This window comes from Leifsonia sp. Leaf264, assembly GCF_001422325.1.
GTDB lineage: Bacteria > Actinomycetota > Actinomycetes > Actinomycetales > Microbacteriaceae > Orlajensenia.
In genome coordinates this window covers 57672-112707 of record NZ_LMMR01000010.1, presented here as the reverse complement: position 1 = coordinate 112707, position 55036 = coordinate 57672, and the positions used below count along the sequence as shown (strand labels likewise).

56 protein-coding genes, 1 tRNA gene and 1 riboswitch (2 of these 58 only partly in view) are annotated in these 55036 nt (G+C 69.1%); of the genes, 26 read left to right on the top strand and 31 right to left on the bottom strand.

Annotated features, from left to right (window positions below; translation table 11 throughout):
• Positions 1-1031: the 5' portion of a 2-C-methyl-D-erythritol 4-phosphate cytidylyltransferase gene (gene ispD, locus ASF30_RS21595; protein WP_055911573.1), read on the bottom strand. Its footprint begins 166 nt before the window's first position; only the first 1031 of its 1197 coding nucleotides appear in the window; its start codon is at positions 1029-1031; its stop codon lies off the left edge, out of view.
• Between the two features lie 102 nt (positions 1032-1133).
• Positions 1134-1616: a CarD family transcriptional regulator gene (locus tag ASF30_RS21590; RefSeq protein ID WP_055820959.1), complete on the bottom strand. Its 483-nt coding sequence runs from the start codon at positions 1614-1616 to the stop codon at positions 1134-1136.
• Positions 1617-1789: 173 nt separating this feature from the next.
• Between ASF30_RS21590 and ASF30_RS21585 the strand changes: the two genes are divergently transcribed.
• Positions 1790-2299, top strand: coding sequence for a hypothetical protein (locus ASF30_RS21585; protein ID WP_055911570.1), 510 nt, complete (start codon positions 1790-1792; stop codon positions 2297-2299).
• A gap of 87 nt (positions 2300-2386) precedes the next feature.
• Here the strand turns inward: ASF30_RS21585 and ASF30_RS21580 are convergent, their stop codons facing one another.
• Together ASF30_RS21580 and ASF30_RS21575 are read right to left on the bottom strand one after the other, a co-directional pair.
• Positions 2387-3067: a response regulator transcription factor gene (locus ASF30_RS21580; RefSeq protein ID WP_055911567.1), complete on the bottom strand. Its 681-nt coding sequence runs from the start codon at positions 3065-3067 to the stop codon at positions 2387-2389.
• Positions 3064-4218 (bottom strand): sensor histidine kinase, encoded by a 1155-nt coding sequence (locus ASF30_RS21575; RefSeq protein WP_055911564.1) that lies wholly within the window; start codon positions 4216-4218, stop codon positions 3064-3066. The genes ASF30_RS21580 and ASF30_RS21575 overlap by 4 nt, the downstream gene beginning before the upstream one ends.
• 190 nt (positions 4219-4408) lie before the next feature.
• Here ASF30_RS21575 and phoU point away from each other — a divergent pair, with 190 nt between their 5' ends.
• Entirely contained in the window at positions 4409-5062 is a 654-nt protein-coding gene (gene phoU / locus ASF30_RS21570) for a phosphate signaling complex protein PhoU (protein ID WP_055911561.1), read from the top strand.
• A 108-nt stretch (positions 5063-5170) separates the two neighbouring features.
• Here the strand turns inward: phoU and ASF30_RS21565 are convergent, their stop codons facing one another.
• Positions 5171-5923 (bottom strand): phosphoglyceromutase, encoded by a 753-nt coding sequence (locus tag ASF30_RS21565; RefSeq protein WP_055911559.1) that lies wholly within the window; start codon positions 5921-5923, stop codon positions 5171-5173.
• Between the two features lie 32 nt (positions 5924-5955).
• Between ASF30_RS21565 and ASF30_RS21560 the strand changes: the two genes are divergently transcribed.
• The gene (locus ASF30_RS21560; RefSeq protein ID WP_055911556.1) at positions 5956-6771 is read left to right on the top strand and encodes a hypothetical protein; all 816 of its coding nucleotides are present in this window, start codon (positions 5956-5958) and stop codon (positions 6769-6771) included.
• Between the two features lie 61 nt (positions 6772-6832).
• On the opposite strand, the gene ASF30_RS21555 is transcribed toward ASF30_RS21560, so the two are convergent.
• The 5 genes from ASF30_RS21555 to ASF30_RS21540 are packed head-to-tail and all read right to left on the bottom strand — an operon-like array spanning position 6833 to position 10115.
• Positions 6833-7900 (bottom strand): FUSC family protein, encoded by a 1068-nt coding sequence (locus ASF30_RS21555; protein WP_055911553.1) that lies wholly within the window; start codon positions 7898-7900, stop codon positions 6833-6835.
• Positions 7900-9057 (bottom strand): CAF17-like 4Fe-4S cluster assembly/insertion protein YgfZ, encoded by a 1158-nt coding sequence (ygfZ, locus tag ASF30_RS21550; protein WP_055911550.1) that lies wholly within the window; start codon positions 9055-9057, stop codon positions 7900-7902. Before ygfZ ends, ASF30_RS21555 begins: the two co-directional genes overlap by 1 nt.
• Positions 9058-9062: 5 nt before the next feature.
• Positions 9063-9671, bottom strand: a complete 609-nt coding sequence (locus ASF30_RS21545; protein WP_055911547.1) for an FABP family protein — start codon at positions 9669-9671, stop codon at positions 9063-9065.
• 6 nt (positions 9672-9677) lie between these two features.
• Positions 9678-9800 carry a hypothetical protein gene (locus ASF30_RS23495; RefSeq protein ID WP_268765571.1) on the bottom strand — a complete coding sequence of 41 codons (123 nt, stop codon included), beginning with the start codon at positions 9798-9800 and terminating at the stop codon, positions 9678-9680.
• Between the two features lie 30 nt (positions 9801-9830).
• Complete coding sequence (locus tag ASF30_RS21540) at positions 9831-10115, bottom strand: hypothetical protein (RefSeq protein WP_055911620.1); 285 nt, start codon at positions 10113-10115, stop codon at positions 9831-9833.
• A gap of 76 nt (positions 10116-10191) precedes the next feature.
• Between ASF30_RS21540 and ASF30_RS21535 the strand changes: the two genes are divergently transcribed.
• The 7 genes from ASF30_RS21535 to pstB all read left to right on the top strand — a co-directional run bounded on the left by ASF30_RS21535 (position 10192) and on the right by pstB (position 18369).
• Positions 10192-10872, top strand: coding sequence for a winged helix-turn-helix transcriptional regulator (locus tag ASF30_RS21535; RefSeq protein WP_055823076.1), 681 nt, complete (start codon positions 10192-10194; stop codon positions 10870-10872).
• A 78-nt stretch (positions 10873-10950) separates the two neighbouring features.
• Positions 10951-13119, top strand: coding sequence for an RNA degradosome polyphosphate kinase (locus ASF30_RS21530; protein WP_055911545.1), 2169 nt, complete (start codon positions 10951-10953; stop codon positions 13117-13119).
• Positions 13116-14054: an NUDIX hydrolase gene (locus ASF30_RS21525; RefSeq protein ID WP_055911542.1), complete on the top strand. Its 939-nt coding sequence runs from the start codon at positions 13116-13118 to the stop codon at positions 14052-14054. Before ASF30_RS21530 ends, ASF30_RS21525 begins: the two co-directional genes overlap by 4 nt.
• A gap of 231 nt (positions 14055-14285) precedes the next feature.
• Entirely contained in the window at positions 14286-15377 is a 1092-nt protein-coding gene (gene pstS / locus ASF30_RS21520; protein WP_055911539.1) for a phosphate ABC transporter substrate-binding protein PstS, read from the top strand.
• Positions 15378-15509: 132 nt separating this feature from the next.
• A complete protein-coding gene (pstC, locus tag ASF30_RS21515) occupies positions 15510-16454 on the top strand; it encodes a phosphate ABC transporter permease subunit PstC (RefSeq protein WP_055911536.1) in 945 nt (314 codons plus the stop codon).
• Positions 16454-17545, top strand: a complete 1092-nt coding sequence (pstA, locus tag ASF30_RS21510; RefSeq protein ID WP_055911533.1) for a phosphate ABC transporter permease PstA — start codon at positions 16454-16456, stop codon at positions 17543-17545. The genes pstC and pstA overlap by 1 nt, the downstream gene beginning before the upstream one ends.
• Positions 17546-17589: 44 nt before the next feature.
• Positions 17590-18369, top strand: a complete 780-nt coding sequence (gene pstB, locus ASF30_RS21505) for a phosphate ABC transporter ATP-binding protein PstB (RefSeq protein ID WP_055911529.1) — start codon at positions 17590-17592, stop codon at positions 18367-18369.
• Between the two features lie 105 nt (positions 18370-18474).
• On the opposite strand, the gene ASF30_RS21500 is transcribed toward pstB, so the two are convergent.
• The 3 genes from ASF30_RS21500 to ASF30_RS21490 form a co-directional block, all read right to left on the bottom strand.
• Entirely contained in the window at positions 18475-19362 is an 888-nt protein-coding gene (locus ASF30_RS21500) for an aminodeoxychorismate lyase (RefSeq protein ID WP_055911525.1), read from the bottom strand.
• Between the two features lie 305 nt (positions 19363-19667).
• The gene (locus tag ASF30_RS21495; RefSeq protein WP_055911522.1) at positions 19668-20441 is read right to left on the bottom strand and encodes a class I SAM-dependent methyltransferase; all 774 of its coding nucleotides are present in this window, start codon (positions 20439-20441) and stop codon (positions 19668-19670) included.
• 94 nt (positions 20442-20535) lie between these two features.
• Positions 20536-21165 (bottom strand): hypothetical protein, encoded by a 630-nt coding sequence (locus ASF30_RS21490; protein ID WP_055911520.1) that lies wholly within the window; start codon positions 21163-21165, stop codon positions 20536-20538.
• A gap of 101 nt (positions 21166-21266) precedes the next feature.
• On the opposite strand from ASF30_RS21490, the gene ASF30_RS21485 reads away from it, so the two are divergent.
• A tRNA-Lys gene (locus ASF30_RS21485) sits at positions 21267-21339 on the top strand.
• A 15-nt stretch (positions 21340-21354) separates the two neighbouring features.
• On the opposite strand, the gene ASF30_RS21480 is transcribed toward ASF30_RS21485, so the two are convergent.
• Both ASF30_RS21480 and ASF30_RS21475 read right to left on the bottom strand, forming a co-directional pair.
• Positions 21355-22353 carry a hypothetical protein gene (locus ASF30_RS21480; RefSeq protein ID WP_055911517.1) on the bottom strand — a complete coding sequence of 333 codons (999 nt, stop codon included), beginning with the start codon at positions 22351-22353 and terminating at the stop codon, positions 21355-21357.
• Positions 22354-22478: 125 nt separating this feature from the next.
• Positions 22479-23435, bottom strand: coding sequence for a 5'-3' exonuclease (locus ASF30_RS21475; RefSeq protein WP_055911618.1), 957 nt, complete (start codon positions 23433-23435; stop codon positions 22479-22481).
• Positions 23436-23541: 106 nt separating this feature from the next.
• Between ASF30_RS21475 and ASF30_RS21470 the strand changes: the two genes are divergently transcribed.
• Positions 23542-24456, top strand: coding sequence for an oxygenase MpaB family protein (locus ASF30_RS21470; protein WP_055911513.1), 915 nt, complete (start codon positions 23542-23544; stop codon positions 24454-24456).
• 88 nt (positions 24457-24544) lie between these two features.
• On the top strand, positions 24545-25402 hold the full coding sequence (locus tag ASF30_RS21465; RefSeq protein WP_055911510.1) for a DUF2510 domain-containing protein: 858 nt from the start codon (positions 24545-24547) through the stop codon (positions 25400-25402).
• Positions 25403-25412: 10 nt separating this feature from the next.
• Here the strand turns inward: ASF30_RS21465 and ASF30_RS21460 are convergent, their stop codons facing one another.
• Positions 25413-26453 carry an LLM class F420-dependent oxidoreductase gene (locus tag ASF30_RS21460; protein ID WP_055911507.1) on the bottom strand — a complete coding sequence of 347 codons (1041 nt, stop codon included), beginning with the start codon at positions 26451-26453 and terminating at the stop codon, positions 25413-25415.
• 297 nt (positions 26454-26750) lie between these two features.
• Between ASF30_RS21460 and ASF30_RS21455 the strand changes: the two genes are divergently transcribed.
• Positions 26751-27479, top strand: coding sequence for an alpha/beta fold hydrolase (locus ASF30_RS21455; RefSeq protein ID WP_055911504.1), 729 nt, complete (start codon positions 26751-26753; stop codon positions 27477-27479).
• Between the two features lie 110 nt (positions 27480-27589).
• Here the strand turns inward: ASF30_RS21455 and ASF30_RS21450 are convergent, their stop codons facing one another.
• A complete protein-coding gene (locus ASF30_RS21450; RefSeq protein ID WP_055911501.1) occupies positions 27590-28510 on the bottom strand; it encodes an anti-sigma factor domain-containing protein in 921 nt (306 codons plus the stop codon).
• Entirely contained in the window at positions 28507-29100 is a 594-nt protein-coding gene (gene sigK, locus ASF30_RS21445; RefSeq protein ID WP_055911498.1) for an ECF RNA polymerase sigma factor SigK, read from the bottom strand. The genes ASF30_RS21450 and sigK overlap by 4 nt, the downstream gene beginning before the upstream one ends.
• Positions 29101-29379: 279 nt before the next feature.
• On the opposite strand from sigK, the gene ASF30_RS21440 reads away from it, so the two are divergent.
• Positions 29380-30036, top strand: coding sequence for a fasciclin domain-containing protein (locus ASF30_RS21440; RefSeq protein WP_055911494.1), 657 nt, complete (start codon positions 29380-29382; stop codon positions 30034-30036).
• Positions 30037-30123: 87 nt separating this feature from the next.
• Here ASF30_RS21440 and ASF30_RS21435 read toward each other — a convergent pair whose 3' ends face one another.
• The gene (locus ASF30_RS21435; protein WP_055911489.1) at positions 30124-31047 is read right to left on the bottom strand and encodes an aldose 1-epimerase family protein; all 924 of its coding nucleotides are present in this window, start codon (positions 31045-31047) and stop codon (positions 30124-30126) included.
• A complete protein-coding gene (locus ASF30_RS21430) occupies positions 31044-31895 on the bottom strand; it encodes a DeoR/GlpR family DNA-binding transcription regulator (protein ID WP_055911486.1) in 852 nt (283 codons plus the stop codon). The genes ASF30_RS21435 and ASF30_RS21430 overlap by 4 nt, the downstream gene beginning before the upstream one ends.
• Positions 31896-31981: 86 nt before the next feature.
• On the opposite strand from ASF30_RS21430, the gene galT reads away from it, so the two are divergent.
• Together galT and galK are read left to right on the top strand one after the other, a co-directional pair.
• Positions 31982-33157 (top strand): galactose-1-phosphate uridylyltransferase, encoded by a 1176-nt coding sequence (gene galT, locus ASF30_RS21425; RefSeq protein WP_055911483.1) that lies wholly within the window; start codon positions 31982-31984, stop codon positions 33155-33157.
• Positions 33157-34317: a galactokinase gene (gene galK / locus ASF30_RS21420; RefSeq protein ID WP_055911481.1), complete on the top strand. Its 1161-nt coding sequence runs from the start codon at positions 33157-33159 to the stop codon at positions 34315-34317. The genes galT and galK overlap by 1 nt, the downstream gene beginning before the upstream one ends.
• 47 nt (positions 34318-34364) lie before the next feature.
• On the opposite strand, the gene ASF30_RS21415 is transcribed toward galK, so the two are convergent.
• Positions 34365-34856: a YbaK/EbsC family protein gene (locus ASF30_RS21415; protein WP_055911615.1), complete on the bottom strand. Its 492-nt coding sequence runs from the start codon at positions 34854-34856 to the stop codon at positions 34365-34367.
• 111 nt (positions 34857-34967) lie between these two features.
• Here ASF30_RS21415 and ASF30_RS21410 point away from each other — a divergent pair, with 111 nt between their 5' ends.
• Positions 34968-35504: a gamma carbonic anhydrase family protein gene (locus ASF30_RS21410; protein WP_055911478.1), complete on the top strand. Its 537-nt coding sequence runs from the start codon at positions 34968-34970 to the stop codon at positions 35502-35504.
• A gap of 13 nt (positions 35505-35517) precedes the next feature.
• On the opposite strand, the gene ASF30_RS21405 is transcribed toward ASF30_RS21410, so the two are convergent.
• The 6 genes from ASF30_RS21405 to ASF30_RS21380 all read right to left on the bottom strand — a co-directional run bounded on the left by ASF30_RS21405 (position 35518) and on the right by ASF30_RS21380 (position 42364).
• Positions 35518-36888 carry a DUF6716 putative glycosyltransferase gene (locus tag ASF30_RS21405; RefSeq protein ID WP_157497572.1) on the bottom strand — a complete coding sequence of 457 codons (1371 nt, stop codon included), beginning with the start codon at positions 36886-36888 and terminating at the stop codon, positions 35518-35520.
• Positions 36885-37760: an N-acetylneuraminate synthase family protein gene (locus ASF30_RS21400; RefSeq protein WP_055911473.1), complete on the bottom strand. Its 876-nt coding sequence runs from the start codon at positions 37758-37760 to the stop codon at positions 36885-36887. The genes ASF30_RS21405 and ASF30_RS21400 overlap by 4 nt, the downstream gene beginning before the upstream one ends.
• Before the next feature lie 36 nt (positions 37761-37796).
• Positions 37797-39056, bottom strand: coding sequence for an acylneuraminate cytidylyltransferase (locus ASF30_RS21395; RefSeq protein WP_327063160.1), 1260 nt, complete (start codon positions 39054-39056; stop codon positions 37797-37799).
• Between the two features lie 65 nt (positions 39057-39121).
• Positions 39122-40003 carry a bifunctional methylenetetrahydrofolate dehydrogenase/methenyltetrahydrofolate cyclohydrolase gene (locus ASF30_RS21390; RefSeq protein WP_055911469.1) on the bottom strand — a complete coding sequence of 294 codons (882 nt, stop codon included), beginning with the start codon at positions 40001-40003 and terminating at the stop codon, positions 39122-39124.
• A gap of 125 nt (positions 40004-40128) precedes the next feature.
• A complete protein-coding gene (gene glyA / locus ASF30_RS21385) occupies positions 40129-41403 on the bottom strand; it encodes a serine hydroxymethyltransferase (RefSeq protein WP_200918508.1) in 1275 nt (424 codons plus the stop codon).
• A gap of 38 nt (positions 41404-41441) precedes the next feature.
• Positions 41442-41526: riboswitch (ZMP/ZTP riboswitch) on the bottom strand.
• A gap of 58 nt (positions 41527-41584) precedes the next feature.
• The gene (locus ASF30_RS21380) at positions 41585-42364 is read right to left on the bottom strand and encodes a hypothetical protein (protein WP_157497571.1); all 780 of its coding nucleotides are present in this window, start codon (positions 42362-42364) and stop codon (positions 41585-41587) included.
• 117 nt (positions 42365-42481) lie between these two features.
• On the opposite strand from ASF30_RS21380, the gene ASF30_RS21375 reads away from it, so the two are divergent.
• From ASF30_RS21375 to ASF30_RS21365, 3 genes are read left to right on the top strand one after another with little or no spacing between them, the layout of a single operon-like run.
• Entirely contained in the window at positions 42482-44140 is a 1659-nt protein-coding gene (locus ASF30_RS21375; RefSeq protein ID WP_235480453.1) for a family 20 glycosylhydrolase, read from the top strand.
• A 10-nt stretch (positions 44141-44150) separates the two neighbouring features.
• Positions 44151-45371, top strand: coding sequence for a low temperature requirement protein A (locus ASF30_RS21370; RefSeq protein WP_055911465.1), 1221 nt, complete (start codon positions 44151-44153; stop codon positions 45369-45371).
• Positions 45372-45428: 57 nt separating this feature from the next.
• Entirely contained in the window at positions 45429-46643 is a 1215-nt protein-coding gene (locus ASF30_RS21365; protein WP_055911464.1) for a low temperature requirement protein A, read from the top strand.
• 18 nt (positions 46644-46661) lie between these two features.
• Here ASF30_RS21365 and ASF30_RS21360 read toward each other — a convergent pair whose 3' ends face one another.
• The 3 genes from ASF30_RS21360 to ASF30_RS21350 form a co-directional block, all read right to left on the bottom strand.
• Complete coding sequence (locus tag ASF30_RS21360; protein ID WP_235480451.1) at positions 46662-47564, bottom strand: carbohydrate ABC transporter permease; 903 nt, start codon at positions 47562-47564, stop codon at positions 46662-46664.
• A complete protein-coding gene (locus tag ASF30_RS21355; protein WP_055911462.1) occupies positions 47561-48520 on the bottom strand; it encodes a carbohydrate ABC transporter permease in 960 nt (319 codons plus the stop codon). Before ASF30_RS21355 ends, ASF30_RS21360 begins: the two co-directional genes overlap by 4 nt.
• A 148-nt stretch (positions 48521-48668) precedes the next feature.
• Positions 48669-49922 carry an extracellular solute-binding protein gene (locus tag ASF30_RS21350; RefSeq protein WP_055911460.1) on the bottom strand — a complete coding sequence of 418 codons (1254 nt, stop codon included), beginning with the start codon at positions 49920-49922 and terminating at the stop codon, positions 48669-48671.
• 359 nt (positions 49923-50281) lie between these two features.
• Between ASF30_RS21350 and ASF30_RS21345 the strand changes: the two genes are divergently transcribed.
• The gene (locus ASF30_RS21345; RefSeq protein ID WP_157497570.1) at positions 50282-51328 is read left to right on the top strand and encodes an ROK family protein; all 1047 of its coding nucleotides are present in this window, start codon (positions 50282-50284) and stop codon (positions 51326-51328) included.
• A complete protein-coding gene (locus ASF30_RS21340; protein WP_055911456.1) occupies positions 51325-52110 on the top strand; it encodes a DeoR/GlpR family DNA-binding transcription regulator in 786 nt (261 codons plus the stop codon). The genes ASF30_RS21345 and ASF30_RS21340 overlap by 4 nt, the downstream gene beginning before the upstream one ends.
• Here ASF30_RS21340 and ASF30_RS21335 read toward each other — a convergent pair.
• Complete coding sequence (locus tag ASF30_RS21335) at positions 52089-53336, bottom strand: MFS transporter (protein ID WP_082468260.1); 1248 nt, start codon at positions 53334-53336, stop codon at positions 52089-52091. The two genes, ASF30_RS21340 and ASF30_RS21335, sit on opposite strands and share 22 nt — an antisense overlap.
• 145 nt (positions 53337-53481) lie before the next feature.
• On the opposite strand from ASF30_RS21335, the gene purU reads away from it, so the two are divergent.
• From purU to ASF30_RS21320, 3 genes are all read left to right on the top strand, one after another.
• A complete protein-coding gene (gene purU, locus ASF30_RS21330; protein WP_055911454.1) occupies positions 53482-54363 on the top strand; it encodes a formyltetrahydrofolate deformylase in 882 nt (293 codons plus the stop codon).
• Between the two features lie 140 nt (positions 54364-54503).
• Positions 54504-54863, top strand: coding sequence for a YrdB family protein (locus ASF30_RS21325; RefSeq protein ID WP_055911452.1), 360 nt, complete (start codon positions 54504-54506; stop codon positions 54861-54863).
• A protein-coding gene (locus ASF30_RS21320; protein WP_055911450.1) for an N-acetylglucosamine-6-phosphate deacetylase crosses the window boundary here: on the top strand, positions 54860-55036 show its 5' portion. The gene runs 975 nt beyond the window's last position; 177 of the gene's 1152 nt are visible here — the first part of the coding sequence; it begins with the start codon at positions 54860-54862; the stop codon falls past the right edge of the window. Before ASF30_RS21325 ends, ASF30_RS21320 begins: the two co-directional genes overlap by 4 nt.

Genomic DNA, 55036 nt, shown 5'->3' with positions numbered 1-55036 from the left:
CCGAGCACCTGCACCGACACGTTTCCGATCCTGAAGCCGGCCTCCTCCACCAGCCGACGCGCCTCGGCGAGGAAGACGGCGCCATGGGCACCGGAGAACGCCGGGTCCGCCGTGCCGAAGACTCCCCCGACGTCGCCGAGCCCGGCGGCTGCGAGAAGGGCGTCGCAGATGGCGTGGCTGGCGGCATCCCCGTCGCTGTGACCGGAGAGGCCGATCTGGCCCGGCCAGTGCAGCCCCACCAGCCAGAGTTCCTCGGACGGGTCGTGGCTGAAGGCGTGCACGTCGGTGCCCGTTCCGACGCGGAAGACGCCGGGGGCTTCCAGGCGGACCGGCGCGGCATCCGTCAGCAGTTGCTCGGCACGAGCGAGGTCCCAGGCCGTCGTGACCTTGAAGGCGAGAGGGTCGCCGGCGATGGCGTGCACCTCGCCGCCGGCGGCTGCGACCAGGGCGGCGTCGTCGGTGTGATCGTCGGCAGCTCCGGCGTAGGCGACGGCGAGCAGGGCGCGCGGAAAGCCCTGGGGGGTCTGCACTGCCGCCAGCTGCGAACGATCGACGGTCTCGAGGATGCGTCCGTCGGTGTCGACGCGCTTGATGGTGTCGGCGACGGCGAGGCCCGGGATCACGCCGGATCCCGTCGCGCGCACGGCGGCGATCACGGCCTCGTGCTGGCTCGTCGGGGTGAGGGCGCGGGCGGCGTCGTGGACGAGGACTGTGCGCACGGCTCCGTCGACGGCGGCGAGGCCCGCCGCGACGGATTCCTGACGCGTCGCCCCTCCCGGCACCACGGTGAGGTGACCGGATGCGGCCCCGGCGATGCCCGACGCGATCGCGTGCGCGTGCTCCAGGCCGTCGGACGGCGCCACCACCACGACCTGCACGGGCTCGGCGAGGCTGAACACCGCGCTCAGCGCGTGGGCGAGCAGCGGCCTGCCCGCGAGCTCGACGAAGGCCTTCGGCATCCCGAACCCGAGACGGGTGCCGCTGCCGACGGCGACCACGATGACGGCGACATCGGGAGGCGTTTCACTCATGTGCCGAGGCTATCGCGTGGGCCGGCGCCGGCCCGAAACGGCGAAACGCGCCTCCCCGTACTGGGGAGACGCGTTCCGTGTGATCTGGATGGACCGACCGGTCTAGGAGGCGAGAACCTCGTCGAGCACGGTGGATGCCTTCTCCTCGTCGGTCTTCTCGGCGAGCGCGAGCTCGGAGATGAGGATCTGGCGGGCCTTGGCGAGCATGCGCTTCTCGCCGGCCGAGAGGCCACGGTCCTGGTCGCGGCGCCACAGGTCGCGGACGACCTCGGACACCTTGATGACGTCTCCCGAAGCGAGCTTCTCGAGATTGGCCTTGTAACGGCGTGACCAGTTGGTCGGCTCCTCGGTGAACGGGGCACGCAGCACCTCGAACACGCGGTCGAGGCCCTCCCGTCCGATGACGTCGCGCACGCCGACAAGGTCGACGTTCTCAGCAGGAACTTCGATCGTGAGATCGCCCTGCGTGACGTTCAGCTTGAGGTAGACCTTCTCTTCGCCCTTGATGATCCTGGTCTTGACTTCGGTGATGGTTGCCGCACCATGATGCGGGTAAACGACGGTTTCGCCGACCTCGAAAAGCATGAATATATGTCCCTTCAGCAACCTCCAGAATACCACAGGGTGCATGGTGGTAAGGTTCGCCTCCGCCAGCACCGCGCGCGCCCGCGACATCGGGCGTGCGCTAGGCTCGACAGCGGATTTCATCGCGCCCGGCACGGGTTCCCGTCGAGGGGGCGCAGAGCTTGGAGGGCACTGTGAGAGGGCGTATCGCGTCATCCGTCATCGTCGCGGCAGCGGTCATCATCGGAACGGCGGGCTGCAACCTGGTCGCTCCGCAGGCGACCACCTATCACTACTTCGCGAGTGACGGCGTGAGTTCGGACCTCGGCGATGTCGCCCTGCGCAACGCCGTCGTCGTCACCGACAAGGGCAAGCTCGGCAACCTCGTCGTCACCATCGTGAACTCGGGCTCCAGCGACGCCGAGATCACGGTGCAGCACGAGTCCTCGAGCGGCAAGAAGAACGTCACCATCGACGCCCCGGCTCACGAGACGACGATCTTCGGCCCCGCCGACGGCGAGCAGGTACTGCTGCGCGACCTCGACGCCGAGCCCGGATCTCTGCTGCCGGTGTACTTCCAGTACGGCGACGAGTCCGGCAAGGAACTGCTGGTCCCGGTGCTCGACGGCGGACTGCCGGAGTACTCCGACCTGCTGCCGATCGACGTGATCACGGACAAGCTCGGCGAGGCCGTCGCCCAGTAACGCCGTTCGACGGCATCCGCCCACGGAATCGAGAACGCCCGGCCTCCACGAGGACCGGGCGTTCGTCGTTGCAGCGGACGGACGGGGCTACTCCTCGAAGCGGTAGCCGAGCCCGCGCACTGTGACGAGCATCCGCGGCTCCGACGGCGTCTTCTCGATGCGGGAACGGATGCGCTTGATGTGCACGTCCAGCGTCTTGGTGTCGCCGAAGTAGTCGCTGCCCCACACGCGGTCGATGAGCTGGCCGCGGGTGAGCACCCTGCCGGCATTGCGCAGCAGGAACTCGAGCAGCTCGAACTCCTTCAGCGGCATCGGCGTGACGACCCCGTCGACGGCGACGGTGTGGCGCTCGATGTCCATGCGCACGGAGCCGGCCTCGAGCAGCGTGCCCTCGTCGCGGTCGTCTTCTGTGTGGCGGCGCAGTATGGCGCGGATACGGGCGAGCAGTTCCCGGGTGGAGTACGGCTTGGTGACGTAGTCGTCGGCTCCGAGTTCCAGGCCCACCACGATGTCGACCTCGGAGTCCTTCGCCGTGAGCATGATGATCGGCACGCTCGACCGCGTGCGGATCTCCCGGCAGACCTCGGTGCCCGAGAGGCCGGGCAGCATGAGGTCGAGCAGGATGAGGTCGGCACCTGTGCGGTCGAACTCGGTGAGGGCGCTCGGCCCGTCGGCGGCGACGTTCACGTCGTAGCCCTCGCGCTCGAGCAGGAAGGCGAGGGGCTCGCTGAGGGCGGTCTCGTCTTCGACCAGGAGGATGCGTGTCACTGGGGGTCCTTTTCCGCCTTGACGGCGTCGTTCGGTGCTTCGGGGAGTCGGATGGTGAAGGTGGAGCCGCGACCTGACTGCGACCAGACCCTGACGTCGCCGCCGTGGTTCTGCACGGCGTGCTTGACGATGCTGAGGCCGAGCCCGGTGCCGCCGGTGTTTCGCGAGCGGGCCTCATCGACCCGGAAGAACCTCTCGAAGACGCGGTCGAGGTCCTCCTCGGGAATGCCGACGCCTTGGTCGGTGACCGCGATCTCGACGGCTCCGTCGGCGCTCTTCACGCCGACGCCCACCCGCGTGCCGGGGAGCGAGTAGTTGATGGCGTTGGCGATGAGGTTGTTGACGGCCATGACGAGCAGGGACTCGTCGCCGAGGACCTCGGCCCGGCTCTTGTTGCGCACGGCGAGGGCGATGTCCCGGGACTCGGCGACGACCCGGTTCTGGTCGACGGCGGCCGCGACGATCTCGTCGACGGAGACCAGGTCGGGCTCGCTCAGCACGTTCTGCGACTGCAGGCGGGAGAGGTCGATGATGTCCTGGGTGATGCGGGCGAGACGGGCTGACTCCTGCGTGAGGCGATGGGTGAAGCGGCGCACCTGGGCGGGCTCGTCAGCCGCCATGTCGATGGCCTCGGCCAGCAGTCCGACGGAGGCTATCGGTGTCTTCAGCTCGTGCGAGATGTTGGCGATGAAGTCGCGCCGCACATCGTCGAGCCGCTGCGAGTCCGTGAGGTCGTCGCCGAGCAGCAGGACGTAGCGACTGCCGAGACGGGCCACCCGCACGTCGAGGAGGATGTTCGCCTCACCGAACCTGCTGCGGGCAAGGGTGAGCTGTTCGGCGATGGGCGCACCGGTACGCCGAACCTTCGCCACCAGCTCGACGAGCTCCGGATGCACGAGGGTGTCCTGGCGCACGATCCCGAGGGTGGTGGCTGCATGCGATGACGCGAGGACGTTGTTCGACGGATCGACGACCACGGCCGGCGATTCGAGGGCGTCGATCACCTCGGCGATCCCGTCGGGCACGGAGGGGTTGACCACTGTCGCGGCGTGGGTTCCACGGCGCTCGGCGACGTGGATGAGAGCGACGAAGCCGCCGCCCACCACCAACCCGAGTGCCAGGGACAGCAGCACCGACCAGGTGGTATCCATGGCATCAGAGTAATGTGTCCGCAGATGCGTGCCCGCCGCATCCGTACCGCTGATGGCCTACTTCAGGGAATGTTCAAACCTGCGGCACCGGCCGTTAACCTTCGGTCGACACCATGGGCTGGGGCCATGCGGGCTCCGTCTACCCGCACGCATTCGAGTGTGCGAACGAACGAACGATGAGGATTCACACGTGCGCGAAGTATTCCAGCTGGAACTCCGAGAGGTTCAGGACCGCCTCGTCGAGATCTCAGAGCTCGTGGCGACCTCGATCGACAAGGCGACCCGGGCGTTCAACGAATCCGACGTCGGCCTCGCCGAGGAGTGCATCGAGGACGACGCCCGCATCGACGAGCTCGCGGTCGCCCTCGACGAGCTCGCGATCACGATCCTGGCCCGGCAGAACCCCGTCGCCCGCGACCTCCGCATCGTCGTGAGCGCCCTCCGCATCAGCGCATCGCTCGAGCGCATGGGCGACCTCGCCACCCACATCGCCCAGCTGGCCCGCTACCGCTTCCCCGACAAGGTGGTTCCGAAGAGCCTGCGCCCGACCTTCGCCGAGATGGGCCGGCTCGACGTGGAGATCGCCAGGAAGCTCACCGAGCTGCTGAGCAGCCAGGAGGTCGAGCTGGCCGAGACCATCCGCAACGACGACGACAAGATCGACGCGCTGCACCTGAGCGTGTTCGACAAGGTGCTGGGCGAGAAGTGGAAGGGCGAGACTGTCGACACCGTCGACTCCACCCTCGCCAGCCGCTACCACGAGCGTTTCGCCGACCACGCCGTCGCGATCGCGAAGAAGGTGCAGTACCTGGCGACGGGTGACTGGGTGCCCGAGAGCGCCTGATCCCCCTGACACTGTAAAAGCGAGGAACCTCTCGCCTGAACCCACCGCATCCGACCACCGGATGTCGTGGATCAGGCGAGAGGTTCCTCGCTTTTCAGGTCCTGCGGGCTACTTCTTGCCCTGCGCGGCGACGGCCGCAGCGCCTGCAGCCGCAGCCTCAGGATCGAGATACTCACCGGCGCCGATGGGGGCGAGGTTCTCATCGAGGCGGTACACCAGCGGGATGCCGGTCGGGATGTTCAGCTCGGCGATGTCGTCGTCCGAGATGCCGTCGAGGTGCTTGACCAGGGCGCGCAGCGAGTTGCCGTGCGCGGTCACCAGCACGGTCTTGCCCGCCCTGAGGTCGACCGAGATGTCGGACTCCCAGTAGGGCAGCATCCGCTCGATGACGTCCTTCAGGCACTCGGTGCGGGGCAGGTCGGCGTCGGGAAGGTCGGCGTATCGGGGGTCGCCGACCTGCGAGTACTCGGCGTCGTCGGCCAGGACCGGCGGCGGGACGTCGAAGGACCGACGCCAGAGCTGGAACTGCTCCGGGCCGTACTTCTCCAGCGTCTCGGCCTTGTCGAGGCCCTGGAGCGCCCCGTAGTGGCGCTCGTTGAGGCGCCACGAGCGCTTGACGTCGATCCAGAGGCGGTCGGCCTCCTCGAGGGCGATGTTCGCGGTCTGGATGGCGCGAGTAAGAACCGAGGTGTGCAGCACGTCGGGCAGCAGACCCGACTCGGCGAGGAGTTCGCCGGCGCGCTTGGCCTCGGCGCGGCCCTGCTCGGACAGGCGCACGTCGACCCATCCGGTGAACAGGTTCTTCTGGTTCCAGTCGCTGTTCCCGTGGCGCAGCAGGATGAGGGTGTAAGGCGAAGTCATGCCTCCAATGTATCGCTTGCGATACTGGGGGCATGCCTGTCGGATCCATCACCCGCGGCACCACGAACACCAACCGGCTGCGACGCGTCGACCGCTGGATCGCGGAGCTGCCCATCCTCCGCAGCACGGAGGATCCGCTCGTCGTCGATCTCGGCTACGGCGCCAGCGGCGTGACGGCGCTCGAGCTGCAGCAGCGGCTGGCGAAGGCCAGGCGTGATATCGACGTGCTCGGACTCGAGATCGAACCCGGTCGGGTGCGCACGGCCACGGAGCAGCTGGCGGCTGTGCGGGCCGGAGGCACAGGCTTCGCTCCGGACGCGCGGGTATCCTTCGCCCTCGGCGGGTTCGAGGTGCCGGTGCCGCAGCGCCGTCGGCCCGCGGTGATCCGCGCGTTCAACGTGCTGCGCCAGTACGACGAGTCGCAGGTCGCCGATGCGTGGGCGCTGATGACCTCACGGCTGCAACCCGGAGGGCTGCTCGTCGAGGGCACCTGCGACGAGATCGGCCGGGTCTCCAGCTGGGTCGCCCTGTCGCCGGATGCGCCGCTCAGCCTCACGATCAGCCTGCGGCTCGCGGGCCTGGAGGTGCCGTCGATCGTCGCCGAGCGGCTGCCGAAGGCGCTCATCCATCGGAACGTGCCCGGGGAGCGCATCCACGCGCTGCTGGCCGAGCTGGACCGTGCCTGGCGGTCGAACGCACCGTTATCGGTGTACGGGCCATCGCAGCGCTGGATCGCCGCCGTGCGGATGCTGGCGGATGCCGGCTGGCCCGTGCGCGGCGGCGTCCGTCGCTGGCGGCTCGGTGAGCTCACCGTGGACTGGGCGGCCGTGGCGCCGCTCTGTCGCTGAGGGGCAGTCCGACTCAGCCGCTCGGTGAGAACGGGAGCGTGGCGGGCGGCGAACGGAGACGTCACGCCCGCGGCAGCAGGTCGCGCGCCTCGTCGGCTTTCATGCCCGTCGCTGCGAGCGCATCGACGATGTAGGGCCTCATGGCCTGCACCAGGTTGCGATCGGCGAAGTCGCCGTCGGGAGCCATCTGCGCCGGATCGAGGTGCCGGGCGACCTCGACCAGCGACTGCCTGGCGATCGGTTGCTGCGACACATCGGTGAGCGACTCGCTGATCAGCACGATGCTCACCCGCACTCGTGCGAGCAGGTCGGCGACAGCAGGTCGCGGTGCTCCATCGCGTGCGACGTAGGCGGCGCGGCGCGCGACGACCCGCAGGCTCCTGGTGCACAGTTCGATCGCCGCCTGCATCGAGGCCTGCCGCGCGAGGTCGAACCGACGACGGCGCAGGAACGGCGACAGGCGGGCGATGGCGACACCGGATTCCACGGCGTTCGACCAGGCGTCCGTCAACGGCTGCGTCGCCCGTGCCCGTGCGAGAGCGGCGTCCGCCTTCGTCGCCGAGCCCGTGGCGAGGGCCGTCGACAGGTCGGCCAGAATGCCGTCGTGCTCCGCCAGCATCCGCAGGCCCGCACGCGTGGCCGCCTTGCCCGGGTCACGTGGGATGAGCACTGTCGCGAGGAGGGCGAACACCCCGCCGACGACGGCGTCGAGTGTGCGCGTGAACGGACCGCCCGGCGGCAGCGGCGAGAGCATGACCAGCGAGCACTGCACGGCGGCGGCCACGGCGAAGGCCGGGTTCGGCAGCAGGAACCTGGCCACCAGCATGGTGAGGGCGAGCGCGAACGCGTACTGGGCGAGACCGGCCCCGAACCCCAGCAGCAGCAGCTCGGCTAAGGCGATGCCGAGGGTCATGCCGAAGACAGTCTCCAGGACGCGGATGGGCCTCGCGTCGCGGACGAATCCGAGCGCCGAGATCACCACGATGGCCGCGATGAGGGGAGACTGGTGCCCGACCACGTAGTGCGCGAAGGCGAAGCTCGCGACGGCGGTCACAGTGATCTGGGCAACCGGCGGGACGGCGTCCCTGGTCCGCGCCCACGCTGCGGCGGTGTCGAACCGCGGGCGCATCAGCGCCGGATGCCGAGCCGCGGCATCCGCGGGATGCCGGCCGTCGCTCCTGCCTCCGGAGGCACGACCACGACCTGCGCCGCAGCGACCACCTCGCCGGTCTCGGCGGTGTGCACCTCGAGCGGCGCGTCGACGGGAACGCCGCGGCGGATCACGGCGAGGGCGATCGGGCCGAGTTCGTGGTGCATGGCGCTCGACGTGACCGATCCGACCTCGCGCCACCCGGCCTCGGTCTCTGGCCGCTTCCTCTCGGCGAAGACCTCGTCGCCGTGCGCCGGCAGCACTGTGTCGGAGCCGTCGAGGTGCAGCATCACGAGGCGGCGCGGCGGATGCCCGAGATTGTGCACCTTGGCGACGGTCTCCTGGCCGCGGTAGCAACCCTTGTCGAGGTGCACCGCGCTGCGGAGCCAGTCGAGTTCGTGCGGGATGCTGCGCTCGTCGACCTCGGTCGAGAACCGCGGACGCCACGCGGCGATGCGCACGGCGTCGAGGGCGAGGGTGCCGGCCAGGGCCGGGGTGCCAGATACCGCCCGCTCGGCGAGGTCTGCGAGTGAGGCGCGCGGAACGAGTACCTCGCTGAACCGCCAGTCGGCGGCCGGGTGCTCGACGTCGGAGGCGTACTGCCAACCGCCGACGGCGATCTCCGACCACGGGTCGCGCCACACCAGCGGAACTCCGTTCGGGGCGGCGACGTCCAGGCCGATGGCCGCGGCATCCGTCGCCATGGTGCCGATGGTGGCGAACTCCTCGGTGCGGTCGGCGACCTCGACGCGCAGCGTGAAACGCATGCGGTCGAGCCAGGTGAAGAGACCCGTCGTCTCGACGCGATCGACGAGCAGCCAGGTCGTGACGCCGTCGTCGACGACGTGGGCGTCGTACTCGATGCGGCCCTGGGGGTCGAGGATGAGCGTCTCGGACGACTCCCCCGGTGCCAGCCGATCGAGCGCCTGGCTGGAGATGGAGTTGAGCCAGGTCAGCCTGTCGGGACCCGTGATGCTCACGACGCCGGCATGCGAGAGGTCGACGATCGCGGTGCCGTCCTCGAGGCGGCGCTGCTCGACGTTCGGGTTGCCGTAGTGGGCTGCGACGCCGTCATCCAGGCCCTCGGCGCGCACAGCGCCGGGAACCGAGAGAAGGGGGGAGGCTGCATCCGTCATCGTCGTCACTCCACCTTCGCGAGTCGGCCGGAGGAGTGGGTGCGCAGGTCCTGGCCGAGGGCGGCGATGTCCCACGCCCAGAGCAGGTGCGAGTCGACGAGGCCGTAGAGCCTGGTGGCGGCCGAGTAGGGCTTGGCGCCCTGCGTTCGCAGGACGGCATCCGTCGCCAGGTCTATGCGCGGACCCTTCACCTGGCCGAGGTAGAGCTCGGCGACCCCGCCGGGGTGCACCAGGTTGACCTCGATGTCGAAGCCGCCGGCGGCATTGCGCAGCGTCTCGACCGACTCTGCGTCGCGGAACGGCCGATCGCCGACGCCCGGCAGCATCGCCGGACCGGCATCCGCCTCTCCGAGTGCGCGGCTCAGGCGCCAGTAGCCAGTCTCCGTGACGAGCGGTATCGGTTCTCCGCCCTCCTCGGTGGGGAACAGCCAGCTGTAGGAGGTGTAGTTCAAGTGGGGCAGGCCGTCGTGGCTGAAGCTCACGCGCTGACCGAATTCGTGGGTGACGGATGCCTCACCGACTGCGTAGTCGATGACGCCTGAGCCCTCCCAGACGCCGAGCAGCCACGAGAGGGGAACCAGCTCGGCCGGGAGCTCGACGGGCAGCTCGATCATCGGGTGTTACCGCTGCCCCCGGAAGAGCTTGTAGACCACGACGCCGGAGACCCACGCGATCGCGAGGCTCGCAAGGCCCAGAAGTCCGAGGAAGAAGAGTTCGAGGAAGATGAGTTCGCCGCCGGCCATGGCTCGAGTCTATCCCCGCGCGGAGGGCACTCAGAGCGTCAGGGCGACCACGATGCCGGCGATGGCCGTGATGACCACGATCCCCGCGAAGGTCGAGACCACGCGGGCGACGAAACCGTCACGACGACGCGTGGCGAGCTGCACGCAGAAGGCCACCAGCGCACAGGCGGCCATGCTCAGGCACAGGCCGCCGAATCTCTCCTCGGGAGCGACCGTCGTCAGCACCACGACGGCCCCCACGACAGCCAGGATCCAGACGGACACGATGCCCGCGAACGTCGCGGCGGGGCTCAGCGGCACTTCGGTGTCGGTCATGGTTCCCATTGTGACGCGCGAACGACGCTGCGTCATCAGGATAAGATGACGCAACGAACGAGCTGGAGGAATGCGCGTGGCGCAATTGTTGATCCTGACGTCGGCAGTCAACAATGAAGTTCTCCCCGCCCTGGCGCTGCTCAGCCACAGAGTGCGGCTGATCCCTGCGGATCCGCAGCAGCTCATCACGGCGCCCGATTCCGATGCCGTCATCGTCGATGCGCGTACGAATCTGGCCAGCGCCAAGGCCCTCTGCCAGATCCTGCGCACGACGGGCATCTCCGTTCCGCTCCTCCTCGTGCTCACCGAGGGCGGCCTGTCCGGCGTCAGCCCCGACTGGGGAGTCGACGACGTGATCGTTGAATCGGCCGGCCCCGCCGAGGTGGATGCCCGCATCCGTCTCGCCGTCGGCCGGATCGCCCCCGAGGTCAACACCCGCATCCAGACCTCCGGCGTGATCATCGACGAGGCGAGCTACTCGGCGAAGGTGCGCGGCAAGCCACTTGACCTGACGTTCAAGGAGTTCGAGCTGCTCCGCTTCCTCGCGACCCACCCGTCGCGCGTCTTCACCCGCGAGCAGCTGCTGAGCGAGGTGTGGGGCTACGACTACTTCGGCGGAACGCGCACCGTCGACGTTCACGTGCGTCGCCTCCGCGCCAAGCTCGGCGACCTCGAGTCGCTGATCGGCACGGTGCGCAACGTCGGCTACAGGTTCAACGTGCACGAGGACGAGGAACCGGCCGGCCTCGGTCGCTGAGCTCCGCCGGAGAACTTCTGCCGGGGAGATAACGTCCTCGTCACGTGCTGTTCATGCGGCTGATGCCATGATGAAGGCATGGATGCCGAGAACCTGATCGACACCGGACTCGCAGGGGACTTCGACGACGACTTCGAGCCCTTCGACCCCGCCGGAGACACGACGCTGCCCGAGGAGCGCTACCTCGACCGCGAGCTGAGCTGGCTGGCGTTCAATCAGCGTGTGCTCGAGCTGGCCGAGGACCCCACGCTGCCGATCCTCGAGCGCGCGAACTTCCTGGCGATCTTCGCGACGAACCTGGACGAGTTCTTCATGGTGCGCGTCGCCGGCCTGAAGCGTCGCATCCTCACCGGCCTCGCCATTCCGACCAACGTCGGTCGCGCCCCGCACGACGTGCTCTCCGATGTCTCGGCGAAGGCTCACGAACTGCAGGACCGGCACGCCGCCGCCTACCGTGAGCTGGTCAGGCCGGCCCTCGCCGAGTCCGGAATCCACATCGTCCGCTGGGATGAGCTCGAGGATGACGAGCGATCGAACCTGCGCGACTACTTCTCCCGGCAGATCTTCCCGGTGCTGATGCCGCTGGCGGTCGACCCGGCGCATCCGTTCCCCTACATCTCCGGCCTCTCCCTCAACCTCTCGGTGCGCGTGCGCAACTCGAAGACGGGCAAGCAGGAGTTCGCACGCCTCAAGGTTCCGCAGATGCTGCCGCGGTTCCTCAAGATCCCCCACGATCCCGGCGCCGAACGCTTCATCACGCTCGAGGACCTCATCGCCAACCACCTCGGCGACCTGTTCCCCGGCATGGAGATCCTCGAGCACCACGTCTTCAGGGTCACCCGCAACGAGGACGTCGAGGTCGACGAGGACGAGACCGAGAACCTCATCAAGGCGCTCGAGAAGGAGCTGCTGCGCAGGCGCTTCGGGCCGCCCATCCGTCTCGAGGTGACCGACGACATGGACGACGTGACGCTCGGCCTGCTGGTACGCGAGCTGGACGTCACCGACAACGAGGTGTACAGGCTGCCGGCCCCGCTCGACCTCGGTGGACTTTTCGACATCGCGAAGATCGACCGCCCCGACCTGCACTACCCGACGCACGTTCCGACGACGAGTGCCAGGCTGCAGCCCCTCGAGCCCAACTCCCGCCCCGACATCTTCTCGGCCATCTCGCGCGGCGATGTGCTGCTGCACCACCCGTACGAGTCGTTCGCGACCAGCGTGCAGGCCTTCATCGAGCAGGCGGCCGCCGACCCGCACGTGCTCGCCATCAAGCAGACGCTCTACCGCACCTCGGGCGACAGCCCCATCGTCGAGGCCCTCATCGACGCGGCGGAGTCCGGCAAGCAGGTGCTCGCCCTCGTGGAGATCAAGGCGCGCTTCGACGAGCAGGCCAACATCAGCTGGGCCCGCAAGCTGGAGAAGGCCGGCGTGCACGTGGTCTACGGGCTGGTCGGCCTGAAGACCCACTGCAAGCTCGCCCTCGTCATCCGCCAGGAGAAGGGCGAACTGCGGCACTACAGCCACATCGGGACGGGAAACTACAACCCGAAGACGAGCCGCATCTACGAGGACCTCGGACTCCTCACCGACGACGACCAGGTCGGCAAGGACCTCACCCGCCTCTTCAACGAACTCTCCGGCTACGCCATCGAGAAGAAGTTCAAGCGCCTGCTGGTCGCCCCGCTGCACCTGCGCAAGGGACTGCTACGCCACATCGCCACCGAGACGAAGAACGCGCTCGACGGCAGGCCGGCCCGCATCCGCATCAAGGTCAACTCCATGGTCGACGAGGCCATCATCGATGCGCTCTACAGGGCCTCGAACGCCGGCGTCCCCGTGGACATCTGGGTGCGCGGCATCTGCAGCCTCATGCCCGGCGTGCCCGGCATGAGCGAGAACATCCGGGTGCGCTCGATCCTGGGCCGCTACCTCGAGCACTCGCGCATCTTCTCCTTCCTCAACGGCGGCGACCCGCACGTCTTCATCGGCAGCGCCGACATGATGCACCGCAACCTCGACCGCCGTGTCGAGGTGCTCGTGCGCCTCACCGAACCCGAACACCTCACAGAGATCGACGGCTTCTTCAGCCGCGCCATGGACGAGCGCACGCCGTCGTGGTGGCTCGGCGATGACGGGGTCTGGGTGCGCCACCACCTCGACGAGGACGGCGTCCCGCTCGACGACATGCAGAACACGCTCATGCACGAGATCGGCGCTCGCAAGCGCCCGGGGAGGACGCGATGACGGCGACCGCCATCTACGCCGCGGGGGCGGTCTGCTGGCGCGAGGTGGAGGGGCGCCTGATGGTGCTCGTCATCCATCGCACCGTGCACGGCGACGTGACCATCCCCAAGGGCAAGGTCGATCCCGGGGAGACCCTCCCGCAGACCGCCGTGCGCGAGATCAAGGAGGAGACCGGCCTCACCGTCGCCCTCGGGGTGCCCGTCGGCGTCTCGAATTATCCCCTCTCGGGCAACCGCACCAAGATCGTGCACTACTGGTCGGCCGAGGTCAGCGACGACGCCGTGCGCCACTCCACCTTCGTGCCGAACGGCGAGGTCGCAGCCCTGGAATGGGTCACCATCAAGAAGGCGCGCAGCTACCTGAGCTACAAGTCCGACGTCGAGATCCTCGATGCCTTCGCCGCTCTCGTCGACAGCGGCATCACCCGGACCTTCGCCCTGGTGGTGCTCCGACACGCCAAGGCCCTGACGCGCGGCGAGTGGAAGAAGTCCGACTCGAGCCGACCGCTCAGCGAGCGGGGAGTGCACCAGGCCGCGACCATCGTCGACACCATCCAGGCGTGGCGCCCGAAGCGCATCACGACCAGTTCCGCGACCCGCTGCGTGACGACGGTGACGCCGCTCTCGGTGGCATCGGGGATCGAACTCAAGCGCACCGACGCCCTCAGCCAGGATGCCTTCGAAGACGGCACCGCAGACATCCGTTCGGTCATCGGCAAGCGAGTCCGGTCGCGCAAGACCGCTGTCATCTGCAGCCACGGTCCGGTGCTCGGCGAGATCCTGCGGGAGATCGCTCTCGCCACCGGAACCCCGACGGGTTCCTACATCGCGGATGCCGCCTCGCTCGAGGTCGGCGCCTTCTCGGTGGTGCACCTCTCATCGACCAACCCGAGCTCGGGCATCATCGCCATCGAGACCCACGCTCCCCGGGTATAGCCATCCTGCCGCTGCGGTATCGGGTCGATCTGTGCCCCGATACCGGCTCGGTCATGCGCTGAGGCCAGTCGACGGTCGTGCCGCGGGCGCCCGCGGGACCGTGAGTTTCGTCCGCGCCCGTTAAGACTGCGTTCACCTGCAGTGAGGCTGCGCTTCACGGAGCCCACTTAGCGTCATCACCGAGCCGAACAGGTTCACATCGTGTAATCACTTCCCCTGAAAGGGACCTTCGTGAAACTCAAGCGTTTTGGCGCCCCGGTCGTCCTGGCCGTCGTAGCCACCATCGCACTGTCCTCGTGCGCAGCAAACGAGGATGCTCCCCCCGCAGCGACCGAGAGCACCTCGTCGCTCACCGGCACGCTCAACGCCGCCGGCGCCTCGTCGCAGCAGGCCGCCCAGGAGTCCTGGGTCGCCGGCTTCCAGACCGCCAACCCCGACGTGACCGTCAACTACGACCCCTCGGGCTCCGGCGCCGGTCGTGAGGCCTTCATCTCCGGTGGCGTCGACTTCGCCGGATCCGACTCCGCCCTGAACGACGACGAGCTCGCCGGCGCCTTCGCCGCCTGCGCTCCCGACACCAAGGCCGTCGACCTCCCCGTCTACATCTCCCCCATCGCCGTCGTCTTCAACGTCGAGGGTGTCGACGACCTCTCGCTCGACGCCGCGACCATCGCCCACATCTTCAAGGGCGACATCACGAAGTGGAACGACCCGGCCATCGCCGCCCTCAACGACGGCGTGACCCTGCCCGACGCCAACATCACCGCCGTGCACCGTTCGGACGACTCCGGCACCACGAAGAACTTCTCGGACTACCTCAACCAGGTCGCCCCCGACGTGTGGGACCAGAAGCCGGCCGACCCGTTCCCGTACCAGACCGGTGAGGGCGCACAGGGCACCTCCGGTGTCATCGACGCCGTCACCAACGGCACCAACACCATCGGCTACGCGGATGCCTCGCGCGCCGGTGACCTCGGTGTCGTGAAGATCAAGGTCGGCGACGAGTTCGTCGCGCCGAGCGCCGAGGGCGCAGCAGCCGTCGTCGACGACTCGCCCGCCGTCGAGGGCCGCGCGGACAACGACCTCGCGGTCAAGCTCGAGCGCACCACGACCGACCCGTCGCACTACCCGCTGGTGCTCGTGAGCTACGCGATCGTCTGCCCGGAGTACGCTGACGCCGACCAGGCCGCCCTCGTGAAGGCGTACGTCGGCTACATCGCCTCCGCCGACGGCCAGAAGGTCGCGGCCGACGCTGCCGGCTCCTCGCCGCTGTCCAGCGAGCTGCAGGCCAAGGTCGCCGACGTGGTCGCCTCGATCAAGTAACGACAACAACCCGCCTGCCCGGCCCGTCGACCAGCACGCATTGCGTGCCGAAAGACGGGTCGGGCAGACTGGGGTTCGCGGCCGTGGACCCCGCTTCGCAACCACCTCCAGCACTGCAAGGGACTCGCAGCCATGACGACAACTGTCGCCGCCCCCGCCATCCGTGCGAAGGAGCGACCCGGCGATCGGGTGTTCTCCTCGCTGACGGTCGTCGCGAGCAGCCTGATCCTCGCGGTGCTCGCAGCCGTCGCCATCTTCCTGGTGGTGCAGTCCCTGCCGGCGTTCGTCGCCGAATCCGACGCCTTCAAGGGTGACGCGACCAACTTCTGGTCATACGTCACCCCTCTCGTCTTCGGAACCATCTGGTCGGCGGCACTGGCGATGATCTTCGCAGTACCGCTCGCCATCGGCGTCGCCCTCTTCATCACGCACTTCGCGCCACGCCGCCTCGCCCAGGGGCTCGGCTACGTGGTCGACCTCCTCGCCGCTGTTCCGTCGGTCGTCTTCGGCCTCTGGGGAATCAGCGTGCTCGCTCCCACGGTGCAGCCGTTCTACAACAGCCTCACCGAACTGTTCGGCTGGTTCCCGCTCTTCGCCGGTCCGGTGTCCGGCACGGGCCGCACGATCCTCACCGTCGCCATCGTGCTCGCCGTGATGGTGCTGCCCATCATCACCGCCATCAGTCGCGAGGTCTTCCTGCAGACGCCACGCCTGCACGAGGAGGCCGCGCTGGCGCTGGGCGCCACCCGCTGGGAGATGATCCGCATGGCGGTGCTGCCGTTCGGTCGCCCGGGTGTCATCTCGGGCGCGATGCTCGGACTCGGCCGCGCCCTCGGCGAGACCATGGCCGTGGCCATGGTGCTCTCCCCGGCCTCGATCATCTCGTTCGCGCTGCTGCAGTCGCAGAACCCCACGACCATCGCCGCCAACATCGCCCTGAACTTCCCCGAGGCCCATGACGTGGGCGTCAACATCCTCATCGCGACAGGACTCATCCTGTTCGTGATCACGCTCGCCGTGAACTCGATCGCACGCTACATCGTCGGCCGCCGCAAGGCCTTCTCGGGAGCCAACTGATGACCGCAACAGCCACTCGCACCGCCACGACGATGCCGAACGCCCTCACCTCGGGGAAGATGCCGAAGTGGTCGCCGCTCTGGCTGCTCGGCGGCTCCCTCGCCATCTCGATCGCGATCTTCGCCGTCCTCGAGGCGGCAGGCGCGACCCGCGTGTTCAACTGGGCCGGAACGGCTTTCGTCGCCGTCGTGCTCTACTGCGTGCTCATCTGGACGATCTCGCGCCTGGTCGAGGGCGGCCGCAAGGCGGCTGACCGACTCGTCACCGCCCTCGTCACGACAGCCTTCGGCATCGCGCTCATCCCGCTGATCTCGGTGACATACACCGTGATCGTCAGGGGCATCGCCCGCTTCGATGTTCCGTTCTTCACGGAGTCGATGCGCAACGTCGTCGGCGCCGGCGGAGGCGCCCTGCACGCGATCGTGGGAACCCTCCTGATCACCGGCATGGCCACCATCATCTCGGTGCCGATCGGGTTGCTCACGGCCATCTACCTCGTCGAGTACGGCCGCGGCCGCCTCGCCCGCGGCGTCACGTTCTTCGTGGACGTCATGACGGGCATCCCGTCCATCGTCGCCGGCCTGTTCGCGTTCGCTCTGTTCGCGCTGCTGTTCGACGATCCCGGCATCCGTTTCGGATTCGGTGGCGCCGTCGCCCTCAGCGTGCTCATGATCCCTGTCGTCGTGCGCTCCAGCGAGGAGATGCTCAAGCTGGTTCCGAACGAGCTCCGCGAGGCGTCGCTCGCCCTCGGCGTTCCGAAGTACCTCACTGTGCTCAAGGTCGTGCTGCCGACATCCATCGCCGGAATCATCACCGGTGTCATGATCTCCATCGCCCGCGTGATCGGCGAGACGGCCCCGCTGCTCATCATCGCCGGCTTCACGACGAGCATGAACTACAACCTCTTCTCCGAGCGCATGATGACGCTCCCGGTGTTCGTGTACAACCAGTACGCGAGCCAGGGAACCGACGCGCAGGCCTACCTCGATCGTGCCTGGACCGGCGCGCTCACGCTCATCCTCATCGTCGCCCTGCTCAACATCGTCGCGCGCCTGGTGGCGAAATTCCTCGCCCCCAAGGGCGCACGCTGAGCCTCGGCCTCATACACTCCCCGCACCACCAAACGAAGGAATCCATGTCCAAGCGCATCGAGGTCAACGACCTCAACGTCTACTACTCCAGCTTCCTCGCTGTGGAAGGCGTCTCGCTGACCATCGAGCCCCGCACCGTGACAGCATTCATCGGGCCGAGCGGATGCGGCAAGTCCACGTTCCTGCGCACCCTCAACCGCATGCACGAGGTCATCCCCGGCGCCCGCGTCGAGGGCGAGGTGCTGATCGACGGCAACAACCTCTACGGACCCGGCGTCGACCCCGTGCTGGTTCGCCGCCAGGTGGGCATGGTGTTCCAGCGGCCGAACCCGTTCCCCACCATGTCGATCGGCGACAACGTGCTGGCCGGGGCGAAGCTCAACAACAAGCGCATGTCGAAGTCGGAGGGCGACGACCTCATCGAGAAGTCGCTGCGCGGCGCCAACCTCTGGAACGAGGTGAAGGACCGCCTGCACATGCCCGGCTCCGGTCTCTCGGGTGGTCAGCAGCAGCGTCTCTGCATCGCGCGCGCCATCGCCGTGAACCCCGAGATCATCCTCATGGACGAGCCGTGTTCGGCCCTCGACCCGATCTCGACCCTCGCCATCGAAGACCTCATCGAGGAGATGAAGCAGGAGTTCACGATCGTCATCGTGACCCACAACATGCAGCAGGCCTCGCGCGTCTCCGACCGCACGGCCTTCTTCAACATCGCCGGCACCGGCAAGCCCGGCAAGCTCATCGAGTACGACGACACCACCACGATGTTCTCGAACCCCAGCGTGCAGGCCACCGAGGACTACGTCTCCGGTCGCTTCGGTTGATCCCTGCTCGTGCTCGGCTGACACTCACCTGATCGTCGAGTTGCCCACTTCCGCTGGTGTGCGCGTTCGCGCACTGGCGGAAGTGGGCAACTCGCGTAGAGGGAGTCAGTCGCGCGGGCTCAGCAGGTACCGCGTGAAGGCGCCATTCGCCTCGGCGTCGAGGGCGAGGGGCACTCCGTCGAGCTCGATGATCGGAGCGGCGAGACGCACACTCGACACCAGCCAGACGGCATCCGCTCGCCGCAGCTCATCGACGGTGATGTCGCGTTCAGCCACCGGGAAGTCGTGCACGCGGATGTGCTCGAACAGGCTCGCCTGCGTCGTTCCGGCGAGGATCGATCCCGAGGGCTTCGGCGTGACGAAGACGCCGTCGATGCGGGCGATGACGCTCGAGGTCGGGCCCTCCATGACATACCCGTCGCTGGTGACGAAGATGGTGTCGTCGGCTCCGCGACGATGCGCCTCGCGCAGGGCCGCCATGTTCACGGCGTAGCTCAGCGTCTTGGCGCCCAGCAGCAGCCAGGGGGCGCGCTCCGCGACGCCGTGGTCGTAGCCGCGGTCGAGGGTCACCACGCGGATGCCCTTGGTACGGGCATCCGTCGAATCGGATGCCGCATTCACGCTGAGCCAGGCCGTCGGTGCGGGGCCGTGCTCGACGCCGCGGCTGAGCACCAGCTTCATGGCCAGCTCGCCCTCGGCAGGCACCTGCTCGCGCGCGAAAGCTATCGCGGCTCGCCACTGCCGAAGGTTCGGCACCGGAAGGTCGCAGATCTCGGCCGAACGCACGAGACGCGCCAGGTGCGCCTCGGACTCCTGCACGTGGCCGTCGACGACGGCGATCGTCTCGAAGATGCCGTCACCACGCTGGGTGCTGAGCTCCCCCACCCGCAGCGCCGGCGCCGAGGCGTCGATCTCCCGGAAGGTGCCTGCGGTGGCGGAGGTGGCGTCATCCGCGGCGAGCGGATCGATGAGCAGCGTGTACGGCAACGACATGCTCGAAAGCCTAGTTCGGCGGATGGCGCGGTGGCGGCGGGTTGACATCCACGGCGGCCGCCCGGCGGCATCCGATCAGGGCAGAGACGCACCGCGTCAGGGCAAAGAAAGTCGGGGCAAAGAAAGCAGGGCAGAGAAATGGCCGGGCCGCAGAACGCCTCTCGGCGCGAGGCCGCTCGGAGCGGCGAATATTGGAGCCCGGGGTTACTGCGGCCCGGCCATGTACAAGTGTAAGCGACGGATGCCGCCGGGTATTCCCTTCGCGCTGACCGAGGTTCTGCCGACCTCAGCGGTCGAAGGCGCGGCTACTGCAGCCCGACGATGAGCCGCAGCGAGCCCTCGAACTCGGGCTGGGTGCGCAGGTCGCCGTACTTGGCGTCCCAGGCGCCGGAGGCGAGCTCGTCGCCGAGCTCCCGCACGAAGCGGCGCGCCACCAGCGGGCCCACGAAGCTCCACGCGGAGTTCGCCTGTCGTGCACCGGGGTCGAGCAGGGCCTCGGGGCGGCCGTAGTAGGCCTCACCGAAACCGTCGAGGCAGTCCAGCGGAATCGGCACGTCGATGATGCGGCTGTTCGCGCCCAGGGCCTCGGCGATGTGCTCCACCTCGGGATAGCGCGCGGCCTCGGTGTCGATGACCTCGGGTGCGTACTCGTCGAGCCAGAACCTGTCGAGCGCCTTCGGATCGCAGCTGAGAACCAGCACCGGTCCGCGCGTGACACGCCTCATCTCTGCGAGGCCGCGATCGATGTCCGCCCACTGGTGCACGGTGAAGGTGGCCAGCGATGCGTCGAAGGCGTCGTCGTCGAACGGCAGGCGCTCGGCGGTGGCATCGATGGCGCGGGGCAGCCCCGCCTCGCGCTGGATGCGCATGGTGGCCGAGGGCTCCACGGCCGTCACGTCGCGGTCGCGCGGCTCATAGGAGCCGGCACCTGCACCGACGTTCAGCACGGTGTAGGCGTCGCCGAGCTCCCGGAGGATCACCTCGGCGATGCGCGGATCGGGTCGACGGTAGTCCGCGTAGCCGAAGCCGATGCGCGCGTAGTCCGCGTCGCCCGCGCTGCCGTCGCCTGTGCGCTCCATGGCCATCGTCACCCTCCCCCGTCGTTCGTCTCAGCCCAGTCTCTCAGGCTCCGGATGCCGCGTTACGCCGGTGTCGCGTTCCGAGGTGCTCTCCTCAGTCGAGCGAGTAGCTGCGCCACAGTCTGGCGCAGGCACCGAGCTCCTGGCCGAGCTCGGAGAAGCGGAGCGCCCGCGTCGTCAGTTCGCTGCTGCGCTCGGGCTCCGTGGCATCCGAATCGTCCGCGATGCTCGTGGCTCCGCTCGCCATGATGCGACAGAAGGCTGCCGCACGGTCGAGAGCGATACCGAAGTCGCCGGCGAAGATGCCGCGCAGGATGTCGTCGGCGAGCGCCACGACCTCCTCGGGTCCTGTCGGGGTGGGTGCCCCCGCCACGACGGGGTCGACGCCGACGGCGAGCTCGGAGCCGCGCTGGAACAGGAACGCCGTGCCCATCGGATCCTGACGGATGAGCAGGCGCAGCAGGTAGAGGCGCCAGAGGGCACCGGGGAGGCTGCGAGCGGATGCCTTGGCCCACAGCTCGGCGACGGCGTCGATGCCGTGCTCGTCGGTGTACGCGACCAGCCGCTCGACCACCTCCGGATCGGGGTTCTCGCGCACCCGCGACAGCAGTGCGTTCGCCGTCTCGTGGGCGACGCGGCTCAACGTGGCCGGGTCGTCTCCCCCGTGGAACGCCTCGAACACGCGCGAGGGGAACTTCGTGGGTTTGTGGAATCCTTCGGCCATGGTGCTCCGTTCCGGTGTGGTTGCTGGAGTGTTCCCGGTGTCGTTCCCGCCCAACGCTACGCGCATTCGGACGCACTCGATCCACGATAAGTTAGAGGAACGGGCCTCTAGCTCAGTTGGTAGAGCAAGGGACTTTTAATCCCTGGGTCGTCGGTTCGAGCCCGACGGGGCCCACCCACTCCGTTCGCCTCAGTTCGACTGCTCCGTGGCCGGAGACTCGGCCGCATTGGTTGCCGTCGTCGCCGTCGCAGCACGTCCACGCGTTCCGGCGAGCAGCATCCGCGTGCCCAGGCCCACCGCCGCGACGACGATGGCGACGACGAGGGGCGGCACCACCAGCTCGGGCATCAGGAAGGCCATCCTGAAGACGCCGACCCCGTAGTCGAGCATCTCCGACGGGTATCCGGCGAGTACCCGGCTGCCCGCGGCCGAGCTGATGGCCGTGATCAGTGCCGGCCCGAGCCAGAGGAGGACGAGTCCGACGATGGCGGCGATCACCCTGCCCACAGTGTTCACGCCGCACCAGGCTATGGCGATTCCCACGAGGATCGCCGGGATCCACCGGGCGTAGCCCAGCACCTGGATGGCCCACTCGGCCGGGAACGACCCGACCGGAGCGATCAGGCCGCTCAGCCAGGAGCCGGCTGCGACTGAGGCGATGCTGAGGCCCACGAGGGCACCGGCCCGCGGTGCTCGAGCGATCAGGACGAGCACGCCGACCCCCACGGCGATCGCGAGGGCGGCGACGGCGATCAGCAGACTGAGGTAGAGCGTGGACTCGCTCCGCGACTGCAGCCCGCCCCCGACGGCGACGGCGGTCTGCACCGTCGCGATGAGCTGTGTGAGGAGAACTCCAGCCACGATCGCGACGTAGCCGCCCCGGGACTGGCGCGCTCGAGTCGCGCGGGCGATCAGCCCGGCCACCGCGGATCCGATGAGCAGGAGGGCGACGATGAGGGTCAGCGTGTACTGGCTGAACGGCAGCAGCACGAGCGGCATCCGCTCGGCCGTCGTGTCGTTCTCCCAGAGGTTCTGCAGCGGAAGACGGAGGCCCGCGACGAACCAGGGCAGGAGTCCGACGAGTGCCGACGCCACGCCGATGAGGAACAACAGCCAGGCGGAGAGCGGCTTGATCTCCGTTTCAGCCACCGCTGTCGAACCGTACCCGCCCTGCGTCGTCGCACTCATGCGTTGCATCCTCCATCGAGATCACGGCGTGGAGGCGGTTCGGCGCCCCCACGCCTGCCTCCAGCCTACGAGGACGGATGCCTCTCTGGGCGATGCGATCGACCCGGCCGGCGCGGACTCGGGACTCAGCGCGCGGGCGGAGCGGCCCGCCGCGAGGCCCTGGCGGCGAGAGCCGTGAGGGCACGGTCGGCCGACCCGCCCAGGGCCCACTTCTCCGAGAGCGCGGCGACGGATGCTGCAGCCTGGGCGTCGAGCGGACGGATGCGGGCGTCGAACTCGCCGAGGTCGAGGTCGCGGACGACCTCGACGACCGTGGGCGCCACGGCGAGGTACTCGGAGGCCGCGAGGATCTTCGCCCTGATGCCGGCGGACATCGGCTCAGCGGCATCCGCCGCCGCAGCGATGATGCCGTCGAGGTCGTCGTGCTCCTGCAGCAACGTCGCCGCCGTCTTCTCGCCGATGCCGGCGACGCCGGGAAGGCCGTCGGATGCGTCACCGCGGAGAGCCGCGAAATCGGCGTACTGCGCCGCCGTCACGCCGTACTTCGACACCACCGTCTCGCCTGTGAGCACTTCGAGCCGATTCATGCCGCGGGCCGTGTAGACGATGCGCACCTCACGATCGTCATCGATGAGCTGGAACAGGTCGCGGTCGCCGGTGACGACGTCGACGGGCATCGTCGCCTGAGTCGCGAGACTGCCGATCACGTCGTCGGCCTCATGCGCTGCGGCGCCGATGATCGCGATGCCGAAGGCCTCGAGAGTCTCGCGGATGAGCGGGATCTGCGCCACGAGCAGCTCCGGCGTCTCCTCGACGTCGGGGCCGTCGGGCACGACCCGCTCCACCCGGTGCTCCTTGTAGCTCGGGATGAGGTCGACCCGCCACTGCGGGCGCCAGTCGTCGTCCCAGCAGGCGACGAGATGGGTCGGCTCGAAGTCCGTCACGAGCCTCGCGATGAAGTCGAGCAGGCCGCGCACGGCGTTCACCGGCGTTCCGTCGGGCGCCCGGATGGTGTCGGGCAGTCCGTAGAAGGCGCGGAAGTACAGCGAAGCGGTGTCGAGAAGCATCAGACGCTCGGGCATGTCCCGATCATGGCACGACCCGATGACGAGCAGGGCGACGGATGCCGCAGCCCACGGTGCAGCATCCTCTCGCCCGGCACTCAGGCTCGGGGTGTTCACTCGGCCCATGGCCTCCAAGAGGGATCGATCGCGGTCGCGACTGCTGGCCGCGCTCTCGGGCACGCACGACGGCCGACCGGCGTGGGTCGATCGTCTCGAGCTGGGCGACGACGCCGGGTTCTTCGGCCCGGGCTCCGCCGCCTGGGCCGTGCACGGAGGGATGCCGACGATGGTCGCCGGCATCCGGGCCCTGCTCGTGCAGACCTTGCATCCCGGGGCCATGGCCGGAGTGCACGACCATTCGAGGTTCGGCGAGGATCCGCTCGGGCGCCTCGCCGGCACCATCCAGTGGCTCACGATCGTCACCTACGGCGACACCGTCTTCGCCACCGAGGAGTCGGCCCGGGTCGGGAAGTACCATGCGCGCGTGGTCGGCACCTACCTCGACGCCCAGGGCGTCGAGCGTCCGTACGCCGCGAGCGATCCGGAGCTGCTCGCGTGGGTGCACCTGGCGTTCACCGACTCCTTCCTCGCCTGCCACACCATCTGGGGCGGTCCGATCCCGGGCGGAGCCGACGGTTACGTGAAGGAGTGGGCGACGGCCGGGGAACTCGTCGGCGTCGAGACTCCGCCGCGCTCGGAGCAGGAGCTGCGGGACCAGCTGGATGCCTTCGCGAGCGCGGGCATCCTGAAGAGCGACGAGCGCGTCGCCGAGGCCGTGCGCTTCATCAGGCACCCACCGCTCCCCAAGCCCATGCTGGCCGGCTATCGGGTGCTGTTCGCGGGGGCCGTTGCGAGCCTGCCCGACGACTACAGACGGATGCTGGGCCTGCGCCGCTCGCGGCTGCCCGTCGTGTGGGCCACCGCCCGCGCCCTCGGCACCATCCATCGCCTGCTGGGAAATCGATCGCCGTCGGAGGATGCCGCACGCTCGCGCATCGCCCGGATCACGGCCCAGGGATCGCGCAGCACAGCCGCCTGAGGCGCTCGGTGCCCACGACGGGGGCGCGCGGGCGACGCTGCGACCGCCCTAGGCTGCCCACCAGCCGCCCCTACGCGATCGGATGCCCATGTCGACACCCCCTCCCGGCTGGTACGCCGATCCGGCTGCCGCGCACGATCCAACCGTCCCGGCCACGGCGCTGCGCTGGTGGGACGGATCCGCCTGGACCGGGCACACCCATGTGCCGGCGCCGCCCGCACCCGTCGCCGCGCAGGCACCCGCGGCCGCGCACGCACCCGTCGCCGCCTTCGCACCCGTCATCGGGCCGGGCTCACCGACTGTTGCTGCGGCGGTGACGAGTCCGGTGACGGACGCATCGACGACGGCACCGGATGCCGCGGCATCCGTGCCCCTCGGAACCGGCGAACGCAACCCGTTCTCGCTGCTCGCACTCATCTTCGGGATCGCCGCCGTCGCCGCAGCCGCGCTGGTCGCCCTCACCGCAGTGTCGGTCCTGGCCACCATCGCCGCCGGAGCCCTGGCGGTCCTGTTCGGGATCCTCGGAATCGTGCGGTCGTTCCGCACGCGCACCGGCCGGGCGGCATCGGTGTGGGGTACGGTGCTCGGGCCCGTCGGCGTCGTCGCCGCAGGCATCGTGTGGATCGTGGCGGTGATCGCGACCCCGAATCTCGGCATCCCCTTCGTGGACTACGTGGATCAGGAGCCTGAGGCGGCGCAACAGGATGCGCTGTCGGCCTCAGCCGAGCACCTGATCATGACCGACCTGAGGTCTGTCGCCGTCGACGACCCGACGCAGCAGTTCCCGGAGACCGTGGAATGCCCGGTCGCCGTGGCTCCCACCGAGGGCTGGTTCCAGTGCGCCATCACCTTCGAGGACGGATCGACCAACATCGCCTTCGTGACCGAACTGCCGACGGGCGAACTGATGTGGCAGCCGGCGGAGCTCGGCGAGGTCGGCGAGTAGCCCGAGCCGCTCAGTCGACGAGCGCGCGGAAACCGCTCATCAGCGCGACGCGCTGCTCCGAGGTGCGGGCCAGCGGCGTCACCGCGAGTGTCGTGACGCCCGCCTCGGCGAAGGCTGCGACGCGCTCCTTCACGTGGCCCGGCGAACCGATGAGGTTGATCGCACGCGCCAGCTCGTCGGGAACCGCTGCCACCGCCTCGTCCTTGCGACCCTCGAGGTAGAGGTCCTGGATGAGGGCGGCCTCCTTCTCGAAGCCGTACTGCGACACCAGGTCGTTGTAGAAGTTCTTGCCGCGTGCGCCCATGCCCCCGACGTAGAGGGCGATCTGCGGCTTGACCAGCGGCAGCACGGCATCAGCGTCGTCGCCGATGTAGAGCGCGGGGCTGGCGAAGACGTCGAGGGCGCCGAGCTCATCCGCCCGCTTCGCCAGGCCGGCGTCGAGCGAAGCGCCCCACACGTCGCGGGCTCGCTCGGGGTGGAAGAACATCGGCATCCAGGCGTCGGCGATCTCGGCCGTCTGCTTCACGCTCGCCGGGCCGAGCGCGGCGACCACGATCGGGATCCGGTCGCGCACGGGGTGGTTGATGAGCTTCAGCGGCTTGCCGAGTCCGGTTCCCCGGTCGGCCGGCAGCGGGATCTGGTAGCTGCGTCCGTCGTACTCGACGCGGTCGCGGCGCCAGACCATGCGGCAGATGTCGATGATCTCGCGGGTGCGGCGGAGCGGCGCGTCGTAGGGCACCCCGTGGAAGCCCTCGATGACCTGAGGTCCGGAGGCTCCGATGCCGAGCACGAATCGTCCGTCCGAGACGAAATCGAGTCCGGCCGCCGTCATGGCCGTGAGGGACGGCGTGCGCGTGTAGATCTGCAGGATGCCCGACGCCAGCTTGATCGTCTCGGTGACGGCGGCCAGGTAGCCGAGCTGGCTGACGGCGTCGAAGGAGTACGCCTCGGGAACGATGACGATGTCGACCCCGGCCTTCTCCAGCTCGCCGACCTCTGCGGCCGTCTCGCGGAATCCGCCCGAGTAGTTCAGCATCATGCCGATGTCCATGTGAGTCCTCACTGCGCTGTGGTGTCGGCCGCGCGACTGCCCTCGGCCAGCGTCCAGTATCCCCCGCACGTGCACTCTGAGCGCAGTGAGCGGGCGCATCTGCAGGATGAGCTGCGTTTCGGGCGCCATATGGGGCCGAACCTTGTCTCATCCTGCAAACGGATGCCGCCGGCGAGCAGACCGACCCCGCCGGCGCGCTCCCGGGTGAACTTCGCGCGACAACCATGGCGCACCCCCGATGAGGGGGCATATGCTCGCGACGAAAGCGCTCTCACACGATGAACGGAAGGCACGCATATGACACAACCCACGATCGTCCTGGTGCACGGAGCCTGGGCCGACGCCTCGAGCTGGAACGCCGTCGCGACCGACCTCCAGGGTCGGGGCTTCACGGTCCTCGCACCCACGAACCTGCTGCGCGGGGTGGCCCCGGATGCCGCCTACGTGGCGTCGTTCCTCGCTCAGCGCACGAGCGGACCCGTGGTGCTCGTCGGCCACTCCTACGGCGGCGCCGTCATCACCAACGCCGGAACCGGCGGCGGCGACGTGAAGGCCCTGGTCTACGTCGACGCCTTCATCCCCGATGAGGGCGAGACGGTCTTCTCGATCCTCGGCGGCTCGGGTTCGGCGCTCGACGTGCCCGACCCCACCACGGTTCTCGACGTCGCCGGCTACCCCGGCGCTCCCGAAGGCGACGCCGAGGCGTTCCTCAAGCCGGTGACGGTGCACGACTCCTTCGCCCAGGACCTGCCCGAGGCCGACCGCTGGCTCATCCACGCGGGGCAGCGTCCGATCACGCTGGGCGCGAATGCCTCGCCGACCACCACAGCGGCCTGGAAGACACTGCCGAGCTGGGCTGTCGTCGGCACCGAGGACCGCGTCATCCCGCCGGCGACGCAGCGCAGCATGGCCGAGCGTGCCGGGGCGACCATCACCGACGTCGCAGCATCGCACGTGTCGATGGTGTCGCATCCGTCGGTCGTCGTCGACGTGATCCTCGCCGCAGTGGCCGCGGTCTCGGACTGACCCTCACCGCACACAGGTCGAGCACGACGACGGCGCCAGCACTGGCCGCTTCGTCGTGCTCGTCCTGTTTCGCCGGCATCGCTGATGCCGTCGGAGACGTCGGGGGCGGGCTAGACCGTGGTCGGCACGACCACGACGGGCGTCGTCGTCGGCTGCGGTGATCCGCCGGCCGGCTCGACGGTGACGCCGACGGAATCGCCGGCGGCCATGGCACCGTCGAGCACCCGCCACGTCGTGCCGTCGGCACCCACGGTGAAGGTGCCGGCCGGATGGGCCGCCTCGCTGTCGATGTACCAGAGCTGATACGTCTGCTCCTCGGTGAGGGCGGGCATGCCGTCGACGCTCACGGCCGACTGCCCCAGTTCCTCGGACCAGGTGAGGGTGACCGTGCCGCCGCCGGAGACCTCGGCCGTCGCCTGCTGGGCATCCGATGCCGCTGAGATCGTCGCGAGCTCACGCTGAGCGCCCCATCCGTTGGGCCCGGGGTAGTTCACGCCGACGATGACAACGGCGATGAGCACGACGGCCGCAGCGGCGGCGCCGATGTAGGCGCCGGGCCGTGAGAACCAGCGTCGTCGGGCCGCGGACTCGGCGGGGCCGGTCGACGTGGCTGATGCGGTTGATGTGGACCCTGAGCGCTCCCCGGACGGCTCGGCTGCGACAGTCGTCGCCGCGGCGGCGTCGGAGGAGGCATCCGTCCCGAGCGGAGCCGGGTCGGGCGTGATCGACGTGCTCGGCGCCTCGGGCTGCCTCGGAACCGTTGTCGCACTCTCAGCCGCCGGGAGCTGGGGCACGCCGGCCAGCTTCGCCATGATGCTGTCCTTCAGGGCCGGCGGCGGGGTGACCGGAGCCACACTCGACCCCAGGAGGGCAGCGGTGTCGGCGAGGCCTGCCGCCTCCTCGCGGAGCTGCTCGGATCCGGCGAGCGCCTGCTCGTACCGTGCCCGCTCGTCGGCGTCCACGGCGTCGAGCGCGTAGGAGCCGCTCAAGGCGTGCTCGTCGCCCATCGGGCGCTTGTCCTGTTCGCTCATGCCGTCACCCCCAGTGCGTCTCTCAGACGGATCATTCCGTCGCGTATTCGAGTCTTGACCGTGCCGATCGGCACGCTCAGTTCATCGGCGATCTCGCTATGCGAGAAGCCGCTGTAGTAGGCGAGGGAGACGGCCTGGCGTTGCACCTCGGTGAGCTCGCCGAGTGCTCGGCGCACCCGCTCGTTCTCCACCCGCAGCTCGGCGGCCTCGGAGACGACATCCGTGTCGATGGGGATGTCCCGGATGCCGATCCTGGTGTCGCGGTCGCGCGATGCCTGGGAGGAGCGGATGCGGTCGACGGCGCGACGGTGGGCGAGGGTGAACATCCAGGAGAGTGCGCTTCCGCGTTCGGGCTGGAAGCGCGCCGCCGACTGCCAGATCTCGAGGAACACCTCCTGCGTCACCTCCTCCGATTGAGCCGGATCGACCACGAGCCGTCGGACGAGTCCGAACAGTCGCGCCGACACGGCGTCGTAGAGCTCGCTGAAAGCACCCTGGTCACCCGTGGCGACACGGTCCAGCAGCTCTTCCAGTGTGACGACGGCCGGAATCCCGATGTCGTCTGTCTCTCGCGGCACGAGAACAAGCATGTCAGGTGTTCGGCGTGAAGCCTGTTGCGGATTGCCCGGATAGTGCAGGTTCATCGGATGCCGCTGCCGCCGCGTCGGAGCATCCGGAAGCCTCCGCCTTCTTCTCAACGCGGAGGTCGATCGGATGCACCGGAGCCTCGGACACACGGGATTCCCAGCATCCGAAGGTTTCCGAGGAATCTCCAATCCGCCCGCCGGGCAGGTTCCGAATGCCCTCCTGAAGGCACCACAGCACGTGGAGCCGGCCGAACCCGGCCACAGATTCCAAGGAGAAGATCCATGCGACTCACACGTACCTCACTCGCAGCACTCTCGATCGTGGGCATCGCGGCCCTCGGCCTCACCGGTTGTTCCATGAGCAGCGGCTCCGATGACACCGCGTCGTCGAGCAGCCCCAGCGACGAGGCCCCCATGACCACCACCCCCGAGGCGATGGACCCGGCAGCCGACCTCGTCGGCCCCGGATGCGCCGCCTATGCCGAGCAGGTTCCGGACGGCGCCGGCTCCGTCGCCGGAATGGCTGAGGACCCCGTGGCCGTCGCCGCCTCGAACAACCCGGTGCTGACAACTCTCACCGCCGCGGTCTCGGGCGGCCTCAACCCCGACGTCAACCTCGTCGACACCCTGAACGGCAGCGAGTTCACCGTCTTCGCCCCCGTCGACGACGCCTTCGCCAAGATCGATCCCGCCACGATCGAATCGCTGAAGACGGACTCGGACACCCTGACCAAGATCCTCACCTACCACGTGGTCCCCGGCCAGGTCGCTCCGGCTGACATCGTCGGAACCCACACCACGGTCGAGGGCGGAGACGTCGAGGTCACCGGCAGCGGCGACGACCTCATGGTCAACGGCGCCAAGGTCATCTGCGGTGGAGTCCACACCGCCAACGCCACGGTGTACCTCATCGACTCCGTGCTGATGCCGCCGGCCTGATGACCCGGTGAAGAGGGAACGGCCCGTCTCCAGTGGAGGCGGGCCGTTCGTCGTCACCTCGCTCGCCGAGCCGGGCGGGCGTGAGGACTAGAAGCCGCCGAAGCGGATGCCCCAGCTGATCTCCCACTCGTCGCCCGGCGCCAGCCAGCGCAGGCCCTTGCCCGAGTTGAAGGCATCGGCCGGCGCCGTCATGGGCTCGATCGCGATGGCGGCGTCGCCGTCGCGGCCCGGGAACTGGCGGGTGGTGAAGACCTGGACGAAGCCGAACTCCGGCTCAGCCCACATCGACACCGTGCGACCGTCAGGCGCGGTGAGTGTGTGCACGACCTCGCCATCCGTGGCGAAGGCCTCGCCCCACGCGTCGTCGAGCTGCAGCTCGCTCACGGGGCGTGGGTCGCGCAGGTCCCACTCGGTGCCCTCGACGGGAACCTCGGACGTCGGCAGGAGCCTGTCGTCGACCTCGATGTGGCTCGCGGCCGAGAGCTGCAGGGTGAGCGATTCGGTGGGCACGTCTCCGATGCGCAGGAACGGATGCGTTCCCACGGCGACCGGCGCCGACTCGTGTCCGAGGTTGCGGAGGTAGTGCGTGACCTTGAGCCCGTCGGAGACGAGTTCGTAGTGCACGGCGGTCTCGAGCAGGTAGGGGTAGCCGTGCTGCGGATACACCGTCGCCGCCAGGGTGACGGAGTCCTGCGTGCGGTCGACCTCGCTGTACTCGGTGAACCGCAGCAGCCCGTGGATGGCGTTGTTCAGCGCGGGCTCGGTGACGTCGAGCTGGCGCTCGACGCCCTCGTGCTCCCAACGCCCGTCGCGGATGCGGTTGGGCCACGGCACCAGCACGATGCCGGCGGCGTAGGGCGGCGAGGACTCCTCGCCGTAGGTCTCGACGAGGTCGATCCCGTCGATGCTCAGATGACGGATGGCGGCTGCGAGGCCCGTGATGGTCGCGCGCAGCTCTCCACTCGCGGTCCTCGTCTGCAGCTCGTATTGCTCACCGGTGGGAAAGGTCATGGAGAGAGCCTAGAGCCGGCGGGCAGCACGGTGAGACCCGCCTGCTCGAACTCGCCGATGAGCAGCGCTGGGGCTGCGGCATCCGTCACCAGGATGTCGACCTCGTCGAGACGGGAGATGCGGGCCAGGTGCACCTCTCCGAGCTTGGACGAATCGGCCACGACCACGGCTCGTGCCGCCGCCCGGATCATCGCGATCTTCACGGCAGCCTCGGGCAGGTTGGCATTGGTGACACCGCGTTCGACGTCGACGCCGTTGCAGCCGATGAACGCGATGTCGGCATGGAGCTCGTCGAGGATGCCGCGGGCCAGCGGATCGACGAGGGAGTGCTGACGCGGACGCAGCGTGCCGCCCGTGAGCACGACGGTGAACCGCGGGATGACGCTCTCGAGCTCGAGGGCGATGCTCAGGCCGTTCGTGAAGATCGTCACGTCGTCGAGGTCGCGGCGGGCGCGCAGCGAGCGGGCGACCTGCAGCGTGGTCGTTCCCACATCGAGGATGACGCTCTGGCCGCTGCTCACGAGAGCGGCGGCGGCCTCGCCGATGGACTCCTTGGGCCCGGCCGAGGCGGAGAGGGCCTCCTCGAAGCTCGGCTCCCGTTCCGGCCGGCGGGCGACGGCCGTGGCCGCGGGGTCGCCCGCCGGCACCGCGCCACCGTGCACGCGGCGGATGAGGCCGTCACGTTCGAGCAGGTCGAGATCGGCTCGGGCCGTCACGTCGGTGACTCCGAAGGCGACGGCGAGGTCGCGCACCCGCACGAATCCGCGATCCGCCACCAGGGCTGCCGTGCGGTCGCGCCTGATGCCGGCGGGCACCGAGTTCCCGGGGTCGCGATCCGTCGACGTCATCTGCCCATTCTGATCACTTTCGTTTACCTTTGCAATTCCCAAATCAACTTGTTTCGTAAACGCAAGCCGCGTATCGTGAACCTGTCATGACCGAGCCCACCTTCACAGCCGATCCCAGCATCCGTCGCCTCGAGCACACCCTCGCCGACGGCCGCGCACTCATCTACTTCGACGACGCCGACACCACTCTCTCCCCGGAGCGCGCCCCCGACCTGCGCGAGCTCGACCCGCGGCCGGCGACGGCGACGATGCGCCAGGACGCCCTCACCGGCGAATGGATCTCCATCGCGGCCGCCCGCCAGAACCGCGTGTTCCTGCCACCGGCCGACCTCGACCCGCTCGCCCCGCAGAAGCCCGGCAACCCGTCGGAGATCCCGAGCACCTACGACGTCGCCGTGTTCGAGAACAAGTCGCCGTCGTTCGGACCCGAACTCGCCGCGGTGACGGATGCCGGCCCCGAAGCCCTCGCCGAGCTCTCCGCCGTCGGCATCGGCCGCACCCGCACGTCGATCGGCCGCTGCGAGGTGGTGTGTTTCAGCCCCGAGCACGCCGGATCCTTCGGCACCCAGAGCGTCTCGCGCGCCCGCACGGTGATCGAGGCGTGGGCCGACCGCACGGCCGCGCTGTCGGCTCTGCCCGGCATCGAGCAGGTGTTCCCGTTCGAGAACCGCGGTGAGGCCATCGGCGTCACCCTGCAGCATCCGCACGGCCAGATCTACTCGTACCCCTACGTCACTCCCCGCACGACGCGCCTGCTCGAATCGATCGAGCGCTACGGCCCCGGTCTGTTCTCCGATCTGCTCGCGAGCGAGCAAGCGGGCGAGCGGATGCTGCTGCGCGGCGAGCACTGGACCGCTTTCGTGCCGTTCGCGGCGCGCTGGCCCATCGAGGTGCACCTGCTCCCCCACCGCCACGTGCCCGACTTCGCCGCCACGACGCTGGCCGAACGCGACGAGCTGGCACGCCTCTACCTCCGGCTGCTGCGCGGGATCGACGCCCTGTACGAAACGCCGACGCCCTACATCGCCGCCTGGCACCAGGCGCCGGTGAACGTCGGCCGCGATGACATCCGCCTGATGCTGCAGGTGACGAGCCCGCGACGCGCGGCCGATAAACTCAAGTTCCTCGCCGGATCCGAGGCCGCCATGGGCGCCTGGATCGGCGACGTGACACCGGAGCAGCAGGCGCAGAGCATCCGCGAGGCCATCGCCAGAGCCGATGCAGCCAGCCCGATCGACGCACAGCACCAGGAAGAGAACTGATGGCCGACCTGCACACCCGCGTGACGGGACACTTCACCGAGCTGTACGGGCGGCGTCCGGCCGGCGTGTGGTCGGCTCCGGGACGGGTCAACCTCATCGGGGAGCACACCGACTACAACGCCGGCTTCGTGTTCCCCTTCGCGATCAACCGCCGCACCGTGCTGGCGCTCGCGCCTCGGGAGGACCGCATCCTGCGCGTCGCCTCCTCCTTCGCGGCCGAACCCGTCTCGATCTCGCTCGACGACCTCGCCCCCGAGGCCCTGCACGGCTGGTCAGCGTACCCGCTCGGTGTGGCTTGGGCCCTCGGCCAGTTCGGCGCACCGTTGGGCTCGCTCACCGGCGCGGACGTCTTCCTCGACTCCGACGTCCCCGTCGGAGCGGGACTGTCGTCGTCGGCGGCCATCGAGAGCGCCATGGCCGTGGCGCTGTCCGACCTCTGGCGGCTCGACCTCGACCACCACACCCTCGCCAAGGTCGGCCAGCTGGCCGAGAACCGCGTGGTCGGAGCCCCGACGGGGATCATGGACCAGTCGGCGTCGCTGCTCGGCCGCACCGATGCGGGCGTCTTCCTCGACTGCCGCTCCTTCGTCTCCGAGGTGATCCCCCTCGGCTTCGACGCGGCCGGCCTCGAGGTGCTCGTGATCGACACCAAGGTCAGCCACGCTCACGCGACAGGCGGCTACGCGGCCCGCCGTGCATCGTGCGAGGCCGGCGCGAAGGCCCTGGGCGCCGAGACCCTGCGCGACGTGCAGATGTCGGACCTCGCCGAGGCCGCCGAACTCCTCGACGACGAGACCTTCCGACGTGTGCGCCACATCGTCACCGAGAACCAGCGCGTGCTCGACACGGTTCGCACCCTGCGCTCCGACGGGCCGCGCGCCATCGGCTCCCTGCTCGACGCCTCGCACGCGTCGATGCGCGACGACTTCGAGATCTCCACCCCCGAACTCGACCTCGCGGTCGAGGCGTCGCGGTCAGCCGGGGCCATCGGTGCGCGCATGACCGGCGGCGGCTTCGGCGGATCGGCCATCGCCCTGGTGGCGGATGCCGATCTCCCCGCCGTGCGCGCAGCAGTGCTGGCGGCCTTCGACGCCGCCGGCTTCGGCACGCCAGAGCTCTTCACGGTGCGGGCAGCGCAGGGGGCGTCGCGGGAGGAGTAGCGCTCCCTCCGCAGTGCCCAGGGCCGCAGTCCTCAGGGCCGCGGTCCTCAGCGGGCGGGGTCCTCCCCCACCACCGCCGACGGCTCCCCGCCGGTGATGCGGACCAGCTCGGCGAAGGTCGTCGGGAAGACGGTGTGAGCGTGCCCGGCCGCGGCCCAGACCGTGTCGTAGTCGGCGAGCGCCGTGTCGACCACTGTGCGCACGGGAGCCGGATGCCCGACGGGAGCGACCCCGCCGATGGTCTGCCCCGTCGCCTCCTTCACCTGCTCCTTGCTGGCGCGGGCGATGGTGCCGCCGAGCCGGGCTCCGAGCCAGTCGGTGTCGACCCTGTGCGCTCCCGACGTGAGCACGAGCAGCGGCTCGCCGTCGAGGGTGAAGACCAGGGAGTTCGCTATGGCCCCCACCGTGGTTCCGATGGCCTCCGCCGCGGCCTGCGCCGTCGGCGTCGCCACCTCGAACCAGGTGATGTCGGGCGTGATGCCATGCTCGGCGAGGGCGGCGCGCACGCGCTCGACAGCGGGGTGGGAGGTGTCGACCATGGTCGCCACCCTAGAGCGCACGCACCGAGCCGCCCAAACTCGTCGCATCCGTGCTCCCATCGCCAGCCGGAGGCGACGAAGACGGGCGACTCGCGTCGATAGGGTGGGGGCGTGAGCATCGATGAGCGCGCCGTCATCCGAGAGCTGGCCGGCATCGGCCGCCCCGTCATCGCCGAGAGCGCCTTCGTGGCCGCTGGCGCCGTCATCGTCGGCGACGTGACCCTGCTCGAGGACTCGAGCGTCTGGTACAACGCCGTCCTGCGCGCCGAGGCCGCCCCCATCGTGCTCGGCTCGGGCTCCAACCTGCAGGACACCGTCGTCTGCCACGTCGACTCCGGCTTCCCGCTCACCATCGGTTCGAACGTGTCCGTCGGTCACGGCGCGGTCCTGCACGGCTGCACCATCGGCGACGACAGCCTCGTCGGCATGGGGGCCACCGTTCTGAACGGCGCCGTGGTCGGTGCCGGCTCGCTCGTGGCCGCGGGTGCGGTGGTGCTCGAGGGTACCGAGGTGCCGCCGGGCTCCCTCGTCGCCGGGGTGCCGGCCAAGGTCCGTCGGGAGCTGACGGATGCCGAACGCGAGGCCATCCGCACGAACGCCGACCACTACCTGCGCCACGTCGCCGAGCACAGCAGCCCTGTCGACTGACGTGCCGTCGGCTTCAGCGGAGCGCCGACTCCCCGGTAGCCACGGTCTGCTCGGCTGAACGCGAGTCGCGGCCCAGGGACACCGTCGCCGGCTCCGGCACGAGCATCCGCACCAGCCGACGCGCCCGACGGAGAACCCAGAGCGCCGGCACGGCGACGACCATGGCGAGGTAACCCGAAGCCGTGCGGTCGAAGGAGCCGAGCATCCGCTTGCGATCCCACGCCCGACGCATCCGGCCGCCGCGCAGGTTGTGGCGCTGAGGCGCGAGCTGGAGCGGGGCCGCGTCGCGTCGGGCGACGAGCCGCTGGACCTGCTGAGCCCAGTCGTCGGCCTCCGGCCCGTGGAAGTAGTTGTCGGCCAGCCACTCGGCTCGGGGTCGGCGGAAGGCGCCGGCCACCAGGTCGCGCTCGTCGCCGAACAGGCCGCTGTCGACGAAGACGGTGTTGATGAGCTTCGGTTCGATCCCGAAGTCGTCGAGGAGCAGGACGGGGATGTCGGCGGCGACGGCTTCGAGCGCGGCAGTCGAACTGATCGTGACGAGGGCGACGGCGCGGGACAGGTGGTCGGTCATCGGACCGTCCTCGACGACGAGGTTTCCGGGAAGGGCGCCGCCGCGGTTCACCTCGGGGTCGGCGAGGAGATCGGCGAAGTCGAAGGCCTCGGCGTGAGTCTGGGCCTCTCCGGCCCGCGCGCGCACCTTCACGACGACGCGGAGTCCCGGATGGGCGCGTGCCGTGGCCAGCAGCCAGCCCAGCAGGGCGACCCGCTGCTCGCGCTGCCGCGGCACGATCGCCTGGGCTGCGAACACGATCGAGTCCGGTGCCGTCGCGGGCTCGGCTGCCCGCCCGGGTTCGGTCGGCGCGGATTCGCCCATCGGCCGGGACAGGAACGGCAGAGTGGCCAGGCCGAGCTCGATGGCGACGGACAGGCGTTCGGCGTTGCGAGTGAAGTCGCGCACCTCGCGCCTGCTGTGCAGCACGATGAGGTCGGTCTGCTCGCGATAGACGATCGCCTTGTCGACGGCCGGGATGGTGATGCCGGGAAATCCGCTGACCAGCACCGGGCGGTTCGGGACGCCGTCGATCGCGCGGACGACCACCCGCACCATCGGCCCACGCAACGCCAGCAGCATGGCATCGGGGCGGAGCTCGGCGACGATCCTGGCGAGGTCCGACAGCCGGCGTACCCGCACCTGTCCGATCGTGAACGCCGATCCGGCGAGGGCGTGCTGCAGCTGGCGTGCGCTCGGCTGCACCGGGGAGGCGATCACGATGATCTCCACCGCCCAGTCCGCCGGAAGGCGCGACGCCAGCGCGGCGCCCCACTTCACGTAGGAGTCGGAGTCGCCGACCACCAGCATCCGTCGGGCGCCGACAGGCCTCACGACGCGTGCACCCGCCGCAGCTTCGCCTTCGGTGCCTCCTCGCCGGGGAAGACCCGCTTCTCGCCGTCGCCCATGGCCTCGCTGATGATGCGGATGTCGCGGATCAGGTGGGTGAAGCCCTGCGGCTCGAGGGATGCCGCGTGGTCGGAGCCCCACATGGTGCGGTCGAGGGTGATGTGACGCTCGACAGCGACAGCGCCGAGGGCGACGGCGGCGAGCGAGATCTGCAGGCCGCGCTCGTGCCCCGAGTAGCCGATGGGAACCACCGGATAGCGACGCTGCAGCGTGCGGATGACGCTGATGTTCGCCTCCTCGGTCGGCATCGGATAGCTCGACGTCGCGTGCATCATGATCAGGCGCTCGGTTCCCAGCACGTCGACAGCGGTGTCGATCTCATCGAGCGTGGACATGCCCGTCGACAGGATGATCGGCCGACCCGTCGCGCGCAGCGCCCAGAGCAGTTCGAGGTCGGTGACCGACGCCGAGGCCACCTTGTGGGCGACGGGGTTCAGGTCCTCGAGGAAGGCGACCGACGGCACGTCCCACGGCGAGGCGAACCAGTCGACGCCCCGGAGGTAGGCGTAGTCGGCCAGCTCGATGTACTGGTCGCGGTCGAACTCCACCCGACGGCGGTAGTCGAGGTAGGTCATCGTGCCCCAGGGCGTCTCGCGCATGACGTCCTTCATGTGCTCCGGCGTCGAGATCTCCGGCGTGCGCTTCTGGAACTTCACGGCCTGGGCTCCGGCTTCCACGGCGACGTCGATGAGCTCCTTGGCGAGATCGACCGAGCCGTTGTGGTTCAGCCCGATCTCGCCGATGACGTACACGGGGTTCCCCGTGCCGACGATCGATCGCCCGATGCGCACCGACATGTGTTCTCTCCTTCGTTTGACCCGCACCGCGGGTGGTCAGTTCCCACCCGCGGTGCGGGTCGTCATGATGAGGTCGGCGAGCTCGCGGACCGCCCCGTCTCCGCCCCGGCGCTCGAGCACCAGGCGGGCGGCATCCAGCACCAGTGGATCGGCGTCGGCGACGGCCACCGGCCACCCCACGATGGCGAGGCAGGGCAGGTCGGCGAGGTCGTTGCCGAGGTAGGCGATGCGCTCGAGCGGAACGCCGACGCGCTCGGCCCAGGCGACGAGCGCTGCGGCCTTGTCGTCGATGCCGTGGGCGACCTCCACCCGCAGCTTCTCGGCGCGGGCGGCCACGACGGGGTTCGTCTCCGCGGAGAGGATCAGGATCGGCAGCCCCGCCTCGCGGAGCCGGCGCACCCCGTGCCCGTCACGGCGGCTCACCCGCACGGATTCGCGTCCGAGGGTGTCGACGGCGGCGGTGTCATCGGTGTGCACGCCGTCGAAGTCCGTGACGACGGCGTCGACATCGACGAACGGATGCCGCGACGCGTCGACGATGCGGGCAATGGCCCCGCTCAGCTCGAGGTCGGCCGCCGTGTCGATCTCGATCGCGTGCGCGTCGGGCACCAGGCGCACGGCGACGCGGCCGAAGAAGCGGTGTCCGGCTGCCCTGAACCCGTCGGTGCGCAGCACGTAGAAGGCGCCGGTCTCGCGGAACTCGACGTCGCGATCCTGGCGACGAGGCCGCACGGCTGCTGTGTGGTTCACTCCCTCGACGGCTCCGCCTCCCCTGCGCTCGGCCCGCCAGAGGAAGGCGTGGCTTTCGACGGCGGAGAACACGACGTCGGCCTCACGCTCGAGCACTGTGCGCACGGCGGCGTCGAGGTCGACGGGGTCGATGAACGGAGACGTGGCCTGCAGGAAGACCGTGAGCTCGGGCGCCGCGCCGCTCGCCGTCTCGAGAGCGTCGAGGGCGTGCAGGAGCGCCGCTTCGGAACTGGCCGTGTCGCCGGCCAGCTCCTGCGGGCGGCGAACGACGTCGGCTCCGGCGGCTCGGGCGAGGGACGCGATCTCATCGCCGTCGGTCGTCACCACGACGCGGTCTATCGACGACGCGGCGAGGGCTGATCGCACGGCGCGCACGATCAGCGGCACGCCTCCCACCGGGAGCGAGTTCTTGCCGGGCAGGCCTTTCGAGCCTGCACGCGCGGGGATGACGGCCACGACCCGATCGGCGACCATGGCGGAACCGGCATCCGGGCTCACACCGACCGCGACGCGGGATCCTCGGGGCGATCGCTCGGATTCGGTCATGCCGCGAGGCTAGGCGCCCGAGGTGGCCTGCCCGTGATCGGGAGGTGAACGGGGCAGGTCGCGACTCAGCGCAGCGAGAGTTCCGCGGCCTTCACGACGTTCGAGAGCAGCATGGCGCGAGTCATCGGTCCCACGCCGCCGGGGTTCGGCGAGAGGAAGCCGGCCACGTCGGCGACGGACGGATGCACGTCGCCGGTGAGCCTGCCCTTGCCCGTGGCCGGGTCCTCCACGCGGGTGATGCCGACGTCGAGCACGGCGGCGCCGGGCTTCACCCAGTCGGCCTGCACGAGGTGGGCGACTCCCACGGCGGCGACGACAATGTCGGCACGGCGGACCTCTGCCGCCAGGTCGGCAGTGCGGGAATGGGTGAGCGTGACGGTGGCGTCGAGCCCCTTGCGGGTGAACAGCAGGCCGAGCGGGCGGCCGACGGTGAGGCCGCGGCCGATGACTGTGACGTGCTTGCCGGAGATCGGGACGTCGTAGCGCTGCAGGAGCTCGACGATGCCGGCGGGGGTGCACGGCAGCGGCGAGTGCAGCTCGCCCTCGATGCCGAGCACCAGGCGCCCGAGGTTGGTGGGATGCAAGCCGTCGGCGTCCTTCGACGGGTCGATGGCCTCGAGTGCGGCGTGCTCGTCGAGCCCCTTCGGCAGCGGCAGCTGCACGATGTAACTGGTCACCTCACGGGCGGAGTTGAGATCGGAGATCGCCGCGAGCACGTCGGCCTGACTCGCCGTGGCGGGCAGGTCGACGCGGATCGACTCGATCCCGACCTCGGCGCAGTCGCGGTGCTTGCCCGCCACGTACGAGCGCGAACCCGGGTCGTCGCCGACGAGGAGAGTGCCGAGGCCCGGCACGATCCCCTGGGCTCGCAGCCCGGTGATGCGCGCTGCGAGCTCGCCCTTGATCGTGGTCGCCGTCGCGACGCCGTCCAGCCTGACTGCGGTCATGGGAGTTCCTTTCGACCAGTACGTGCTCTCTGCCCGGATGCGGACCGAGGCCGCGACCCGACGCTGCCCGACGTGAGCCGGCGGCGCGTCGCGGGATCCATCCGCTTCCGGGAGGGGTGTCGGAATTACTGCTGGAGGCCCGGGTAGAGCGGGAAGACCGAGGTGAGCCTGGTCACCCGCTCGCGCAGGCCGGCGACGTCGGCGCCGGGCTTGAGGGTCTCGGCGATGATGTCGGCGACCTCGACGAACTCGGCGTCGCCGAAGCCGCGGGTGGCGAGGGCGGGCGTCCCGATGCGCAGACCCGAGGTCACCATCGGCGGACGCGGGTCGAACGGGACGGCGTTGCGGTTGACCGTGATGAGCACCTCGTGCAGGAGGTCCTCGGCCTGCTGGCCGTCGAGGGGCGAGTTGCGGAGGTCGGCGAGCACCAGGTGCACATCCGTTCCCCCGGTCAGCACGTCGACGCCGCCGGCGCGCGAGTCGTCTGCGGTGAGGCGCTCGGCGAGGATCTGCGCTCCACGGATGGTGCGGGCCTGGCGGTCCTTGAAGTCCTCGGACGCCGCGATCTTGAACGCCGTGGCCTTGGCCGCGATGACGTGCATGAGCGGTCCGCCCTGCTGGCCGGGGAAGACGTTGGAGTTGAGCTTCTTGGCCAGCTCCATGTCGCGCGACAGGATGAAGCCGGAGCGGGGTCCGCCGATGGTCTTGTGCACCGTTGACGAGACGACATCCGCGTACGGGACGGGCGACGGGTGCAGGCCGGCCGCCACGAGACCGGCGAAGTGCGCCATGTCGACCCAGAGCTTGGCGCCCACCTCGTCGGCGATGGCACGGAAGGCGGCGAAGTCGAGGTGGCGGGGGTAGGCGCTCCAGCCGGCGATGATGACCTGCGGGCGGTGCTCGAGGGCCTTGTCGCGCACGACGTCCATGTCGACGAGGAAGGTCTCGGGGTCGACGCCGTAGGACACAGCGTTGTAGAGCTTGCCCGAGAAGTTGAGCTTCATGCCGTGCGTGAGGTGACCGCCGTGGGCCAGCTCGAGGCCGAGGATGGTGTCGCCGGGAGTGGCGATCGCCGAGAGCACGGCAGCGTTCGCCGTGGCGCCGGAGTGCGGCTGCACGTTGGCGTACTCCGCGCCGAACAGGCTCTTGGCACGCTCGATGGCGAGGGACTCGGCGATGTCGACGTACTCGCAGCCGCCGTAGTAGCGACGGCCGGGGTAGCCCTCCGCATACTTGTTGGTGAGCACCGACCCCTGCGACTGCAGCACGGAGACCGGAACGAAGTTCTCGCTCGCGATCATCTCGAGGTAGTCGCGCTGACGACCGAGCTCCAGCTCGAGCACCTCGGCGATCTCGGGATCGACCTCGGACAGCGGGGCGTTAAAGACAGAATCTGACACTGGCGTCTCCTTGCGGAATCGGTGAACTAAGGGGTTCGTGTCGTGGCCCAGGCGAACGGCCACCAACCGATTCTCATCGCTCCCCGATGGTCACCCATCCGAACGCCAGTTGCGACCCGAACAGAGTAGCAGCCGCATCAGTCATCCGGGAGAGCGGATGCAGCATGCCGACGCGACCGGCTCAGCGCAACGCCCGCGACAGGTTCAGCGTCTCGCCGGCGTACGCCTGGTCCGACGGTCCCGGCGTCGTGCGGGTGGGGTTCAGGTACTGCAGGTCGCTCGTCGTGATTCCGAAGCGCTCGGCGATGGCTCCGAAGGTGTCGTCGCCGTGCACGAGATAGGACGTCGGTGCGCCGTCGACGAGGGTCGCATCACCCGCCGCCGCGGTCGCCGCACCCGAGTCGACGACGCGCAGCCCCGGCCGCCTGTCGGGAATGCTCCACGTCAGCGCGGCGACAGCGCTCACCGGACGCATGCAGTCGGAGCCGCCGGCGGGGAATGTCGACAGCACGGCCGATTCGAGGAAGCTGGGATCTCCCGATCCCATCGTGCCGATCGTGAAGTACTGCGTCGGCTGGCCGGCGAGATCGCCCAGTCCCAGCGCGAAGCCCGTGTCGGGGCAGGAGTCGAACGGCACCGGGTCAGGGTGCAGGGTGAGCCCGGTCTGCGCCGGCAGGTCCGCGTTCCACCCGCTCACCCGGGCGTCGAAGCGCCCGTGCTCCCCCACGACGATCTCGATGCGGCCGAGCGTCGCACCGTCGGCAGTGGCGAAGTCCCCGGACGCGACGACCTGGTGCCACTCGAGGTCGGCCGGCGACGCTGTCACGGTGGGCGCGCCATCGGCGGGCGCGGCCGCCGCTGCGGCTGCCGCGGGCAGCGTCGCCGCCGGCATCGTGCACCCCGTCAGCGCTGTCAACGCCGCTCCGACGACCACCATGCCGACCATCGCCCTGCGCGCCATCCGCCACCCCCCTGGCGTCAGCTTAGGGCGATATGCATGAAGTGGAATAGATGTGTTGCGGATTAGTTAGGAGTCCTGACATACTCGCTGGACACCGTGGACCCACCGAGGAGAGGCATGCCCAGACGCCGAACCGTCCTGGGGATCGTCGTCGCCTCCCTCGTCGTCCTCGCCGCCGCAGCAGGCACGACAGCGGCCATCGCCGGCCTGCGACCACCCGAGGTGACCATGCCCCAGATCGTTCCCCAGCCCGTCTCCCTCACGACCCGCGACCGCGCTCCGTTCGAGCTCGTGGGCGAGTCGCGCATCATCGTCGACGGCGCGGGCGCCGAGGCCGTCGGCGAGCAGCTCGCATCGGCGTTCCGGTCGTCGACGGGCTTCGAGCTGCCTGTCATCGCGAGATCGGCAGCGACGACGGATGCGACCACGGATGCCGCGCGCCACGACATCGCCCTCACCGTGGCCCCGGGCTCGGCGCCGATCGGCCACGAGCAGGAGGGCTACGCCCTGAGCACCGGTGCGCACGGCGCCGCCCTCACGGGCGACACCGCCGAGGGACTGTTCCGCGGCATCCAGACCCTCCGCCAGCTCTTCCCGCCGAGCATCGAGTCGAGTGAGCGGGTCGGCGGGTTCGGCGCCCGCTGGCTGGCGGCATCCGTCGACATCGAGGACTACCCGCGGTTCGCCTACCGCGGAGCCATGCTCGACGTGGCCCGCCACTTCTTCGACGTCACCGACGTGAAGCGCTACATCGACGACATCGCCCTGCTCAAGACCAATCACCTGCACCTGCACCTCACCGACGACCAGGGCTGGCGCATCGAGATCGACGGCTGGCCGAAGCTCACCGAGGTCGGCGGCACCAGCTCGGTGAACGACGAGCGCGGCGGCTTCTACACGAAGGCCGACTACGCCGAGCTCGTGGCCTACGCCCAGCGGAAATTCATCACGATCGTGCCCGAGATCGACCTGCCCGGGCACACCAACGCCGCCCTGGCGTCCTACCCCGAGCTCACCTGCAGCGGTCAGGCGCCGGCCCTCTACACGGGCATCGAGGTCGGTTTCAGCACTGTCTGCATCAACTCCGAGGAGACCTACCGCTTCGTGTCCGACGTCGTGCGCCAGGTGGCCGCGATGACGCCGGGGCCCTACCTCCACCTCGGCGGGGACGAGTCGCTGTCCACGCCCGAGGCCGACTTCGTGAGGTTCATCGAGCGCGTGACGGCTGATGCCGCCCTGACGGGGAAGACCATCATCGGCTGGCATGAGATGGGGGCTGCGAAGAACCTCCCGCCCGGAACCATCGGGCAGTACTGGAGCTTCACCCGACCGCAGGAGGGAGCAGAGGAGGACACCCTCACCTTCGTGCAGAACGGCGGGCAGGTCATCCTGTCTCCGGCCGACGTCGTTTACCTCGACATGGTCTACGAGACGGGGAGCCCGTTCGGCCAGGCCTGGGCCGAGGGGCCGACGTCGGTGCGCGAGTCGTACGGCTGGAAGCCGACGCGCATCATCGACGGCGTCGACGAGGACCAGATCCTCGGCATCGAGGCGCCCATCTGGACCGAGACGATGCATCGCATGCAGGATGTGGAATACATGGCGTTCCCGCGACTGGCCTCGGTGATGGAGATCGCCTGGTCGCCGATGGCGGAGCACGACCAGCACGACTTCGAGGCCTTCGCACCCCGGGCCGTCGCCTTCTCCGAGAGGCTCGAGGCGGCCGGCATCACTGTCCACCGCGCGCCCGACCTCCCCTGGACGCCCGCCCAGTAGCCTGAGGATCGTGCACACCGTCGACGATCGCGCTGCCGGACCCGGCGTGCTCCGCCCCGACGACGGGGAGGCCGCCCACAGGGTCGCCTTCATCGAGGTGTTCTTCGATGTCGTCTTCATCTTCGCGTTCACGCAGCTCTCGACGCTGTTCCTCGACGATCCGACTCCTCTCGGACTGTTCGAGACCGTGGTGCTCACGGCCGCGATCTGGTGGATCTGGGTCGACACCACGTGGGTGACCAACTGGCTGAATCCGGAGAAGTGGCCGGTGCGGGCACTCCTGCTCGTGCTCATGGCACTCGGTCTCACCCTCTCCAGTTCGCTCCCGCACGCCTTCGACAGCGCGGCGGGCGGCGCCGTGTTCGCGGTCGGCATCGTGCTCGTCGGCCTGGTGCGCAGCACCTTCGCCATCGTCGCCTTCCGCATCCATCGTCCGGACAACGCCCGCAACTTCGTGCGCATTCTGGTCTGGACCTGCGCTGCGGGCCTGCTCTGGCTGCTCGGCGGCTTCGGCCCGGCCGACGCCCGGGTCTGGGTCTGGACGGCGGCGCTGGCGCTGGCCTTCCTTGGCCCGCTCGTCAGGTTCCGCGTGCCGGGCCTGGGAGGCACCCGCGCCGAGACGTGGGACGTCAGCGGCGAGCACATGAACGAGCGCGTCGGGCTGTTCTTCATCATCGCCATCGGCGAGTCCATCATCGTGACCGGATCGGTCTTCGCCGGAGTCGAGCTGAGCCCTGACGCCATCGGAGGCTACGCCGCCGCCTTCATCGGTTCGGTCCTGCTCTGGATGCTGTACTTCAACCACGGCGAGCGCGGCGGCCGCGAACGCATGGAGGAGGCGTCGCGGACGGGCATCGTGGCACGCAACGCCTACACGATCGTGCCCGTCGTGATGGTGATCGGCGTGGTGCTCACGGCCGTGGCCGATGAGCTCGTGATCCTGCATCCGCACGAGATGGAGCATCCGTCGACGGCATGGCTCATCTGCGGGGGCCCGGCCGTCTACGTGCTCGGCAACCTTCTGTTCAAGCGCGCCGTAGGGATGCCGTGGCTGGTGTCCCACCTCGCCGCCATCGCCGCGCTCGTCGTGCTGGGTGTCGTCGGCGTCGGCATCACGCCGGTCAGCCTGAGCTTCGCCGTGAACGGCGTGCTGGCCGTCGTCGTGCTCGCAGACGAGTGGAGCTACCGCAGTGGTCTGCGCAGAGCCGTCGAGAGGGCCGCCCGGCGCTAATCTGGGCGCAGTTGCGCATACAGCACCCACCAGCACACCGACGAGACGAGACGACGGATGCCAGCACGCACGGGCTTCACCCGCAACCTCCTGCGCCCCACCACGGGCGAGGAGTCGCACCGCGTCACCTTCGTCGAGCTGTTCTTCGACCTCGTGTTCGTGTTCGCCATCACGCAGCTCTCGCACAGCCTCATCGCCGAGCCGACGCCGCTCCGCTTCGCCGAGGTGCTCATCCTCGTGGGCGCCGTGTGGTGGGCGTGGGTGGACACCACCTGGATCGCCAACTGGCTGAACCCCGCGCGCGGAGCCGTGCGCGGCATGCTCATCGTCCTCATGCTGTTCGGGCTGCTCATGTCGAGCGCCATCCCCGAGGCCTTCGCCGGCAAGGGCTGGCTGTTCGCGACGGCGTTCGTGGCGATGCAGCTCAGCCGAACCACCTTCGCCTTCTTCTCGTTCCTCGAGCAGGGCAGGAGCGCCAACGCCCTCAACGTCGTGCGCATCATCATCTGGTACGTCGTCTCGGGCACCATCTGGATCACCGGCGGCTTCGCCGAGCCCGAGCAGCGCATCTGGATCTGGGTCATCGCCCTGGCGATCGAGTGCACCGGTCCCGCGGCCAGGTTCTGGGTGCCCGGCATGGGCAAGTCGCCGATGGAGACGTGGGAGGTGTCTGGAGAGCACATGGCCGAGCGGGTCGGCCTGTTCTTCATCATCGCCCTCGGCGAGTCCATCATCGTGACGGGGTCGGTGTTCTCGGCGCAGCCCGTCTCCTGGGAGGGCTTCGCCGCGCTGCTGGCAGCGTTCGTCGGCACGGTGCTGCTCTGGCTGCTCTACTTCGCCCACGGCGAGCGCAGCGGCTCCGCCTACATAGCCGGGGCCGAGACCAGCGGCCGCATCGCCAGGGCCACATACACCTACATCCCCATCCTCATGGTGATCGGCATCGTGCTCACAGCCGTCGGCGACGACCTCGTGCTGGCGCATCCGTTCGGTCATCACGGACAGACGGATGCCGCCACGGCAGCCGTCATCACCGGAGGCGCCGCCATCTACCTGTTCGGCACGACGCTGTTCAAGCGCTCGGTCGGCGGACCGTGGCTGCTCACCCACCTGCTCGGGATCGTCGCCCTCGGCCTGGTGTTCCTCGTCGCCGGGCTGGTCAATCCGCTCGTCCTCACCTGGCTGGTGAACGTTGTGCTTCTCGTCGTCGTGGTGATCGACGAGTGGCGCTACCGCCGCCTCGTCGGAGCCGACGCGCTGCGCCTGGAATGAGGACGCGTCGGCCGGCGTCTACTTGACGCTGCCTGCGGTCAGCCCTCCGACCAGTCGCTTCTCGATGAGCATGAACAGCACGACAACGGGGATGATCGCCACGATCGAGACGCCGAACACGTACTGCCAGCTGGTCTCGTACTGGCCGACGAACTTCGTCAGCGCCACCGAGAGCGGCTGGTTGCCCGCGGTCGAGAGGATCACGAGCGAGGCGGCGAACTCGTTCCAGCAGGCGACGAAGGTGAAGACGATGGCCGTGACGATGCCGGGCCAGACCAGCGGCAGGTTGATGCGGAACAGCACCGTGAGCCGGCCGGCACCGTCGATCTGCGCCGCCTCGTCGATCTCCTTCGGGACGCCGGCGAAGAAGCTGTGCATGATCCAGACGGCGAACGACAGGTTGAAGGCCGCGTTCACCAGGATCATCGCGAGCCAGGTGTCGGAGATCCCGAAGGTGATGAACTGCCGGAACAGGCCCGAGGTGAGCACCGCCGGCTGCAGCATCTGCGTCACGATCACGAGGAACAGGAAGACCACTCGGCCGGGGAAGCGGAAGCGGGCCGTGTAGTACGCGGCCGGGAGGGCGACCAGCAGCACCAGCACGGTGGCGAAGACCGAGATGACGACGGTGGAGATGAGGTTCTCCGGCAGCGGCGTCTCGGGCGTCGACCACATGGTGATGTAGTTCTCCCAGTGCCACTCCGTGGGGAAGTAGGTGGGCTCGACACTGCGGATCTCGGACTTCGTCTTCACCGAGCCGAAGAACATGATCGTGTACGGCAGCACGAAGACGAGCAGGATGATCAGTCCACCCGCCATCCGCCAGGCCACCCGTGCCCCGGACACCTGGTCCGTCGTGTATCGGCGCTTGCGCTTGACCGGCGGGTCGATGGTCTCGAATGCCGGCGCTGTGACGCTCACTCTCCGACCTCCTTCATAGGCTTGACGACCTTCACGTAGACGGCCACGATCACCAGCACGATGAGGAAGGCGACGACGCTGAGCGCACTGGCCACGTCGATCTTGTGCTGGTTCTGGATGTACTTGAAGATCAGCGTCATGACGGTGTCGGCGTCGTAGCCGGGGATGGAGCCCGTCATCGTCTTGAGGATGGGCAACGAGTTGAACACGTTGATGATGTTGATGAGCACGGCCACGGAGATCGCTCCGCGCAGTTGCGGCAGGATGACGCTGACATAGGTGCGGCCGGCACCGGCACCGTCCATCTTCGCGGCCTCGAGGGCTTCGGCCGGAACAGTCTGCAGGCCGGCGAGGATCGTGTACGTCGTGAACGGCAGGGAGACGAAGATCGCCACGATGATGGCCCAGATGAAGGCCGTCTCCGGATTCTTGGTCCAGCCGTAGCCCTGCGGCGTGTCGATGAGGCCGATGTCGACGAGGAACTTGTTGATGATGCCGAAGTACGGTTCGAGTCCGTAGTAGACGACGAGGGTGGTCATGACCACGCTGGCCGCCCAGGGGATGATGACGGCCAGGCGCACGAGCTGCCGACCTGGGAAGGCCTTGTTGAGCACCTGCGCGAGACCGAGGGAGATCACGACCGTGAACGCCACCACTGTGACAACCCAGATGATGGTGCGTCCCATGATGGGCCAGAAGTCGACGAAGGTGAAGACCTCGATGTAGTTGTCGAAGCCGACCGAGCCCTTGTCGATGCCGCTGAGGGAGATGTCGCGCGTGGAGTTGAAGAACATCACGCCCGCCGGATACAGCACGATGCCGAAGATCAGCAGCAGGGCCGGTGCGATCCACGGGAGCGCGTGCAGGATGTCCCTCCCTCCGGCACCCTGAGCTCGCCGAGCGCGGCGCGGGGCTGCATCCGTCGTCGTCGTCGATTCGTCGATCTGTGTCGTCATGGTCGTGTCGTACCCATGCTTTCCGCATCAGCGATGCCGTGCCCGTGGGGCCTGTCGGAACTGGTGGAACTGGTGGAACGGATGGTGCGAGGCTGCGGGTCGACGGATGCCGCCGGCCCACAGCCTCGCACCACTGTGCGAGAGTCGCCTAGCCCGCGTCTGCCGCGGCCTGGATCTCCTTGAGCACGGCCTCGGGGTCGTCGCCCTGGGCGAGCTTGCCGATGGTGCTCTTGAACGCCGCGTTGGTGGCGTCCCACTTCGGGTTGGTGTTCGGGTAGAACTGCGCTGCGGGCAGCACGTCGAGGAACGGCTTGAGGTCGGCCTCCGAGGCGAGGGCCTCGGCTCCGGACTTCGTGGTGGGCAGGAAGCCCTCGGTCTTCACCCACGGCACGTAGACGTCGGGCGTGTAGTAGTAGTCGAGGAACTTCGTGATCGCGTCCTGCTTCTTGCCGTCGTTCTTGAAGGCCATCAGGTGGTCGGCGACGCCCAGGGTGAACGGCGAGCCGTCCTTCGTGGGGATGGGGACGATCGAGTAGTCGAGGTCGGGGTTGCCCTCGGCGATCTGGCCGACTGTCGGCGGAAGGCCGACCTGCATGCCGACCTTGCCCTGCACGAAGATGTCCATGAGCGGGCTGCGGTCGGTCGAACCGGCGTCGGCCTGGGTGGCGCCCTCGTCGATCATCTTCTGCATGAAGGTGGCTGCTTCGAGGTTGGCGGGGACTCCGTCGATGGTGATCTCATCGGCGTTGCCGAAGGTTCCGCCTCCGCCGTAGAACCAGACCGCACTCTCGGCCTGGGCCTCCTCGGAGCCGAGCGGCATGCCGTAGCCGGCGACGCCGCCGCCGAGGGCCGAGATCTTCTTGGCGTCGGCGAGCAGCTCGTCCCACGTGGTGGGGGGCGTCGCGACTCCGGCCTGCTTCAGCAGGTCGTTGTTCACGAACAGGGCGCGGGCACTGGCGATGAGGGGCGCGCCGTACTGGGTGTCACCGACGGAGGACACCTGCACGAAGGAGTCCTGGAAGTCGGCGAGGGTGTCCGCCGAGACCACGTCCTTGATCGGGTAGAGCAGGTCGTCGGCGGCGAAGCCGGCGAAGGGCCCGCCGTTCATAATGTCCGGCGCCTGGTCGGCCTGGATCTTCGTGGTCACGACGTCGTTGAGGTTGTCCCACGACTGCACCTCGAGCTTGACGGTGATGTCGGGGTACTTCTTCTCGAAGCCATCGATCACGGTCTCCCAGAGGCCCTGGGTGTTGTCGGAATAGCTGGGGACGAGCAGATTCAGCGTTGTCGCCGATCCGCTGGAGTCGTCGCTCGAACCGCTGCCGAAACCGCACGAGGCGAGCGTCATGGTGGCCAGGGCCGCTGTCGCGACCACGGCACCGACGCGCAGGGACTTCTTCATCAGTACTTCCTCACTCTTGGATAAGGGGTGATGCACTGCGGATGCGCATGTCGTGCACGCCCCAGTGCGTACGCCGTGGAAGCACTGAAAGTGCGAACTTTCTGACACTTCTTGACGGATACTGCGGGTAAACGATCAGATTCATTCACCGTTGACGAAACTATGGCCTCTTTGCCCGGCGAGGTCAACGGGTTCACACATTCGTTACATAGAGTTTATTAGCGGTCCTAACAAAACACCATGGTTTCGCGTACACCTCTCGTCCCCGATCGTGACACTGATCGGTAGACAGGAGTTCCGCTCATCCGCGATCATTGGCAGACTGCACGAAACGACGCGTGCACCGGCGGAGGATGACCATGCACGAAGCGCTGACAGCCCCGGCCGCCTTGGGCGGCGGCGCCGCCGTCCTGGCGTTCGACGTCGGCGGATCCGACACCAAGTCGGCGATCATCGACGCGACGGGTCTGGTGCACGGCCTGCGTCGCACCCCGACCCCGCGGGACGGCGACGATCCGGCCGGCGCCCTGCTCCGCCATGTCGGCGAGATCGCCGCGTCCTACGCCCTCGACTTCCCCGGCATCACGCCCGTTGCCGCCGGCCTGCTGGTGCCGGGCCTCGTCGACGACGACGCCGGCGTCGGCGTCCTCGCCACCAACCTCGGGTGGCGCGACGTGCCCTTCCGCGATGATGCGGAACGGATGCTGGGACTCCCCGTCGCCTTCAGCCATGACGTGCGCGGAGCCGGCGAGGCCGAGTTCAGGCTCGGAGCGGCGCGCGGTCACCGTGACGTCGCCGTGCTCGTGGTCGGAACCGGCATAGCCGGCGCCTTCTTCGTCGACGGACAGGTGCAGGTCGCCGGCGGCTACGCCGGCGAGATCGGCCATTCGATCATCCTCCCGGGCGGTCCACCGTGCCCCTGCGGAGGTCGCGGACACTTGGAGGCCGTCGCATCCGCCGGTGCGATCGTGCGTCGCTACGCCGAGCGCAGCGGGGAGCAGGTCGACGGCGCTCGCGCAGTGCTCGAGCGCGCCCGCGCCGGTGACGCCCACGCCGCGGCCGTGTGGGACGAGGCCGTCGACGGTCTGGCCCTCGGACTCGCCCAGGTGGTCGCCCTACTGGCACCCGAGGCCATCGTCGTCGGCGGCGGGCTCGCGCAGGCGGGCGACGCCCTCTTCGCCCCGCTGGCCGAACGCCTCGACGCCCTGCTCACCTTCCATCGACGCCCCCTGCTGCTTCCGGCCCAGATCGGCGGGGATGCCGGGCTGCTCGGCGCCGCGCTGCGCGCCCGCGACCTGGTCGACCCGCAAGCGGCATCCGCTCGCCCGATCGCCCGTCATCAGGCAACATCCGCAGGGGCTGCAGCATCGGGGTCAGCATCCGGAGCGGTCGGGGGGCAGTCGTGAACCGCGCCGAACGTCTGACCGCCGTGCTCGACCTGCTGGCGCAGAGCGGTCACGTCGACGTCGACGACATCGTGTCGACCCTCGGCGTCTCGCCGGCGACGGCTCGACGAGATCTCGACACCCTGGCCGAGAACCAGCTGCTCACCCGCACCCGGGGAGGGGCCGTCGGCCACACCGTCGCCTACGACCTGCCGTTGCGCTACAAGCACCAGCAGAGCGCAGAGCAGAAGCAGCGCATCGCTGCCGCGGCGAGCGCCATCGTGCCGAAGGGGTCCGTGATCGGGCTCTGCGGCGGCACCACGGCGACGGCCATCGCCAACGCCCTCGGCGCCCGTGCCGACCTGGCCGAACCCGGCCCGCACGCGAGCCTCACCGTGGTCACCAACGCCATCAACATCGCGGTTCAGCTGGCGATGCGCCCGCAGATCAAGATCGTCGTGACCGGCGGCGTGCTGCACGCGCGCTCCTACGAACTCGTCGGGGGCTACTCCGACCTCGTGCTGGAGTCGGTATCGCTCGACATCGCCTTCATCGGCGTCAACGCCATCCATCCGTCGCTCGGACCGATGACCCACGACGAACGCGAGGCCGACGTCAACACACTGATGGCGACCCGGGCCGCCCGGGCCGTCGTGGTGGCCGACTCGAGCAAGATCGGCAAGAAGGCCTTCGCCACGATGGGCACGGCCGCCAGGTTCGGCACCATCATCACCGACAGCGGCATCACCGACAGGCAGCGCGAGGAGCTGATCGACAACGGCTACGAGGTGATCGTCGCCTGAGGCCCGTGCGGTTCGCGGGCGTCGGTCCCCATGGGGCGGTGCCGTCCGGACGTGACGGCGACGACGACGAAGGCGACGAGCACGATGCCGGCGTACACCCAGGGCAGCGCCGCCAGGCCGAGGGTGTCGTAGAGCACGGCGCCGAGCAGCGCTCCCCCGCCGATGCCGACGTTGAACGCCGTCGTGTAGAACGCGCTGGCGGCATCGCGGATGCGGGCGGATGCAGCATGCAGCAGTCGCGTCTGCAGCAGCGGCGGCAGCATGCCGAACGCCAGGCTCCACACGATGAAGGCGACGAGGGCCGGGATCCAGCTGCCGGCGAAGGCGCCGAGCGCCGACACCGACACCGCGACGACCCCGAGGGCGATGAGCAGGCCCCTGGTCGGGTGCCTGCCGAACACGGCCCCGGCGACCACCAGTCCGATGAGTCCCGAGACGCCGGCGACGAAGAGCAGCGGGCTGATGGCGGCGGCATCCGTGCCCACGACCTCGATGAAGTACGGGGCGATGTAGGTGTAGAGCACGTAGTGGCCGATCATCGTGATCGCCGTGACGGTGCAGACGATGGCGACGGCCATCACCGCGCGATCGCGGATGGCCGGGATCGCAGCCGTGTTCGCGCCGGGTTCGACGCGGTGCACGACGGGCAGGAACCGCCACACCAGCACGGCGCTCAGCAGGGTGAGCCCGGCGACGATGCCGAAGGCGAGCCGCCAGCCGACAGCGTGGCCGAGGGCCGTTCCGAGCGGCACGCCGAACACGAAGGCCAGGGTGCCGCCGCCGAGCGCGATCGAGACGGCGCGCCCGATCTGCTCCTTCGGCACCAGGTGGCCGGCGTAGGCGCCGACGATGGCCCAGAACAGGCCGTGGGCCATGCCGCCGACGACGCGCGATGCCACCACGAAGCCGTAGTTCGGAGCGAGGGCCGTGAGCACGTTCGCCAGCCCGAGCACCACGATGGCGGCGACGAGGAGGGCGTGCCGAGGCAGTCGCCGGGTGAGCCCGGTGAGGGGAGCACTGGTGAGCACGACGGTGAAAGCGAACACCGTGACGAGCAGTCCGACGAGCGGCTCCGAGACGCCGAGGTCGCTGCTCATGTCGGGCAGCAGGCCCGTCGGCAGCATCTCCCCCGTCACCGAGAGGAACACGGCGACGGCGAGGACGATGAGTCCGAGCCAGGGGAATGTCGGGGTGCTGCTGCGAGCAGCGGAATCGGTCGTGGACATGGCAGTCTCCGACAGGCGTTCCCCGCGGCTCGCACGGCGAGCACTGCGGGTCGACTACGCGCTGTTGTGCGCGCCCAGGGCCGGGTTGATCACACCGACCGTCGTCGAGTCTAGCCGAGCGGGTGCCACGGGATAGCCTGAGCGGATGGACTTCGACGCCGCCGAGCCGCATCCGTCAACGCACCACCACTGGGTCATCACGGTCAGCTGCCCCGACCAGCCGGGCATCGTGCACGCCGTGAGCGGGGCAATAGTCTCGGCGCGCGGCAACATCACCGAGAGCCAGCAGTTCTCCAGCGCCGACACCGGGCGCTTCTTCATCCGCCTGCAGGTGGAGTCCCTCGCCGACCGCGCCGAGTTCGAGGCCGCCCTCGCGCCCGTCATCGAGCGCTACGGCATGGCGGCGCACATCGACACCGTCGGGCGACCGCTGCGCACCCTCGTGCTCGCCTCCACGGCGGCGCACTGCGTCAACGACCTGCTCTTCCGCCAGCGCGCCGGCCAGCTGCCGGTTCACATTCCGCTGGTGCTCTCCAACCACTCCACGCTGCGCGACCTGGCCGGGTTCTACGACGTTCCGTTCGAGTCGCTTCCGGTGACGGATGCCGCAGCCAAGGCGGCCTTCGAGGACCGGGTGCTGCAGGCCGTCGACGAGCACGACATCGAACTCGTCGTGCTGGCGCGCTACATGCAGATCCTCACGCCCGAGCTGTGCGAGCGGCTCGAGGGGATGGCCATCAACATCCACCATTCCTTCCTGCCCGGCTTCAAGGGTGCGAATCCCTACAAGCAGGCGCACGCCAGGGGCGTGAAGCTCATCGGAGCGACGGCGCACTTCGTGACCAGCGACCTCGACGAGGGACCGATCATCGAGCAGAACGTCGTCCGCGTGGATCACTCCCGGTCCCCGGCGGAGCTCGTCGCCATCGGCCAGGACGAGGAGAGCCGCACGCTCAGCCAGGCCGTGAAGTGGTTCGCCGAGCGTCGCGTGCTGCGCGACGGCGCCCGCACGATCATCTTCCGCTGACGCGCCGCCTCCGCCGCCACCGAACCCCGCTGGCAGAGGCAGCGACGACGTCGCCGCCGAAGCCGAGGGGGGCGCGCAGCTCGGCCCCCACGGTCGCTGCCGTTCCGACCCGCTACCGGCCGTGACGGTAAACTCGACGAGTGAATGACGCAGCGCCAGAACAGTACAGGGTGAGCCCGAACGACATCCTCCGTTTCCTGCTCGAGATCTTCGCCGTCGTCACCCTCGGCATCTGGGGCTTCACGGCCTGGCCGCTGCCGTGGCCCGGCGCTGTCATCGGCATCGGGGCACCGCTCATCGCCATCCTGCTCTGGGGACTGTTCCGCTCCCCCAAGGCCGTCTTCCACATCGACGCCTTCGGCAAGGCCATCGTCGAGATCCTGGTGATGGGTGCGGCCGCCCTGGCCTGGTGGGACCTCGGCCAGCCCGTCGTGGCTGCTGTCTTCGCCATCGTCGCCACGATCTCGGGCGTCATCAGCGGCCGCAAGGAGTTCGCGTGAGCATCATCGTTCACGGCGCCCGCAAGCTCGACGCGGACGGATCCGTCGACGACTTCTGGCTCGCGGCATCCGCCGATCGCATCACGGCAACGGGCACGGGTGACGGATGGCGCGTCGTCGCCGCCGCAGACCCCGCGGCCGCCGTCACCGATGCCGCCGGCCGCTGGCTCACG

What these genes read in the sequence shown, in the direction of transcription:
- ASF30_RS21590 (WP_055820959.1), bottom strand. Translation starts at nt 1,616, where the DNA reads ATGCTTTTCGAGGTCGGCGAAACCGTCGTTTACCCGCATCATGGTGCG.
- ASF30_RS21575 (WP_055911564.1), bottom strand. Translation starts at nt 4,218, where the DNA reads ATGGATACCACCTGGTCGGTGCTGCTGTCCCTGGCACTCGGGTTGGTG.
- ASF30_RS21565 (WP_055911559.1), bottom strand. Translation starts at nt 5,923, where the DNA reads ATGACTTCGCCTTACACCCTCATCCTGCTGCGCCACGGGAACAGCGAC.
- ASF30_RS21560 (WP_055911556.1), top strand. Translation starts at nt 5,956, where the DNA reads ATGCCTGTCGGATCCATCACCCGCGGCACCACGAACACCAACCGGCTG.
- ASF30_RS21555 (WP_055911553.1), bottom strand. Translation starts at nt 7,900, where the DNA reads ATGCGCCCGCGGTTCGACACCGCCGCAGCGTGGGCGCGGACCAGGGAC.
- ygfZ (WP_055911550.1), bottom strand. Translation starts at nt 9,057, where the DNA reads ATGACGGATGCAGCCTCCCCCCTTCTCTCGGTTCCCGGCGCTGTGCGC.
- ASF30_RS21545 (WP_055911547.1), bottom strand. Translation starts at nt 9,671, where the DNA reads ATGATCGAGCTGCCCGTCGAGCTCCCGGCCGAGCTGGTTCCCCTCTCG.
- ASF30_RS23495 (WP_268765571.1), bottom strand. Translation starts at nt 9,800, where the DNA reads ATGGCCGGCGGCGAACTCATCTTCCTCGAACTCTTCTTCCTCGGACTT.
- ASF30_RS21540 (WP_055911620.1), bottom strand. Translation starts at nt 10,115, where the DNA reads ATGACCGACACCGAAGTGCCGCTGAGCCCCGCCGCGACGTTCGCGGGC.
- ASF30_RS21530 (WP_055911545.1), top strand. Translation starts at nt 10,951, where the DNA reads ATGGATGCCGAGAACCTGATCGACACCGGACTCGCAGGGGACTTCGAC.
- ASF30_RS21525 (WP_055911542.1), top strand. Translation starts at nt 13,116, where the DNA reads ATGACGGCGACCGCCATCTACGCCGCGGGGGCGGTCTGCTGGCGCGAG.
- pstC (WP_055911536.1), top strand. Translation starts at nt 15,510, where the DNA reads ATGACGACAACTGTCGCCGCCCCCGCCATCCGTGCGAAGGAGCGACCC.
- pstA (WP_055911533.1), top strand. Translation starts at nt 16,454, where the DNA reads ATGACCGCAACAGCCACTCGCACCGCCACGACGATGCCGAACGCCCTC.
- pstB (WP_055911529.1), top strand. Translation starts at nt 17,590, where the DNA reads ATGTCCAAGCGCATCGAGGTCAACGACCTCAACGTCTACTACTCCAGC.
- ASF30_RS21500 (WP_055911525.1), bottom strand. Translation starts at nt 19,362, where the DNA reads ATGTCGTTGCCGTACACGCTGCTCATCGATCCGCTCGCCGCGGATGAC.
- ASF30_RS21495 (WP_055911522.1), bottom strand. Translation starts at nt 20,441, where the DNA reads ATGGAGCGCACAGGCGACGGCAGCGCGGGCGACGCGGACTACGCGCGC.
- ASF30_RS21490 (WP_055911520.1), bottom strand. Translation starts at nt 21,165, where the DNA reads ATGGCCGAAGGATTCCACAAACCCACGAAGTTCCCCTCGCGCGTGTTC.
- ASF30_RS21480 (WP_055911517.1), bottom strand. Translation starts at nt 22,353, where the DNA reads ATGAGTGCGACGACGCAGGGCGGGTACGGTTCGACAGCGGTGGCTGAA.
- ASF30_RS21475 (WP_055911618.1), bottom strand. Translation starts at nt 23,435, where the DNA reads ATGCCCGAGCGTCTGATGCTTCTCGACACCGCTTCGCTGTACTTCCGC.
- ASF30_RS21470 (WP_055911513.1), top strand. Translation starts at nt 23,542, where the DNA reads ATGGCCTCCAAGAGGGATCGATCGCGGTCGCGACTGCTGGCCGCGCTC.
- ASF30_RS21465 (WP_055911510.1), top strand. Translation starts at nt 24,545, where the DNA reads ATGTCGACACCCCCTCCCGGCTGGTACGCCGATCCGGCTGCCGCGCAC.
- ASF30_RS21460 (WP_055911507.1), bottom strand. Translation starts at nt 26,453, where the DNA reads ATGGACATCGGCATGATGCTGAACTACTCGGGCGGATTCCGCGAGACG.
- ASF30_RS21455 (WP_055911504.1), top strand. Translation starts at nt 26,751, where the DNA reads ATGACACAACCCACGATCGTCCTGGTGCACGGAGCCTGGGCCGACGCC.
- ASF30_RS21450 (WP_055911501.1), bottom strand. Translation starts at nt 28,510, where the DNA reads ATGAGCGAACAGGACAAGCGCCCGATGGGCGACGAGCACGCCTTGAGC.
- sigK (WP_055911498.1), bottom strand. Translation starts at nt 29,100, where the DNA reads ATGCTTGTTCTCGTGCCGCGAGAGACAGACGACATCGGGATTCCGGCC.
- ASF30_RS21440 (WP_055911494.1), top strand. Translation starts at nt 29,380, where the DNA reads ATGCGACTCACACGTACCTCACTCGCAGCACTCTCGATCGTGGGCATC.
- ASF30_RS21435 (WP_055911489.1), bottom strand. Translation starts at nt 31,047, where the DNA reads ATGACCTTTCCCACCGGTGAGCAATACGAGCTGCAGACGAGGACCGCG.
- ASF30_RS21430 (WP_055911486.1), bottom strand. Translation starts at nt 31,895, where the DNA reads ATGACGTCGACGGATCGCGACCCCGGGAACTCGGTGCCCGCCGGCATC.
- galT (WP_055911483.1), top strand. Translation starts at nt 31,982, where the DNA reads ATGACCGAGCCCACCTTCACAGCCGATCCCAGCATCCGTCGCCTCGAG.
- galK (WP_055911481.1), top strand. Translation starts at nt 33,157, where the DNA reads ATGGCCGACCTGCACACCCGCGTGACGGGACACTTCACCGAGCTGTAC.
- ASF30_RS21415 (WP_055911615.1), bottom strand. Translation starts at nt 34,856, where the DNA reads ATGGTCGACACCTCCCACCCCGCTGTCGAGCGCGTGCGCGCCGCCCTC.
- ASF30_RS21400 (WP_055911473.1), bottom strand. Translation starts at nt 37,760, where the DNA reads ATGTCGGTGCGCATCGGGCGATCGATCGTCGGCACGGGGAACCCCGTG.
- ASF30_RS21395 (WP_327063160.1), bottom strand. Translation starts at nt 39,056, where the DNA reads ATGACCGAATCCGAGCGATCGCCCCGAGGATCCCGCGTCGCGGTCGGT.
- ASF30_RS21390 (WP_055911469.1), bottom strand. Translation starts at nt 40,003, where the DNA reads ATGACCGCAGTCAGGCTGGACGGCGTCGCGACGGCGACCACGATCAAG.
- ASF30_RS21380 (WP_157497571.1), bottom strand. Translation starts at nt 42,364, where the DNA reads ATGGCGCGCAGGGCGATGGTCGGCATGGTGGTCGTCGGAGCGGCGTTG.
- ASF30_RS21375 (WP_235480453.1), top strand. Translation starts at nt 42,482, where the DNA reads ATGCCCAGACGCCGAACCGTCCTGGGGATCGTCGTCGCCTCCCTCGTC.
- ASF30_RS21365 (WP_055911464.1), top strand. Translation starts at nt 45,429, where the DNA reads ATGCCAGCACGCACGGGCTTCACCCGCAACCTCCTGCGCCCCACCACG.
- ASF30_RS21355 (WP_055911462.1), bottom strand. Translation starts at nt 48,520, where the DNA reads ATGACGACACAGATCGACGAATCGACGACGACGACGGATGCAGCCCCG.
- ASF30_RS21350 (WP_055911460.1), bottom strand. Translation starts at nt 49,922, where the DNA reads ATGAAGAAGTCCCTGCGCGTCGGTGCCGTGGTCGCGACAGCGGCCCTG.
- ASF30_RS21345 (WP_157497570.1), top strand. Translation starts at nt 50,282, where the DNA reads ATGCACGAAGCGCTGACAGCCCCGGCCGCCTTGGGCGGCGGCGCCGCC.
- ASF30_RS21335 (WP_082468260.1), bottom strand. Translation starts at nt 53,336, where the DNA reads ATGTCCACGACCGATTCCGCTGCTCGCAGCAGCACCCCGACATTCCCC.
- purU (WP_055911454.1), top strand. Translation starts at nt 53,482, where the DNA reads ATGGACTTCGACGCCGCCGAGCCGCATCCGTCAACGCACCACCACTGG.